Origin of the sequence: Mycobacterium sp. AZCC_0083 (genome assembly GCF_014202335.1) — a bacterium.
Lineage (GTDB): Bacteria > Actinomycetota > Actinomycetes > Mycobacteriales > Mycobacteriaceae > Mycobacterium.
Window position 1 is genome coordinate 1 of record NZ_JACHGP010000032.1, and the last position, 47,448, is coordinate 47,448.

The 47,448-nt window shown below is 63.3% G+C and carries 33 protein-coding genes and 5 pseudogenes; 16 read left to right on the forward strand and 22 right to left on the reverse strand.

Going from position 1 to position 47,448, the window contains the following annotated elements:
- The first annotated feature begins 535 nt into the window (after positions 1-535).
- The 5 genes and pseudogenes from HNP02_RS41445 to HNP02_RS41465 all read left to right on the forward strand — a co-directional run bounded on the left by HNP02_RS41445 (position 536) and on the right by HNP02_RS41465 (position 5,778).
- Entirely contained in the window at positions 536-1,384 is an 849-nt protein-coding gene (locus tag HNP02_RS41445; RefSeq protein ID WP_184446632.1) for a TIGR03620 family F420-dependent LLM class oxidoreductase, read from the forward strand.
- A gap of 1,037 nt (positions 1,385-2,421) precedes the next feature.
- Entirely contained in the window at positions 2,422-3,480 is a 1,059-nt protein-coding gene (locus HNP02_RS41450; protein WP_184446633.1) for an SDR family NAD(P)-dependent oxidoreductase, read from the forward strand.
- A pseudogene (locus HNP02_RS44250) lies at positions 3,422-3,618 on the forward strand (SDR family NAD(P)-dependent oxidoreductase); the annotation flags it as partial. The gene HNP02_RS41450 and the pseudogene HNP02_RS44250, both read left to right, overlap by 59 nt.
- Before the next feature lie 238 nt (positions 3,619-3,856).
- Entirely contained in the window at positions 3,857-4,951 is a 1,095-nt protein-coding gene (locus HNP02_RS41460; RefSeq protein ID WP_184446634.1) for an LLM class flavin-dependent oxidoreductase, read from the forward strand.
- A complete protein-coding gene (locus HNP02_RS41465) occupies positions 4,948-5,778 on the forward strand; it encodes an SDR family oxidoreductase (protein WP_184446635.1) in 831 nt (276 codons plus the stop codon). The genes HNP02_RS41460 and HNP02_RS41465 overlap by 4 nt, the downstream gene beginning before the upstream one ends.
- Positions 5,779-5,780: 2 nt before the next feature.
- Here HNP02_RS41465 and HNP02_RS41470 read toward each other — a convergent pair whose 3' ends face one another.
- The gene (locus HNP02_RS41470; RefSeq protein WP_184446636.1) at positions 5,781-6,170 is read right to left on the reverse strand and encodes a hypothetical protein; all 390 of its coding nucleotides are present in this window, start codon (positions 6,168-6,170) and stop codon (positions 5,781-5,783) included.
- A 269-nt stretch (positions 6,171-6,439) separates the two neighbouring features.
- On the opposite strand from HNP02_RS41470, the gene HNP02_RS41475 reads away from it, so the two are divergent.
- Together HNP02_RS41475 and car are read left to right on the forward strand one after the other, a co-directional pair.
- Complete coding sequence (locus tag HNP02_RS41475; RefSeq protein WP_184446637.1) at positions 6,440-7,507, forward strand: hypothetical protein; 1,068 nt, start codon at positions 6,440-6,442, stop codon at positions 7,505-7,507.
- Positions 7,508-7,558: 51 nt separating this feature from the next.
- Positions 7,559-11,086 (forward strand): carboxylic acid reductase, encoded by a 3,528-nt coding sequence (car, locus tag HNP02_RS41480; RefSeq protein ID WP_184446638.1) that lies wholly within the window; start codon positions 7,559-7,561, stop codon positions 11,084-11,086.
- 80 nt (positions 11,087-11,166) lie between these two features.
- Here the strand turns inward: car and HNP02_RS43505 are convergent.
- Positions 11,167-11,311, reverse strand: a pseudogene (locus HNP02_RS43505) (alpha/beta hydrolase); the annotation flags it as partial.
- On the opposite strand from HNP02_RS43505, the gene HNP02_RS41485 reads away from it, so the two are divergent.
- The 4 genes and pseudogenes from HNP02_RS41485 to HNP02_RS41500 all read left to right on the forward strand — a co-directional run.
- A complete protein-coding gene (locus HNP02_RS41485; protein ID WP_184446639.1) occupies positions 11,252-11,416 on the forward strand; it encodes a hypothetical protein in 165 nt (54 codons plus the stop codon). The pseudogene HNP02_RS43505 and the gene HNP02_RS41485 overlap by 60 nt on opposite strands.
- Positions 11,417-11,906: 490 nt before the next feature.
- The gene (locus HNP02_RS41490; RefSeq protein WP_221318625.1) at positions 11,907-13,580 is read left to right on the forward strand and encodes an APC family permease; all 1,674 of its coding nucleotides are present in this window, start codon (positions 11,907-11,909) and stop codon (positions 13,578-13,580) included.
- A gap of 292 nt (positions 13,581-13,872) precedes the next feature.
- Positions 13,873-14,220, forward strand: a complete 348-nt coding sequence (locus tag HNP02_RS41495) for a hypothetical protein (RefSeq protein WP_184446640.1) — start codon at positions 13,873-13,875, stop codon at positions 14,218-14,220.
- Between the two features lie 307 nt (positions 14,221-14,527).
- Positions 14,528-15,001: pseudogene (locus HNP02_RS41500) on the forward strand (IS21 family transposase); the annotation flags it as partial.
- A gap of 37 nt (positions 15,002-15,038) precedes the next feature.
- Here HNP02_RS41500 and HNP02_RS41505 read toward each other — a convergent pair.
- From HNP02_RS41505 to HNP02_RS41545, 9 genes and pseudogenes are all read right to left on the reverse strand, one after another.
- A pseudogene (locus HNP02_RS41505) lies at positions 15,039-16,206 on the reverse strand (IS30 family transposase).
- A gap of 330 nt (positions 16,207-16,536) precedes the next feature.
- Positions 16,537-17,400, reverse strand: a complete 864-nt coding sequence (locus HNP02_RS41510; protein ID WP_184446641.1) for a 3-hydroxyacyl-CoA dehydrogenase family protein — start codon at positions 17,398-17,400, stop codon at positions 16,537-16,539.
- A 97-nt stretch (positions 17,401-17,497) separates the two neighbouring features.
- On the reverse strand, positions 17,498-18,325 hold the full coding sequence (gene phaZ / locus HNP02_RS41515) for a poly(3-hydroxyalkanoate) depolymerase (RefSeq protein ID WP_184446665.1): 828 nt from the start codon (positions 18,323-18,325) through the stop codon (positions 17,498-17,500).
- Between the two features lie 33 nt (positions 18,326-18,358).
- Entirely contained in the window at positions 18,359-20,050 is a 1,692-nt protein-coding gene (locus HNP02_RS41520) for an alpha/beta hydrolase (RefSeq protein ID WP_184446642.1), read from the reverse strand.
- A 2-nt stretch (positions 20,051-20,052) separates the two neighbouring features.
- Positions 20,053-21,564: a long-chain fatty acid--CoA ligase gene (locus HNP02_RS41525; protein WP_184446643.1), complete on the reverse strand. Its 1,512-nt coding sequence runs from the start codon at positions 21,562-21,564 to the stop codon at positions 20,053-20,055.
- Positions 21,561-21,848: a hypothetical protein gene (locus HNP02_RS41530; RefSeq protein ID WP_184446644.1), complete on the reverse strand. Its 288-nt coding sequence runs from the start codon at positions 21,846-21,848 to the stop codon at positions 21,561-21,563. The genes HNP02_RS41525 and HNP02_RS41530 overlap by 4 nt, the downstream gene beginning before the upstream one ends.
- Before the next feature lie 8 nt (positions 21,849-21,856).
- Positions 21,857-22,720 (reverse strand): fumarylacetoacetate hydrolase family protein, encoded by an 864-nt coding sequence (locus HNP02_RS41535; protein WP_184446645.1) that lies wholly within the window; start codon positions 22,718-22,720, stop codon positions 21,857-21,859.
- A 25-nt stretch (positions 22,721-22,745) separates the two neighbouring features.
- Positions 22,746-23,687, reverse strand: a complete 942-nt coding sequence (locus tag HNP02_RS41540; RefSeq protein WP_184446646.1) for a VOC family protein — start codon at positions 23,685-23,687, stop codon at positions 22,746-22,748.
- Positions 23,688-23,742: 55 nt separating this feature from the next.
- Positions 23,743-25,215 carry an aldehyde dehydrogenase family protein gene (locus HNP02_RS41545; RefSeq protein ID WP_255507530.1) on the reverse strand — a complete coding sequence of 491 codons (1,473 nt, stop codon included), beginning with the start codon at positions 25,213-25,215 and terminating at the stop codon, positions 23,743-23,745.
- A gap of 493 nt (positions 25,216-25,708) precedes the next feature.
- Between HNP02_RS41545 and HNP02_RS41550 the strand changes: the two genes are divergently transcribed.
- Entirely contained in the window at positions 25,709-27,484 is a 1,776-nt protein-coding gene (locus HNP02_RS41550) for an FAD-dependent monooxygenase (protein ID WP_184446648.1), read from the forward strand.
- Positions 27,485-27,725: 241 nt separating this feature from the next.
- On the opposite strand, the pseudogene HNP02_RS41555 reads toward HNP02_RS41550, so the two are convergent.
- From HNP02_RS41555 to HNP02_RS41565, 3 genes and pseudogenes are all read right to left on the reverse strand, one after another.
- Positions 27,726-28,248, reverse strand: a pseudogene (locus HNP02_RS41555) (pyruvate dehydrogenase (acetyl-transferring), homodimeric type); the annotation flags it as partial.
- An 80-nt stretch (positions 28,249-28,328) separates the two neighbouring features.
- A complete protein-coding gene (pntB, locus tag HNP02_RS41560) occupies positions 28,329-29,750 on the reverse strand; it encodes a Re/Si-specific NAD(P)(+) transhydrogenase subunit beta (protein ID WP_184446649.1) in 1,422 nt (473 codons plus the stop codon).
- 27 nt (positions 29,751-29,777) lie between these two features.
- Positions 29,778-31,307, reverse strand: coding sequence for a Re/Si-specific NAD(P)(+) transhydrogenase subunit alpha (locus HNP02_RS41565; RefSeq protein ID WP_184446650.1), 1,530 nt, complete (start codon positions 31,305-31,307; stop codon positions 29,778-29,780).
- 960 nt (positions 31,308-32,267) lie between these two features.
- On the opposite strand from HNP02_RS41565, the gene HNP02_RS41570 reads away from it, so the two are divergent.
- Positions 32,268-33,278 carry an NADP-dependent oxidoreductase gene (locus HNP02_RS41570; protein ID WP_184446651.1) on the forward strand — a complete coding sequence of 337 codons (1,011 nt, stop codon included), beginning with the start codon at positions 32,268-32,270 and terminating at the stop codon, positions 33,276-33,278.
- A 204-nt stretch (positions 33,279-33,482) separates the two neighbouring features.
- On the forward strand, positions 33,483-34,727 hold the full coding sequence (locus tag HNP02_RS41575; protein WP_184446652.1) for an acyl-CoA dehydrogenase family protein: 1,245 nt from the start codon (positions 33,483-33,485) through the stop codon (positions 34,725-34,727).
- 184 nt (positions 34,728-34,911) lie between these two features.
- On the opposite strand, the gene HNP02_RS41580 is transcribed toward HNP02_RS41575, so the two are convergent.
- The 4 genes from HNP02_RS41580 to HNP02_RS41600 form a co-directional block, all read right to left on the reverse strand.
- Complete coding sequence (locus HNP02_RS41580) at positions 34,912-35,574, reverse strand: Crp/Fnr family transcriptional regulator (protein WP_375373774.1); 663 nt, start codon at positions 35,572-35,574, stop codon at positions 34,912-34,914.
- Positions 35,575-35,671: 97 nt separating this feature from the next.
- The gene (locus HNP02_RS41585; protein ID WP_184446654.1) at positions 35,672-37,048 is read right to left on the reverse strand and encodes a lipase family protein; all 1,377 of its coding nucleotides are present in this window, start codon (positions 37,046-37,048) and stop codon (positions 35,672-35,674) included.
- A 712-nt stretch (positions 37,049-37,760) separates the two neighbouring features.
- Positions 37,761-38,465: a GntR family transcriptional regulator gene (locus HNP02_RS41590; protein ID WP_184446655.1), complete on the reverse strand. Its 705-nt coding sequence runs from the start codon at positions 38,463-38,465 to the stop codon at positions 37,761-37,763.
- A gap of 796 nt (positions 38,466-39,261) precedes the next feature.
- On the reverse strand, positions 39,262-39,429 hold the full coding sequence (locus HNP02_RS41600) for a hypothetical protein (protein WP_184446657.1): 168 nt from the start codon (positions 39,427-39,429) through the stop codon (positions 39,262-39,264).
- A gap of 389 nt (positions 39,430-39,818) precedes the next feature.
- Between HNP02_RS41600 and HNP02_RS41605 the strand changes: the two genes are divergently transcribed.
- A complete protein-coding gene (locus HNP02_RS41605; RefSeq protein WP_184446658.1) occupies positions 39,819-40,280 on the forward strand; it encodes a nuclear transport factor 2 family protein in 462 nt (153 codons plus the stop codon).
- Positions 40,281-40,600: 320 nt separating this feature from the next.
- Here the strand turns inward: HNP02_RS41605 and HNP02_RS41610 are convergent, their stop codons facing one another.
- The 4 genes from HNP02_RS41610 to HNP02_RS41625 form a co-directional block, all read right to left on the reverse strand.
- On the reverse strand, positions 40,601-41,584 hold the full coding sequence (locus HNP02_RS41610) for an amidohydrolase family protein (protein ID WP_221318627.1): 984 nt from the start codon (positions 41,582-41,584) through the stop codon (positions 40,601-40,603).
- Between the two features lie 695 nt (positions 41,585-42,279).
- On the reverse strand, positions 42,280-43,737 hold the full coding sequence (locus tag HNP02_RS41615) for an aldehyde dehydrogenase family protein (protein WP_184446660.1): 1,458 nt from the start codon (positions 43,735-43,737) through the stop codon (positions 42,280-42,282).
- Positions 43,738-43,752: 15 nt separating this feature from the next.
- Complete coding sequence (locus HNP02_RS41620) at positions 43,753-44,916, reverse strand: FAD-dependent monooxygenase (RefSeq protein ID WP_184446661.1); 1,164 nt, start codon at positions 44,914-44,916, stop codon at positions 43,753-43,755.
- 186 nt (positions 44,917-45,102) lie between these two features.
- Positions 45,103-45,483 (reverse strand): DoxX family protein, encoded by a 381-nt coding sequence (locus HNP02_RS41625; RefSeq protein ID WP_184446662.1) that lies wholly within the window; start codon positions 45,481-45,483, stop codon positions 45,103-45,105.
- 617 nt (positions 45,484-46,100) lie between these two features.
- On the opposite strand from HNP02_RS41625, the gene HNP02_RS41630 reads away from it, so the two are divergent.
- Positions 46,101-47,448: aldehyde dehydrogenase family protein (locus tag HNP02_RS41630; RefSeq protein ID WP_184446663.1), on the forward strand; the 1,348-nt coding region annotated here is incomplete at its 3' end.

The window sequence follows — 47,448 nt, forward strand, 5'->3', positions numbered from 1 at the left end:
CCTCCGGAAATCCTTCGTCGAGGGCGTAGTAGCCGTTCGTCCACACCGTGCCGGCCTGCAGGTCACGGCACACCTGACGGGCACGCGCACCATCGTCCGAGCCGCCCGCGAGGGGATCGGCCATGACGTGCCTCCGTGGTGTGATGCCAACAGTGGCGATCACCGTCACTGCCACCACCACTCAAACATTGAATTCTCGACCAGTCACTTTTTAACGAGATTATCATCACATAACGTCATTCTCATCCTCAGCCAACGCCAGTAGTTCGGCCACGCCCTGACAAAACACCGACGCCCTCCCGGACGCGTCGCACCGCCAAGGATCTGAAGGCTGGCAGGTGAGAGCGTGCCGGATCAGGCCCGCTGGACAGCAAGTCTCCACGCGCAGCCGGGCGGCTCTGACGCTGAAAGTGCTGTGCCACAGCATATCTAGTGACTTCACCACAGACGAGCCTTCGGTACCGGGAAGAGCTCTGAGACCATCCGATCCGCCGAACAGGGAATAACTGCCTCGGCGCCGGTGTCGTAGTCCGTCATGACGAAACCATCGCTGGGCAGCTTCGGCGCCTACCTCCATGTCCAGGATTACGAGAAGTGGAACCTCGCCTCCCGCGTGAAGAGCTTGGAAGAGCTCGGATACGGCACGGCGTGGATCGCCGGTAATGCCCCCGGCGACTTGGCGATCCCCGAATCGTTCCTGACTCGGACGGACTCGATCTCGGTCGGAACGGCGATCGTTAACATCTGGGCCGAGGCGGCCGACGACGTCGCGGCTTCCTTCCATCGGATCGAGGGGCGTTACCCTGGTCGCTTCGTGCTCGGTGTGGGCCTCGGGCATCGCGAGGTCAACGGCGAGGTCTACCAGAAGCCGCTGGCCGCGCTGAGCAGCTACGTCGACCGGCTGCTCGAACTCGGTGTTCCTCGTGATCGAATCATCCTGGCAGCTCTGCGTAATAGGGTCTTGCAGCTGTCCCGGGACAAGACGGCAGGAGCCCTGCCGTACTTCACCACCGTGGAGCACACGAAGAAGGCACGCCAGGTCCTGGGTCCCGATCGCACGTTGTCGGTTGCGCAACTCATCACCGCCAGCCCGGACCGCGACGCAAACCGTGCCGTCGTACGAGACCACTCCAAGCTCTACCTGGGCCTGCAGAACTACGTGAGCAACCTGCAGGAGACAGCCTTCCCGAACCTGCGCGTCGGCGACGATCCCAGTGATGAACTCCTCGAAGCGCTCGTCCCCCTGGCCGGCCTGGAGGCCGGACTCGAACGAGTGCGTCAACACCTCCATGCCGGAGCCGATCACGTACCGATCTTTCCGCTTCCGCAGGCAGAGGACCCGTTCGTTGTCTTCGAGACGGTCGCAGCCAAGCTGCAGTTGTGAATCGCAGACCCGCGGGCCTCGATGCCGTTGGGGCGCAATATCACCGCGGGGTTCCGATTGCGTTTCGCCGCGCGATCCAGGCGCGACAATCGTCACGCGACAGACGGATCGACAGGTATCCGCTGGCGAAGTTCGACCCCGTCGGTCCACCCCATGGCGAGTGATACGTCCCGGACGCCATCTTCACCTTGAGAGGCACCACCCGGCGGTGGCCCCCGACCGCCTGCTGCAGCTCGGGCGAGCGACACACATCGGATCCCGATGGATAACATTCGTTATCCACCACTAGTTGCTCCCTTTCCATCGGATGAATCACGGATACGGCGTCGCTGCATCGGTAGCCAACTGGCTCTGGTCACGAAAACTGCTGCTGATCTGAGGATTTAGTCTCATTTGCCGCCTGTCTCGGATTGCCTGTGACCCGGCGCGCTGCCGACACTCCGGCGAACCGTCTCGACGCTGATGCACTTACCTGCAGTGACATGGCGATGATTCACTGGACGGTTCAACGATGCATCGGATGAGACAGGGCTGACGCCGGTTCTGCCCGTCGATAAGAGCGGTCGCTGTGCGTGGCCGGTTCGGTTCCCGCGTTACATCCATCCGGAGACCCAGACCGTCGACGAGATGCTCGAGGGAGTTGGCGCGTCGCCTAGATGAAACTCCGGAGCGCTGATCGAGGCATCGCCACGTCGATGCCCGCATCGTCCATGAACGACCGCCGCCGTAGAAATCCGGTATCTGGTGATGGTGGATACAGCTGTGAACGTCATGATTCTGCGATCTATCGACGATTAGTTCGATCTGGGCTCTACCAAATAAGCGCATATGCAATATAATGGCGAGTGCCATAAATAATTGCTGCGGGCCTGTCAGGTCTACGGGCACAGAACTGCAGCACGGAGAGTGCAAGTGCAAGCATCCTTGTCAGGGACGCACGAAGCATCGCCGCCCGCGGACCAAACATTGTGCCGTCCCACAGTTCAGCCGAACCGAGCACTGCAGATTCGCGGCGGCAACAGCACCGAGGAGGCCTGATGGCCGACCACATCGCATTCGCCAACCGCGTCGCGATCGTGACAGGAGGCGGTCGCGGGTTGGGCGCCGCGTACGCCAAAGAACTGGCCGACCGTGGCGCCGCGGTCGTCGTGCACGACCTGGGCAGCACGGTAGCTGGCCACGGCAGCGATCCGCACCCCGCCGAGTCCGTGGCCGCTCAGATTCGCGCCACGGGGGGCCGCGCATTGGCCTGCACCACCGACGCCAGCGCCCCCGACGGCGGCGAGGCAGCGGTGAAGTCGGCCATCGCCGAGTTCGGCCGGATCGACATCGTTGTCGCCAACGCTGGCATCATCCACTCCGACCCGCTCCCGGACTGGCCCACCGAGCGGTTCGAGGCGCTACTGCGCCACCATCTGCTCGCCGCCTTCCACGTCGCAAGACCGGCGTTCAGGTATATGAAGTGTGCCGGCTATGGGCGTCTGGTTTTCGTGTCGTCTGCTGCAGGCATGTTCGGCCAGCCCGGTCTTGCTGGTTACGCCACCGCGAAGGCAGGAATGCTCGGACTGATGAACGTCGCGGCAATTGAAGGGGCCGAATACGGCATCAGGGTCAACGCAATAATGCCGATGGGACATACCCGTATGGCTGCCGCCGTTCTCGGGCCAGCAGGCCAAACTCCCGAAGCCCTCGCATTTCTCGACACGTTGCGACTAGACCAAGTCGCGCCCGTGGTGGCCTACCTGGCCAGCGAGCAGTGCACGCTGACACACACGGTTCTTAGCGCGTTCAGTGGCCGCATTGCGGCGCTGCGGGTGGGCATGACAACGGGATGGTTCAGCCCCGGCGAATCCTTCACGGCTGAAGATGTCGCCGCGCATCTACCGGAGGTCATCGACCCCGAAGGAATGTTCCTGCCAGACAGCATCCATGACGAAATGGGATACGTGACAAGCCGACTGGCAGGCCCGCGGGAGCCTGACAAGCCGACTGCACGTGGCGTCGACAGCGCGCGGCTAGTCACTCAGCAAGATGGCTATGGAAAGGATCGTGACCACCGTGGTTCCCAAGACGATCGTAATCACCGGCGCGAGTGACGGCCTCGGCGCGGCGGCGGCACGCGAGCTCACCAGTGACGGGCGCAAAGTGGTTCTCGTCGGGCGGCCGAAGGCGAAACAGCCATTGCCCGCGAGCTGGATGCCGACTACTGCGTCACGGGCTTCGCCGATCTCTCGACCGCCGCGCACGGATGCCCGGACCGACCAGGCGACTTCTTCCGAACTGCGCGAGTGTCCCAACGTCTATAGCGGGCAAGACCGGCGCTTCGACGCGGAGCGTTGGGGTGGGACCGATGGCACTGAGCGGCGATTCCAACAGTGCCGCAGCCCGATTCGCATTCTCGATCGGCTGTCCGAGACTGGCATCACCGATTTGGCCTGAACACACATCCTTTTTACCCGACAGGAGCGCAACATGAAATTCGGCATCTTCTATGAAATGTACGTCCCGGCAGACGAATCCGGTGCTGAAGCAAGAATCATCCGCCAGACGGTCGATCAGATCGTGCACGCCGACAAGAGTGGGTTCGACCATGTATGGCTGACCGAACACCACTTCCTCCGGGGCTTTTCCCATATGTCCGCCCCGGAGGTCATTTTTGGCGCAGCTGCGTACCAAACCGAGCATATCCGGTTCGGCTTCGGGCTGGCGCTGACGCCGCCGTCGTACAACCATCCGGTTCGCATTGCCGAACGGGTGGCGATGCTCGACTGTTTGTCAGGCGGCAGAGTCGACTTGGGCTCGGGGCGCTCCACCACACCGGCCGAGTTGTATGGCTTCGGCATCGACCCGGAACAGTCCCGCGCCCAGTGGCAGGAAGGCATCGACGCGGTCGCCCGGCTCCTTGCGGAGGAGAACGTCGCGCTTGACGGTGAGTTCGTCAAAATGCCCGCGCGCACCGTTGTCCCGCGTCCCGTCCAGCAGCCCCACCCACCACTGTGGGTCGGTGGGGTTGGTCCGGGCAATGCCGAGCGCGCAGCCAAGAAGGGCTTGGGAATGCTCTTCTTCGCCCACAAAACCGATTACGACGGCTTGACCGCGGCCACCGAGGCCTACCACGCCAACATCGACAAGGCCCAGCCGATCTGCGGGTTGGTAAACAAACAGACAGCAGGGTTTGTCAACGGCTTGTGTAGTTACGACCGTGACGAGGTTCGCCGCCTGGCAGCGCGCAAAACCGTGGAGCACACGCTTCACGGGGTCGACTGGATGACCGAGGGCTGGCCAGGGGGGCAACCGTCGCCGAGCTATGCGCACGTCGGTAGCGGCGACGTCGCCATGCTGCGAGAGGCGACCAGGACCGATCCCGCCGCCATAGCGGAGCTGATGATCAACGAGGGGTTTGTCATGGCCGGCAATCCCGACGATTGCGCGCGAGTTCTGGACGGATTCAAGGCCAGCGGTGTCGACCAGGTCATCATCCACATGCAGATGGGTGGCATGCCCCACGACCGCATCATGGAATCCATCGAGTTGATCGGCAAAGAGCTGATCCCGAACTACGCGTGAACGCGACGTCTAGCCACGCCGGTTCGGGCCTCGCCGTTATCACCGGCGGTGCCAGTGGAATCGGTTTGGCGTTCGCGCGCGCTTACGCAACACGGGGATCGCGGGTACTGATAGGCGACATCGACGAGGCAGCGATGGACTGCGCTGCCGAGCAGATACGGCAGCTCGGCGCCGCGGTGACGACTTCGGTCGTAGACCTGCAAGACTCCGATTCTGTCGCGGCCTTCGGGGCCATGGCTCGAGATCGGGGAACGATGACGGCGGTGTGTCTGAACGCAGGCATCACCTCGACGGGAACAACCGTGTGGGATACCTCCTTGAGCACTTTCGACGCTCTGATCGGGGTCAACCTGCGTGGCCTCTTTCATAGTGTCAAGACCTTCGTGCCCGCCCTGATTGCGCAGGGCAAGCCCGCTGATATCGTCATCACTGCATCGATGGCGGGCATGGTTGCCTGCCCCCATAGCGGCGCCTACGCCGCTAGCAAAGCCGGTGCGATCGCGTTGGCCAAGTCGTTGCGAGCCGAACTTCAGTTGACGGCTCCGGCGTTGAGACTAGCGCTGCTCAACCCCGGCGTGGTCAGAACAAACCTCATCCGCACCTCTGCTGCGCACCTGCCACGTGACGGATCGATGTCGGAGGATCTCGTGAACGTCAGCCACGATGCGCTCGATCAGAGTGGTGTAGAACCGGGTGTCGCAGTTGCCTGGGCGCTAAAAGCCCTGGAGGACAACAGTTTCTGGGCGCATCCTCCCGCCGGCGACCCGTTCAGAGAGATGCTGGCGATCGAGTTCGCCGAGATCACCGACGATCAGGCGCATCCGTGACCCTACGTACGCGGGCGACGCTTGTGTGGCGAAGGCCGGTCGGCGATCGGGTTAGCCATCGTTTGGTGCCCATCATCCCTCCTGCGCTGGGCGACAGCAGATTCGCGATGGTGGCGGGCGGCACTGCCCTCACTGAGAAGTTCAGAAAGCCTCCCCCGCGTCTCGGCGAGCGCAGACAAGTCGCTGGCGTTCAGCGTCCCACGCACCGATCGGGTGGCGATCAAGATCTCCAGTATCGACATGGACTGGGGCCCGATCAGCACCTCCCAGACCTTTGCCGTCAGCGTTTCGGCACGGGTGCGGCCGTCCTTGTTTTCAGCGGCTTCGTCGACGATGGCCCCGCGAGAGGTAACGAGGCTGCTCATCCCACGATCGAGCACCGTGGCCTGCACCGCCTTGTGCCCGTCCTTGCATGAATATATTGCGTGTACTGTAATATAGCATGTGCGATATTATGCTGTTTGAGGGTTATGGGGAGAAGTGCGCCCCGAACTCGATAACCCTGTTGCGCAGAGGGTTACACGGTTGGCACATAGCTGGAGGTTCGTCGGCCAGAGGGTGGACGGACGGGTTGGTGGGCGGCGCTAGGCCGACCCGAATCTAGGCGTGATACCGCGTCTCGATCGCCCAAAATTGACGCCGACGAGGACAGGGAGAGATGGTGGGCAAGCTGAAGGTCATACAGGTGGCCACCGGCACGGTTGGCACGCATAGCCTGCGCACCATCCTCGGTCGCCGAGACATGAAGCTGGTCGGCCTGCTGGTGTTCAGCCCCGACAAGGTCGGCAGGGACGCCGGTGAACTCGTCGGAGCAGCCCCCGTCGGCGTAGTCGGCACCAACGATTTCGAGGCAATCCTCGGCCTTGACGCAGACGCGGTCGTGTACAACGCCCTGGGCGAAACCAGCGATCCCGCAGCAGCGCTCGACCAGATCTGTCGACTGCTCGAATCTGGAAAGAACGTGTGCTCGACAGCGGTCAGCGTGCACATCTATCCCGACATCATCAAGACCGTCCCGCTGAGGGCGACACTCGAAGCGGCCTGTCACAGAGGAGACGCCTCGTTTCACAGTTCGGGTATCAACCCGGGCTACATGATGGATGTATGGCCGATCACGTTGTGCCGACTAGCGCGACGGATCGACACGATCTACATGACCGAGATGGTCGACATGTCGCGCTACACCTCCCGTCAGATCGGCGACGTCATCGGCTTCGGGCAGCCCGTCGGGCAGCGCAGCGTCAGCTATCCTCGCGATGCCGTCCGCGAGAGTTCCTTGTACGCATCGATTCAGATGTTCGCCGACGCCACGGGCCTGCGGTTCGACGACGTGACCGTGGACCGGGAAGTCGCCCCATCCCCATGTGACATCGAGACTCCGGTCTACTCCATCAGTCCGGGGCAGGTGGCAGCGGTGCGGACCACCTTGCGTGTCTACACCGGCGGCAACGTGCGGATCCAGAACCAATGGGTCTGGGTGCTGGGTGAACAAGCGACGCCGCCCGATTGGCCGTATGGGGATGGGGCATGGACCATCCGCATCGACGGCGATCCTTGCCTGGAAAGCCGCATCGATGCCAGTACTATCCACGACGCCAAGCAGCCCGATGTGCTGATGACAGCGGTGCAGACCGTCAACGCCATACCGGCGGTCGTAAACGCGCCTCCCGGAGTTCAGACGCATCTCGACTTGCCGTTGTTCAGTGGCGGATTCTTTGCGAGTACCTGAGCACTGATGCTCCCCCGCCCTCGCCACACCGTGCGTTATGAAAGGTCCGTAGTGTCGGCTGAAACTCTTGAAGAGCGACTCGTCCGCCGAGTCACCGAGTTGTACGGCAGCGACGAGCAGTTCGCCGCGGCCATGCCCAGCGTCGACGTCAATGCGGCAATTGATGAACCGGGACTGCGGCTTCCGGAGATCATTCGGACCGTTATGGAGGGGTACGCCGAGCGGCCCGCGCTGGGGCAGCGGGCGGTGCAGTTGGTCACCGATGCGGCAGGACGTACGACCCTGGAACTGTTGCCACGATTCGAAACAATGACCTACCGCGAGCTGTGGGAGCGCGTCAGCACCGTAGCAACTTGCCTCGGAAGCGACCGCGAGGCGCCGGTGAGGCCGGGAGACCGAGTCTGCATTCTCGGCTTCGCCAGCATTGATTACACGACCGTCGACATGTCCCTCGTTCAGATTGGGGCAGTGACCACTCCGCTGCCGACCAGCGCGCCGACCGCTCAACTTCTCCCGATCGTCGCTGAAACCGAACCGGTGCTGATTGCCGCCAGCGTCGACTACCTCGACGACGCGGTGGAACTCGCGTTGATCGGGCCTGCACCGGCAAGGATCGTCGTATTCGACTACCGCGCGCAGGTCGACGGGCAGCGCGAGATTCTTCAGGCCGCCGGTACCCGTCTGGCAGAAGCCGGAAGCTCGGTGACTCTGCAGACGCTGAGCGAGGTTCTCGAGCGCGGTCACAACCTGCCGGCAAGGGCGCCCTACCTGTCCGACGAACCTGATCCGTTGAGGCTTCTGGTGTACACGTCGGGCAGCACTGGAGCGCCCAAAGGCGCGATGCATTCCGAGCGGATCGTTACGGCCACCTGGATCTCGCCGTCGATGAACGGTGAGCACATCATGCTGCCAATGATCGCGTTGATCTTCATGCCGATGAGTCACGTGATGGGACGTACACTCCTCTACTCGGCGCTCGGTGCCGGGGGGACAGCCTATTTCGCGCCCAAGAGCGATTTGTCGACGCTACTGGATGACCTTGCCTTGGTACGGCCCACGGCTTTGACCTTCGTGCCTCGGATCTGGGACATGCTGTTCGAGGAAGTCTCCGGTGAAGTTGACCGGCGTGCCGCGGACGGCGCCGATCACGCGTCGGTCGAGGCCGAGGTCATGGCGGAGCGCAGGCGGAACATCCTCGGCGGACGGTATGTCGCGGTCTCATCGGGTTCAGCGGCCATCTCCCCGGAGATGAGGGCCTGGGCCGAATCGTTCATCGACCTACCCCTTATGGAGGGCTACGGCTCCACCGAAACCGGACCCGTCTTGGCAGACGGTACGGTGCGGCGCCCACCGGTGATCGACTACAAGCTGGTCGACGTGCCCGATCTCGGCTACTTCCGCACCGATCGGCCGCACCCCAGGGGTGAGCTATTGGTGAAGAGTGCCGCCGTGTTCCCCGGCTATTACAAGCGCCCTGGGCTCACCGCCGAGGTTTTCGATGCAGACGGTTTCTATCGGACAGGAGACGTCGTTGCCGAGTTGGGACCCGACCAACTGAAGTACCTCGACCGGCGCAACAACGTGCTGAAGCTCTCCCAAGGTGAGTTCGTCGCCATCTCCAATCTGGAGGCCACGTTCGGTGACAGTCCGCTGGTGCACCAGATCTACATCTACGGCAACAGCGCCCGCCCTTACCTTCTGGCAGTCGTTGTGCCGACCGTAGAAGCGTTGTCTCGCGCGGGTGGCGATGCCGGTTCGCTCAAACTGGCCATCACCGACTCGTTGCAGAAGGTGGCCCGCGCCGCCGGCCTGCAGTCCTACGAGATCCCCCGTGACTTCATTGTCGAGACCACACCGTTTACTTTGGAGAACGGCCTGCTCACTGGCATTCGCAAGTTCGCACGACCGGAGCTCAAGCAGCGCTACGGGCCTATTCTCGAGCAGCGCTACCTCGATTTGGCTGAGAGCCAAGCTGATGAACTGCGGGCGCTGCGGCGGGGCGGCAGCGAGCGGCCGGTCCTAGGGTTGGTCGGCCGGGCCGCGGGTGCGTTGCTCGGCGCCGCCGCAGCGGAAGTGGCGCCGGACGCACATTTCACCGACCTGGGTGGAGACTCGCTGTCCGCCTTGACATTTGCAAAATTGTTGTACGACATCTTCGATATCGACGTACCGGTGAGCGTGATCATCAGTCCAACCACGGACCTGCGAGCGATCGCCGACTACATCGAGATCGAGCGCAACTCGGAGATGACGCGACCAACGTTCGCCACGGTGCACGGCCGGGATTCCACCGAGGCCAACGCCAGCGACCTCACCCTCGACAAGTTCATCGACAATGCCACGCTGGCCGCTGCACCAGCACTCCCACCCCCCGCTGGCGAGATCCGGACGGTACTCCTGACCGGCGCCAGCGGCTTCCTCGGTCGGTTCCTGGTTCTGGAATGGCTACAACGGATGGACTGCGTGGATGGCACGTTGATCTGTCTGGTGCGAGCCAAGGACGATGCCTCGGCTCGTGCAAGGCTCGACGCCGTCTTCGGCTGTGGCGACCCGCAATTGCTCGCGCACTACCGTGAATTGGCCGCTGACCACCTGGAGGTCATCGCCGGCGATAAGGGCGACGAGAACCTCGGTCTCAATCAGCAGACGTGGCAACGTCTCGCCGACACCGTCGATCTGATCGTCGATCCCGCGGCGCTGGTCAACCACCTTCTGCCCTACAGTCAACTGTTCGGGTCAAATGTCGTGGGCACCGCCGAGCTCATCCGCGTCGCCTTGACCACCAAACTCAAGCAGTTCGCCTATGTCTCGACCATCGCCGTCATCGCCGGTACCGATCCCGCATCGTTCACCGAAGACGCCGACGTCCGCGCCATCAGCCCAACCCGCACCGTTGATGACACGTATGCCAACGGCTACGGCAACAGCAAATGGGCCGGCGAAGTGTTGCTGCGCGAAGCACACGATCTCTGTGGGCTGCCGGTGTCGGTGTTTCGCTGCGGCATGATCTTGGCCGACGCCAAGTACTTGGGTCAGCTCAACGTCCCTGACACGTTCACCCGGTTGATGCTGAGCGTGCTCGCCACGGGAATCGCCCCAGGCTCGTTTTACCGATTGGACGACGACGGTGAGCCCCAGCGTGCCCACTACGACGGGCTACCAGTCGATTTCATCGCCGAAGCAATCTCGACGCTCGGTGAACGCCTGGTCGACGGGTTCCAGACCTACCACGTGATGAATCCATATGACGACGGCATTGGGCTCGACGAGTACGTCGACTGGCTGATTGAGGCGGGTCATCCGATACAGCGGATCCCCAGCCATGACGAGTGGTTTCGGCGTTTTGACACCGCCGTCCGTGGTCTACCCGAATACCAGCGCCAAGCATCAGTCCTGCCGCTGTTGGGCAGCTACCAGCACCCCGGCCCGCCGTTGCGCGGCGCGATGGCGTCCGCCGACCGGTTCCGCTCGGCTGTGCAGGCGGCGAAAGTCGGTTCGGACAACGACATTCCACACATCACCGCGGAAATTATCATCAAGTACGCGACGAACTTGAAACTCCTTGGGCTGCTCTGGTAGCTGACCGGCACCGGGGAACTGGCTGCGCCCGCCAGGCCGCGGCGAGCCTCGAGATGGCATCGCCAACCTGCGCCCACGAAGCCGAGGTTGTCGAAGCGGAGCATGCCGACGCCCTCGCTGGCAGATCCGGCTAGCAGCCGGGCTGTTCTTGCCGAGCGTGAAGCCATGGGCGAAGACACCCCCACCGCGGACCTCGCGCTCGGGGAGATCGATGAGACCGGCCAGAGTGGGCCCGGTGGTGCTGAGAAACGTGACGCGCCCGGGCACGGCGTCACCGTTTCACTTGCCGACGGCTCGGGTACGGGCATCGCGTTCGATCCAAACTCGTAGATGGCCACCGCAAGTCAGCTCTCGTCGGTTCGGCTGGAGACCGGTTGGGGACCACTCCCTTGCCCTGAGCCGCAGCCGTCGAGTCAGGCGTAACACGGCAGGCATGTTGTGGCAGGCCCTGATTCAAACAGTCGTCCTAGCCAATAACACCGCAGGCCCGACATCCGGTGAAGATGGCCGTTCGTCTCCCTTCTCCGCTGCTGGACCAAAACGGGCTGAGACGGAACCTCCGCAAGGGACGGACCGGACTGGCTGCTGCGGGTGCAGTCAACGGGCGTCATCGCAGCCGGTAATCAATTTTGTTGACGCCGCAAAGGGGTCAGACTTCAGTTGCCGTTGACACGTGCGAATGTGGCCTGGCTGGCCCGGCGCGGTGTTGCGAGTAGTGGCGTATGCCCACAAGGGTCACATGCTAGTGAACTGTGCGTAACCGGAGCCGGATAGCTTCTGTGCCAGTGTGATTTGGACTTATCGACGAGGAGTGACGACTATGGCGACAGAGGTAGGCGCTACGAACGCGAGTGCTGGGTTACAACGAACGGTCGGCTTCTGGGGCTTGATGTTCGTGTCGTTGGGATCGATCATCGGTTCCGGTTGGCTGCTCAGCGCATTGAGTGCAACGCAGACGGCCGGGCCGGCGGCAATCCTCTCCTGGGTCCTGGCGGCAGCGATGCTGATCGTGCTGGCGCTGGTCTTCGCCGAGTTAGGCGGGGCGTACCCGGTGGCCGGCGGTTCGGGGCGGTTTCCGTTCTATTCGCACGGCGCGTTCAGCGGGTTCATCGCGGCGTGGGCGTCGTGGCTGCAAGCGGTCGCGATCGCTCCGATCGAGATTCTCGCCGCCATCGCCTACGTCAACAGCGTCGGGTGGGTGAACCAGCACTTCAACATGCTCAACGATGCGGGACTGCTGAATCTCAAGGGCCTCATCGTCGCCACCATCTTGCTGATCGCGTTCACCGGCATGAACCTGGCCGGCGCCAAGTTCATGTCCGAGAGCAACGGACTCGTGGTGGTCTGGAAGACCGCGGTGCCGCTCCTCGCAATCTTCGTGATCGCCTACCTGTCGTTCCACCCGAGCAACTTCACCGCAGGCGGCAGCTTCATGCCATTCGGCGTGCACGGCATCTTCGCCGCGCTGCCGCTGGGGGTGGTGTTCGCCCTGCAGGGCTTCGAACAAGCCGTGCAGCTCGCGGGCGAAGCCAAGAACCCGCAGAAGGACATGTCGCGGGCCATCATTACCGCGATGATCATCGGCGCATTGCTCTACATCGCCCTGCAGGCAGCGTTCATCCTCGCAATCAACCCGGCGGACGTGAAGGACGGTTGGGCTCATCCGCTGGGACTGGGCGGCGAAAATTCCAGTTACGGCGCCTGGTACACCTTGGCCATCGCCGTTGGGGCCGGCTGGCTGGCCGTCATCTTGATCATCGACGCGGTCGTCTCCCCGTCGGGCACCGGCATCGTCTACATCGGCACCACCGCACGGCTCACCTACGCGCTCGGCGAGCTACCCGAACTGCCGACCCGGCTCGCCAGCACCGACCGCCGCGGCGTTCCGGTGTGGTCGATCGTCGTCTCTGCTGTCATCGGTTGGCTCTGTTTCGGACCCTTCCCAAGCTGGAGCAAGCTGGTCGCGGTCGTCACCGGCGCCACCGCCATCATGTACGCGTTCGCTCCGATCGCACTGGCTGCGTTGCGCTCCCGTGATGGAGATCGGCCGCGTAGTTACCGCATGCCCTTCCCGAACGTGCTGCTGCCGATCGCGTTCATTTCGGCGAACCTGCTGCTGTATTGGGGCTCGTACGACGTCGAATGGAAACTCGACGCCGCCATGGTTTTCGGCGCTGTGCTCTTCTTCGTCGGTGCGATCTTCAAGCAGACCTATTCGATCGACATGATGCGTCATGGCTACTGGATTCTCCCGTGGCTGATCGGCGCGACGATCATTGGCTACTTCGGCAACTACGGAGGACTCCACCCCGTGTTCGACGGGTTCATCTTCGGGGAGTGGTCCGACCTGGTCATCGTCGCCGCATTCAGCTTGATCATCTATTACTGGGCCCTTGCGGTGGCGATGCCGGCCGAGAAGGTCAAGGCCGCCGTCGAGCGCGACGCCGACCAAATCGAAGGCGGCAACGTCCTGCCCGTACCGCTGTCCTCATGAATGCCTGGGCGACAAGACAAACGGGCTCTCGCTGGAGTTTGGAGTTATGAGGTGGAAACACGGATGGGCGAGAACCTCGACTCCGGGCACCTGATCGAGTTGGTCACCAGCATCCCTGGCGGTCATTGCTGAGACCGGCGACTCCACCCGCTGTGATAGCCCCCGCGCGCTGGTCAAACTCAAACGCGCCTGGCTATTCACCGCGACAACGGCAGCGGCACTGCCAACGGCCGATCCAAGATCTGCTGGCGCGGTCGACGACTGTTTCCGGCTGTCCGTCTGGCGTGCGGGTGTGAAATGCATCGCCGAACAAAATCTGAGTGTCCGAGCCGATGACCCACTGTCCGATGGACAGGCGCGGGCCGCGTTGCTGCACTGGCTGCATGTCATCACCACCCGCCGCTTCAGCTGGGAAGCCACCACAGACACACTTGGTGATCTGCGGGCGCTGACCCGCCAACGCAATTATCAGCTCGCGATGCGCATCGCTGCGGTCAGCCAGCTGGAGACACTCCTAGACCAGCACCGGGTAGGCGGCGAATCCGTTTTAGCCCAACTGCATTCGCCGATCGCGTTGGACTTCCTGCACCACTACGCGTTACCGCAGGCCGCCGCGAGTCTCACTCCTTGCCAGGATTGAGACGTTCTGCCGCCGACGCGGCAGGGGCTTCGGTGCCGACGTGCCGGTCGGTACCGCCCAGCGCAGCCCGGCGCGACGGCGTTGTCGCGGTCTGAGACCAGGAAGCAGGACTGTTTGGTCTTCCATTCGGCCGCGGTGACGTGTGTCCGTGGCCATGAAAAAGTACCCACTGGCGGTCAAGTAGATGTATCCACTGGTGGCCAGATAAAAGTCCCCACCCCGTGTTCGTCGTGTCGATCAGGAACTGCGGGCCCCGGTGATGACGGTGAAGGTGCCAACCACACACCGCCACCACCGGGGAGTTCCATTGAAGTCTGCGAAGGACCGTATGGACATTTCTGCCTATCAACAAGTCGGGTCATACCGAGGAGCCGCCGAGCTGTGCGGCACCACCCACAAGACCGTCAAACGTGTCGTCGAGAAGTTCGAAGCCGGCGATACCGCGGCGGGGCGGGCTGAGCGGGCCCACAACTTTGATGCGGTGGCCGAACTGGTCACTGAACGAGTCGAGAATCTCAAGGGTCGGATGTCGGCCAAGCGCATACTGCCGATCGCGAGGGCGGCTGGTTGCGAAGGGTCGGCACGTAACTTCCGCCGCCTCGTTGCCGAGGCAAAGGTGTTGTGGCGCAACGAGCATCACCGCGGACGTCGCCCGGCGGTGTGGTCACCGGGTGAGTACCTGGTGATCGACTGGGCCCAAGCCGCGCCGGGGCAGTTCCTGTTCTGCGCGGTGCTGGCGTTCTCCCGGTGGCGCTTCGTCGCGTTCGCCACCGACCAGAAGTGTTGACGACGGGTGAGGTCTAGTCAACGTCGCAACATCACGAACCGTTTGAGGTTAACAGGGCGGTGAATAAGTCAGCGGGGCAACGGTCTTGGAGGACCATGCGGGGACGGTGATTGAGTTCGTGTTCGACGGCGAGCAAGAGTGCCGGTGGATGGTTGAGGGTGACGCCCTTGGGGAAGTAGTCGCGCAGGAGTCCGTTGGTGTTTTCGTTGGTGCCGCGTTGCCAGGGTGAATGGGAGTCGCAGAAGTAGATGGGTGCGCCCAGCTTGACGGCGGTGGCGAGGTGGCGGGCCATCTCGGTGGCCCTGGTCCCAGGTGATGGACCGCAGGAGCGCCGGTGGCAGATCCCGCATGCGGGCCACCAGGGCGGCGTGCAGGGAGTCGGAGTCACTGCGAGGGAGGTGCACCAACCGCACAATCCGGGTCTGGCGCTCGACCAGAGTGCCGATCGCCGAGCTGTGGTTGTTGCCGATGATTGAATCTCCCTCCCAGTGCCCTGCCTCGGATCGGTCGTCCATCGGGAACGGGCGGTCGTGGATGGTGAGCATCGGTTGATGGAACCGCGGTCGCCGGCGCTGCTGACGCTGGTGTGCTCGGCGATGATCACGACCGGTACGTAGCGGTGAACGACGGTGCGGTGCTAGCCGCGAGGGCCGTGAAGAACGCGAATTCGGTTGATACACAGCTTGATAGATACTCTCGTGACACAGCCGCATCCACGGGTCGTCGGCGAAGCGCAATCGAAGATGACGGCTGATCTGCTGCGGGCTCCACCGCTGGAGAAGCAACTCGGCGACCACGGCGCCAAGGTGATCGCTGATGTCGACCCGGCGTCGGTGGTGACGTGCTCGACGCGCGGTGGCACGCCGATGAGCATCGAGGGGCTGATATCCGCGGCCGGCCCGCGCGTTGCGTCGCAGCTCCCTCGAGATCATCGAAGCCGAGCGACCAAGTCGCTCGGCGATCACGCGCAGGCTCATCCCGGACTGACGCAGATCGACAATCTCGATGCGCTCGTCCTGGGACAGATAGCGCGAGCTGATCTGACGGACGGTTAGCCGATCCAGTGGTGGGACGAACCCGACCTCGACGCTGTTGCGGTAGGTCTTGTAACCGTGCGTCCAGTTCGTAGCCGCGGATCGAGATACACCGACTTCGCGGGCCGCGGCGCGCACACTCCACCCGCGAGCCCGCAACTCCATGAACCGTTGACGCTTGGCCGACTGCGGACGACGCCCCGGCCCCTTCTTCACACGACGTGACGATGACAACACAACCTCCAGAATCTAGAGAAGTGTTGCGACCAGGCCTAGAAACCACCCCCCTCGTCGACACTCAGCACCACCGCAGACACGCCGAGGGACCAGCAACGACGAGTTGCGCACGGAGCAGCACGGCCTCACCCGTCTGACCTGATGTCCGCGTCGGATTCGCAAAGGCATCTGCCGTCTTGCGGCACTGCTAGTTTTCATGTATCGGTGGCATCAGGTGGGCGATGATTGCGGACCGGTTTGGGGCTGGCCTTGTCTGGTTCAGGCCTTCGGATGGGTGTAGAACCCTTCGCCAGTCTTGACGCCGAGCTTGCCCGCATCGACATAGCCCTGCAATAAGTCCCGCACGTTCTTCGGCAAATGCGGAAACTCTTCCGCGTAGTGGTTCTCGATATCGAGCACAACATCCAGGCCGACCTGGTCCATCAACTGGAATGGCGCGTCCAGCACGCGCCGGTTGACTTTGAACATCCCGTCGATATCTTCCGGACGGGCAACGCCTTCGGCTACCACGGCCAGCGACTCACGCTTGATGGCGGCCCAGATGCGATTGAAGATGAAGCCGGTGGACTCCCGGCGCGCCTCGAAGGGATAGACGCCGAACTCAGGCAGGACGGCCAGTAGGGTGTCGAGTAGGTCGCGGTCGGTCTGGCCGTTGGACATCAGTTCGACCGCGTTGACGTCCGGCGGCATGTAGAAGTGCATGTTGCACAGCCGCGTTTTATCTCGCACCTTGTCGGCCATCAGGCGTGACGGGTACGACGAAGAGTTGGTCGCGAAAATGGTATCCGCGGCCGCCGCCTCGTCGATCTGGCCCCACAGTGGAATCTTGATCTCAAGCTTTTCGGGGGCCGACTCGACGACAAGCCAGGCGCCGTCCAACGCCACGGCGAGCGATGTCGTGGCCGTCGCGACCCCCGGCTCGCCGAACTCGCGGTCCAGCTTCGGCAAGGTCTCGCTCACGTACTGGGTCGCGGAGGCGAGCTGTTCGGCGCGGCGACCGTAGATCCGCGCGGTCCCACCGCGGGAGGCGAACATCAGCGCGATGCGCCGACCCAGCGTTCCCGCTCCGATTACCGCGACCGGGCGGTGTTGAATCTCCTCGAAAGTGTATTTGTACGGCACCGCTCCTCATTTCCTCTCGGTTGTGCTTGCAGCCAAACCGGGCGGCCGCATGCCGAGCTGGCGCACTAGAAGTCGGAGATGTCGATGTTGTTGTCGCTCATGGACGTTCCCCGGTTTCGCGCAGGAACGTGCCGACCACGGGCGCGAGTTCCGCCGCGTTCTGCACGAGATCGATGTGGCCGCCCGCGTGCAGGTGCAGCGACGAGTGTGGCAGCAACGCATTCATGATGTGCGCGTTGACCACTGGGATGATCGGATCATCGGTGCCCGCCACGATCAAGGTGTTCTGTCGAATGGTGCGCAGCCCGAACAGGCTGGTCCAGACCGACCCCGCGAGCAGTTGGTGCAGGTAGCCGATCTTCGATCCCGGGTGCAACTGCTGAGCGAAAAGTCGCGCCACGTCGTCACCGTGCGTGCGGACACTGCCGCCATATAGCTCACCGACAATGGACGCGGCGTAGCTTGCATCCGAGAACCTGCGTGGAGTGAGCATTTTCGCCAGAATCCGTGGATGAGCGGGCACCATCAACGCACCCGTACCGGTCGCGACGAGCACCAGGCGGCGGCATCGGCGCGGGTTCTGGAAAGCGAACTGCTGCGCAAGCGCCCCACCCCACGAGATCCCGAGCACATCCACCACGCCGATTCCCAACTTGGAGAGCACCCCGCCCAATACCCAGGCAAGGTAGGGAAACCCATAGGGCGCAACCGATGTGGGGGATCCCCCGGTTCCGGGAACGTCGAATCGGATTACTGTCAGGTCCGGATCTAGCTGTTCCACCAGCGGATCGAGCACCTCCAGGCTGGCACCGATACCGTTACACAGCACCAGCGGCACGCCGGATCCCTGCCGAATGTTCACCCGGATGCGCTGCCCGCGGGAGGCGACATAGTGTTGCTCACCGATTGGGGTTGCCGAGGCCATTGCGGCCTCCGCGCCGCGGAAGGGCAACATGGACTACTTCTCCATCACATAGCTGCCAGGCGCCGGCCCGAGTGGCGGAAGATCGTCCCCACCTAGGGTTTTCGGAGCGTCGACCTCCGGGCCGCTACGCTCGGCAAGCCAACTCACGTAATCCGACCACCAAGAGTCGGAAAACTTCTGCGCGGTTTCCATCCACAGCGCCGGGTCTTCGGCGTCAAAAGGGCCGGCCCGATACGACGCCTTCGGGTTGCCCGGCGGGTTCACCAGCGCCTGGATATGACCGCTGGTCGACAGCACATAGCGGTTGTCCTTGCTGCCCAGCAGCCGCGCGCTGCGATAGGTCGCCTGCCAGGGACAGATATGATCCGAGAGTCCGCCGACGACGTAGGTATCGATGGTCACCTTTGACAGGTCGACCGCGCTGCCCAGCATGCTCACGGCACCGGGGGTCAGCAGCGCATTGTTCAGCCCCAACAACACCATGTCGCCGTGCAGCGCCGCGGCCATCCGGGTGGTGTCGGCATTCCAGAACAACACGTCGAACGGGGCGGGCGGGCGGCCCTGCACATAGTTGTTCACTACGTACCGCCATACCAGGTCGGTGGGCCGCAGCCAGGCGAACATCTCCGCCATGTCACGCCCATCGAGGTAGCCCTTCCTGTCCGACATCCGGATCGCCACCTGCGCCGCCCGGTCGCTCATTATCGCCGGCGCGAAACCGGCCCGGGTCTGATCCAGCACGGTGACCGCCAGGGTGAGACTGGCAAGTCGATCGGCCTCACCGATCACGGTCAGATGCGATGCGATCATCGACGCCAGGATCCCGCCCGAGCAGGTGCCCAGCAGGTTCACACTGTCGGTCCCAGCGATCTTCTGCACCGCACCCATTGCCTCCAGGACGGCCGCGCCGTACGTGTCGAAGCCCCAATCCCGATGACGAGCTTGGGGATTGCGCCACGAAACGACGAACACCTGTTGACCCTGCGCCACGAAGTACTCGATCATGCTGCGCCCGGGCGCGATATCCAAGATGTAGAACTTGTTAATCACCGGCGGCACGATGAGCACCGGAACCGCGCGTACCTTCGCGGTCTGGGGCACGTACTGGATCAATTCGAACACCGAGGTCTGCAACACCACCGCTCCCTTAGTGGTCGCCACAGTCTCGCCCACCGCGAACGCGTCGGGCTCGACCATCGACGGCACTCGGGGCTTCGAAAGCATGTCTCGCGCAAAGGCTCTCGCCCCGCGTACAGCGCTCAGGCCGCCGGTGTCGATCAGCGCCTTCCACCCCAGCGGGCTGATCAGCGGGCTGTTGCTCGGCGCCAAACCCTCCACCAGGTTGTCGGCGACGAACCGCATCTTGTCGTTGTCACGCCAGTCGAGATCGGCATCGGCAAGCAACCCGTCGGCCGTCTCGGCGGCCGATAGGTAGGCCTGCATGATTCGGTGCAGCAGCGGATTGTCTTGCCACGCAGGATCGGTGAAGCGCTTGTCGGCCCTGGCCGGAGCACGATGCGAGCGGCCCGCGACAATACTGCCCAGCTCGCGCACCAGCGTGCCGGTACGGCTGGCCACCGCGCCGGGTTGTTTGGCCAGGCTCACGCCGAGGCGGGCCCAGGCCGCGTCGGGCATCATCCGGCGGACGAACGAGCGGGTTGCGCTGGTCAGCAACAGGTCGAGCGGTGCCGCCAGCTCGTCGGGTTTGGTCGTCGGACTCGCCATGGTTAGGGTGTACTTTCACTTGCCGGAGCGGTGATGTCGCGTTTCTGGACCTTGCCGGTGGGTCCCTTGGGTAGCTCGTCGAGCAGCCAGATCTGGCGTGGATACTTGTAAGCGGCCACCCGCGCCTTGACGAAGTCCTTGAGCTCGTCCGGGTCGGCGCTCTCCCCCCTCTTCAGGGCGACGGCGGCGCCGACCTCTTCGCCCAGCGAGTCGTGCGGGATGCCGATGACGGCGGCTTCGGCCACCGCGGGATGCTCGTAGAGGACCTCCTCGATCTCCCGCGGATAAACGTTGTAGCCCCCGCGGATGATCAGATCCTTGGTTCGGTCCACGATGTAGAAGTAGCCGTCCTCATCAACACGACCCACATCTCCGGTGTTCAACCACCCGTCGGGGGTGATCGTGGCTTCGGTGGCGTCGGGCAGGTTCCAGTAGCCCTTCATGACGTTGTGGCCCCGGATCTGGACCTCGCCTCTGTCTCCCTCGGGTACCTCGGCTCCGTTCCGATCAACCACCCGCATCTGCACCCCTTCGATCGGGGTGCCGATCGATCCGACCTTACGCGGCCGATGGGGATGATTGAATGAAGCCGCCGGAGAGCTCTCCGAGAGCCCATACCCCTCCAAAATGATGCAGCCAAAGGCGTTTTCGAACTCAGAGAGCACCTGAACCGGCAGGGCCGCACCACCGGAGACGCAGGTCCGCAGACTCCGGGTCGCCTCCGGCGTGGCCCCCGATGCCACGCTGAGCAACGCTGAATACATCGTCGGCACCCCCGCGAACACCGTGACGCCGTCCCGCTCGATCACCTCGATCACCTTGCCCGGATCGAACCTGGGGATCAGCGTCAACGTCGCACCGGCCAACACCGCGGAGTTGAGCCCGAAGGTCAAGCCGAAGGAATGAAACAGCGGCAGGCAGCCCGCCACAACGTCATCCGGCCCGATCTCCACCAGCGTGCGCGCACAAACCTCGGCGTTACGGCTCAAACCATCGTGGGTGAGCATCGCACCCTTGGGCTTGCCCGTGGTGCCTGAGGTGTGCAGGATGACGGCGATGTCATCGTCACTGCGCTTCACCGGGGCGCCTTGCTCGGGCAGATCGGCGGTCAGTTTCGCCAGCTCGGCGTCGTCGACGATCCAGCACTGAGCACCCGTCTCGCCGGCGCCCGGCGCAGCCTCCGCGGCGATGGGCGGACTCGCGAACAGCGCCTTGGCTCCGCTGTTGGACAGGTAATAGGCCACCTCGCGGGCCTTCAGCAGCGGGTTCATCGGAACCGCGACGGCGCCACGATGCATGATGCCGTAGAACACGATCGCGAACGCCGGAGTGTTGGGCAACATCACACCCACCCGATCACCCGGCTCGATTCCCGCCTTATCAAGCAGCGTCGCAACCCGACCGGCCGCAGCTTCGAACTCAGCGAAGGTGAAACGCAGATCGTCACAGTGCAACGCAACACGGTCGGGGTGGCGGTCCTTCGATGCAACTAGGTTGCCGCTCAGACCGGTCATGATGTGCCTCTTGGGGATGTGATCGTGGCGGCGATTTTCGATGGTGACTTCGCCTGCGGGTTCAGCGCTTGCGCCTCGGCACGCAGTTGTGCCGGGGTGTAATGGCGTGTTTGTTGTTGTGATTCCGTGCTCTGCTGGACGTTGATGGTTGCGGTGCCGTCGGCGGGACGCCCGCTGAACAGGTGGGCTAGATAGCGTGTGGCGGATTGGGTGTTGTTGGTGCCACGGGCGAATGCGCTGAGGGTTGCGCTGGGCACCCAAATGGGGTTCGTGCGGGCCGCCATCGCGCCGTTTATCCGGCCGATTGCGGATGGCTCGGGCCGGCCTCAACGGGATTGGCGAGCTTACCGATGCCCTCGATCTCGCTGATCAGGATCGTGCCCGGCTGGAGGAATTCTTGGGGTTTGCGGGCCATGCCGACACCGGGTGGGGTGCCGGTGAACAGCAAGTCCCCGGGCAGCATTGGACAAATCTGGGAAATCTTGGAGATGAGCTCGGACACCGAAAAAACCATCTCGCCAGTGCGGCCCTTCTGAAGCACCCGGCCCGACACCGAGCACTGCAGCTCGAGGTCGTCGGGACGCTCGAGTTCATCGGGGGTGACCAGCCAGGGCCCGATCGGGCCGAAAGTCCGGTAGGACTTGCCCATCGAGAACTGCGGTACCGGCCCGTCCAACTGAACGGTTCGCTCCGAGATATCTTGCCCGACAGTCAGTCCGGCAACATGGGCCCAGGCATCGTCCTCGCTGACCCGATCGGCGGTGCGCCCGATCACCGCGACGAGCTCGACTTCCCAATCCACCGTGGTACTGGGCAATTCAACCGTGGCAGTCGGACCGACCAGACAGGTCGGGAACTTGGTGAACACCGTCGGCGACGTCGGCACGGCGACGCCCGACTCCGCAGCATGGTCGAGGTAATTCAGCCCGATCCCAAAGACCTGACGGGGACGTTGAACTGGGGCGTCGAGCTCGCTCACCTCAAACGGCTGATCCCCCTTCGGGGCGCCCGCACGGGCCCACCGCAGAAATCCCTCCCACTCCTCGTACAGGTCATCAACGCGGTGGCTAAATGCCCCGTTGGAAGCGTTTGCGATGTCGGCGCAGAGGTTGCCTTCCACGATGACCGCCCGCCCGCGGCGCGATGCGATGCGCATGAGAACTCCTTACGATTCGGTGTCGTTACTTGGGGGCATGCGCGCCGGTCATCAACGCCGCCAGGTCGTCGGGCCGGATGAACGAAGGCGGTGGGGGCGGCCCCCAGTTGTAGAGACCTCGGGCGCCGTCGATCACCGAAGGCTTCCACAGCTGATCCTCGAGGATCACGTCCAAATCGGCGTAGTACTCCGAGAAGTTGCCGGCCGGGTCCTTCAAATACCAGAAGAAATTGGACCCGATGTGGTGGCGGCCCAGGCCCCACACGTGCCGTTCCGGATGCTCTTCGAGCATCGCGTGCGCTCCGCGACCGACCTCGTCGACGTCGTCGACCTCCCAGGCGGTGTGGTGCAGGAAATTCAACGGCGCCTGCTGCAGCAGCAGATTGTGGTGATCGGTGGAACAGCGCAAGAACGACGCCAGGCTCGGCACGTGGTCGGTGACCTTGAAACCCAACCCGCGGGTGAAGAACTCCTGAGACGCCTCCTGGTCCAGTGACCCCACCACCACATGGCCGAGCCGACGAGGGCGCACCTTATTGGTCCGTTCGATGGCCGGGGCCCTACCATTGGCCCGGCCAGGGCGACCCGGCCCGTTGGTCGGTTCTTGCTTGGCGACCGACTCAACGACTCGCGGCGCGATCCTCACCGACACCCGCAACGCCGAGTGTGGATCGTGCACCACCAACTCCCCGGCACTACGGCGGAACTCGACACCGAGCCGGCCAAGGTTGACCTCGATGCGATCCAGATCGTCGGGATCATCAGCGCCCACACCGATTTCAAGCAAGCGGCGCCGCGGAGCTTCGGCGATGACCAGCTGCTCTCCACCTTCAAGGGTCGCGAAGCGACTCTGCAACCCGTCCGGAGAGCGCCCCGACGGCGTCAGCCCAAACTCCTCGTAATAACGACTCGCGGCCTCGACATCAGGCACTCCCAACGTAATCGAGGTCAATCCGTGCAGACTCACCGCCAACCCCTCTCACTCGATAACCAACCACACCCAACGCCACGCACAACAAAACTCAAAACGGAAACCGCCGCTCAACACGGGTGGCGTTGATCCAGATGACGTCACTGAAATCGGCCAGGCATTCTGGCCCCGTCCGGCCCCAGCCGCTGCTGCGCACCCCTCCCATCGGGGCATGGATTTCGTCGTTGACCGTGGGAGAGTTCACATTCACGATGCCGTGCAGGATCTTTGGCGCCAACTCGAACGCCTTATAGGTGTCAGCGGCCAGAATCGAGGAGGTCAAGCCGTACTGGGTGCGATTGGCGACCTCGACGGCCTGCTCGGCGGTATCGACCGCATCGACGAGAACCAACGGACCAAACGTCTCCTCGTTAGCCGCGGTAGCCGTGTAGGGCACATCGGTCAGCACCGTGGGCTGAAAGACCAAACCCTCCGACGTGCCCCCGGTGCGCAACACCCCACCCAACGACACCGCCTCCTGCACGCGTTCGTGCACCAGATCCACCGCCGCCTGGGTCACCAGGGGCCCGATGATGGTGGTGGGATCAAGAGGATCACCCGAAGGCAGCGTCTTCACCCGCGCCACGAACTTATCGAGGAACTCGTCATAAATGGCCCGCTGAATTATGATCTTGCGGGTGTTCAAACAGATCTGACCTTGATGGAAAAACGACCCAAAGGTGGCCATCCGCACCGCGTAATCAACATCGACATCGTCCAAAATGATCATCGGGTTGTAGCCGCCAAGCTCCAAAACGGTGCGCTTGAGCGTCTCGGCTGCCCTACCAGCCAGCATCTTCGCCGTCTTCACCCCACCAATCAGATTGATGCACCGCACAAGATCAGAGGCGAAGAACTCATCAGCGATCGGACCGGCCGCTCCCGGCGCGTGGGGCACCACATTGATCACCCCAGGGGGAAAACCAGCCTCTTCGGCAATCTCTGCGACCACCAGCCCCGCCGACACCGGAGCCAGCTCCGATGGCTTGACCACCACCGTGCAGCCGGCTACCAACGGATTCAGCACCGCACGCCACGCCAGGATATTGGCCCCGTTCCACGGCGTGAAACTCGCCACCACACCCAGCGGTCGGCGCACCCCAACCGAATGCGTGCCCGCTAAATTCGACGCCAGCACTTCCCCTTTGGGCAGATACACCCAACTCGCGGCCTGCTCCAACGCCGAAGCGACCAAGTCCTGCTGGAACGCCGAGAACGGAATCGTGCTTCCAGTTTCCCGCGCGAGGATCCCTGCGACCTCCGGCGCTCGGCGACGGACGATCTCTGCGGCCTTGAAGAACAGTCGAGCTTTCTCGGCCGGCGGCAGCTCCGCCCACGGTTCGAACGCCTCGTGCGCCGCCGAAATCGCAACCCGCGCCTCTTCAGCGCCGCAGTCGGGCACCCGCGCATACAAATTGCCCGAATATGGCTCGAAGTCGTCGAATGACTTGCCGCTGGTGACATCACGCCACTGACCCCCCGCGTACCACTGATACGCCTTGACGTCCGTAACAGTGGTCGACATCAAACGCCTCCTCAACAACATCGTGACGTCACCCGTTCCACCGGGTAGTGACAACCGTCGACCCAACAACCTGCATGTGCAGACCCGAAGCACTCGGCGGGGGCCGCTTCCGCGCCAGGGGTGGCACATCACACCCTAGAGCTGCTATCTCGATAGGTCAATAAAATAACAATATTTTCGACCAGGCCTGCAGGCGAGTCGCAGCGTGCCGCGACCGCCTGTTCCGACCAGCTGCTATGACAACACCGGATGGGCGCCCGGGTTGTCGGCGTTTAGGTTCCGGAAGCATTCGCGCCCGGACAGATCTCGGCGTCGCGTGCGCAGAACCTGACGATACTTGGTTTGAATCTCGCTAAATTGTTGACGAAGCGTAGTTGGTGGTGTTTGAGTGGGTGTGAGTCAGACCACATCACCGGTTGGGTTCGCAACACCCCAACCGGGCAGTGGCGGTGGCCCAAATTCGACTCGGTAGTTCACACCTCGGAGGCGCGTCATGGTCGATCCCAACGCGAACGACATCGATATCGAGATCCCCGTGCTCATCGTGGGCGCGGGTCCAGCAGGGCTGACATTGGCGCTGGCCCTTGCCCGTTACGGCGTGCGGGCACTGACAGTCGAAAGGCATCCGTCCACCGCGCACACACCACGCGCCCACATCATCAACCAGCGCACCGTGGAGATCTTCCGCGCACTCGGCATCAGTGAGAAGTTCCACGAGGTGGCGATTCCGCAGTCGGCGATGACCAATAACTTGTGGTACACGACGCTGGCCGATCCCGAGGTGGCGCGATCGGAGACCTGGGGCGGCGGCCCGGAGCGCGCCGCCGAGTATTTCTTGGCCAGCCCCGAGCCGATGGCCAACTGCGCGCAGACGGTGCTCGAACCGATGCTGTTGGCCGCCGCCCGCGAAGCCGGCGCCGACATCGAGTTTCAAACCGAGTTCGTCGAACTGCGCCAGGACCCCGACGGGGTCACCAGCGTGATCCGCGACCGCGCCACCGGCCAGACCCGTACGGTGCACTCGCGCTACCTGATCGGAGCCGACGGCGCCCGCAGCAAGGTGCTGACCAACGTCGGTCTGACCGTTGAGGGCCCCGATGATCTGGGCCGGGCCGCCAACATCTGGTTCCGGGCCGACCTGACCAAATTCTTCGAGCACCGCCCGGGCGTGCTGAGCTGGAACGTGATGCCCGGACCGATGCCGGTGCTGCGGCTGGGCACCCTGATCTGTCACAAGCGCTACACCGAGTTCGTGCTGGCGTTCATGTTCGACCCGGACCACACAGTGCTCTCGGAATTGAACGAAGACGCGTTGCTGCAACGGATCCGCGCCGCAGTAGGCGAGGACATCGACGCCGAGATCCTCGGTCTGGCCGGCTGGCAGGTACGCGCGCAGGTCGCCGCCCACTACTCCTCGGGCAACGTGTTCTGCATGGGCGACGCGGTGCACCGCCACCCCCCCACCAACGGCCTGGGACTGAACATGTCGGTCGCCGACGCCTACAACCTGGCCTGGAAGCTGGCCTTCGTCCTCGATGGCCGCGCCGGCGAACCACTGCTGGCCAGCTACAGCGCCGAACGCCAACCCATCGGCGCCGCCGGGGTCAAGCGAGCGATCACCAGCCTGGGCGAGGGAGCAGCGATCGAGACCGCGCTCGGGCTGGAACCCAATCAGTCCGCCGAGGACGGCTGGAAAGCACTCAACGTGCTCTACGAACCCGGAGTGGCCGGCGACGAACGCCGCCGCGCGCTACGCGAGGCCATCGAACTCAGCAACTACCAGTTCAACGCCCAAGGCATCGAACTGGGCTACGTCTACCAAAGCGACGTCATCACCGAAGAACCCACCCCCGCACCGCCACCCGAACGCGACCCGGTGCTCTACTACACACCCACCACCCGCCCCGGCGCACGCGTCCCCCACGCCCGACTCGAACGCAACCAGCAACCACTCTCATCACTGGACCTAATCGACCCACAAGGATTCACCCTGCTCACCGGAGTGGGCGGACACAGCTGGCGCGCCACCGCCGACCAAATCGCCCAACACCTCAACACACCAATCACCGTCCACATCATCGGCGAACGAGGCGGCCTCTACGACCCCTACAACGACTGGACCAACCGATCCGAAGTCGACACCACCGGATGCGTACTAGTACGACCCGACGGCCACGTCGTATGGCGCTGCCCCACCACCACACCCAACGGACCACAACAACTATCCGACGCCATCAACCAAGCCCTCGGACTAAGCAGCAGCGGATAGCACATCGTCCTCCGACGCTATCCCTGTCACCAGCACGGCTAGGGACGACGTTCTGCATGTCGATCTGGCCAATCCGGATCGCCGCAGCGCCCCATCGACGAAGCCTTCAACGATGATCTGACAACGGCGCTGGAGCCCCTATCGAGTCCGGTCCTCGCGGGCTGCTCGGTTCCCGGCGCGCGGATTTCCGCGTGGGGTGATCGGCAACGACTCCGCGCTCGATCGCCCCACAATGCCGAAGTCCATGACCCAACGCGCGCGCGTAGATGCCGGGGCGAGGCGTGGCCTTGGATGAAGATCTGGTCGCCGCCGCCGGGATGCGACTTGCCGCGGAGAAAGTGGTTGAAGCCGACCACGTACAGTGCCACCGACGAGGCGTACGTCGAGATGTGGCCTCCCACACCGACTCCCGGGCGTTGCGCGCGGTGCACCATGATGGCTGCATTCCACCGGATCCAGGCGCGGTAGCGGCGCTCGACGTCCTCGTCGCCCGGAAACCATGGCTCGAGTTCGGCGGGAATCGTGTTGACGTAATCGGTCGACGTGAGCGCGGGGATCGCTACTCGCTGTTCGCTGGATCGCTCGAGAAGGCGCAGCATCAGGTAGCGCGCCCTGGCCGGCCCCGACCGTTCGAGTAGCTCGTCGAACGACTCGAGCCATTCGGTCGTCTCTTCGGGGTCGATGTCGGGAAGGTAAGACGCAACGCCCTCACAGATCACACCAACCCGGTCGGGTTCGCCTGCGGTGCTGGAGTTTTGGGCCAGGTCTTGGCGCGCGAACTCGGTGCTCGACTTCCATTCCTCGTTAGGCGGGACGGCTGGCGGTCAGGGCGTAACAGCCGCGGTCACAGGGCCTGGATGATGTCTTGAATCCGGTCCTTTGCGTCGCCGAACAGCATCGCGGAGTTCTGTCGGAAGAACAGCGGGTTCTGCACGCCGGCGTAGCCCGATGCCATGGAGCGCTTGAAGACGATGACGTTGTCGGCATTCCACACCGTGAGCACCGGCATGCCTGCGATGGGGCTGCTCGGATCCTCCGACGCGGCAGGATTGACGGTGTCGTTGGCGCCGATCACCAGGACGACGGACGTGTCGTCGAAGTCGTCGTTGATCTCGTCCATCTCCAGCACGATGTCGTAGGGCACCTTGGCCTCGGCCAGCAGCACGTTCATGTGGCCGGGCAGCCGGCCCGCGACGGGGTGGATGCCGAAGCGGACGTTGATGCCACGCTCGCGCAGCTTGCGGGTGAGTTCGGCGACGCCGTACTGGGCCTGTGCGACGGCCATGCCGTAGCCGGGGGTGATGATCACCGAGTCGGCTGAATTGAGCAGCTCACCAACGCCTTCGGCGGTGATCTCGCGATGTTCGCCGTAGTCCTTGTCTTCTGCCGGGCCGGCTTCGATGCCGAAGCCGCCAGCGATGACCGAGATGAAGGACCGGTTCATCGCCTTGCACATGATGTAGGACAGGTACGCACCCGACGAGCCGACCAACGCGCCGGTGATGATGAGCAGGTCGTTGCCGAGCAGGAAGCCGGAGGCGGCGGCGGCCCAGCCGGAGTAGCTGTTGAGCATCGACACCACGACCGGCATGTCCCCGCCGCCGATGGAAGCGACCAGGTGCCAACCCAGCAGCAGCGCCAGGGCCGTGACGGCGACGAGCAGCCACAGCTGCGGGTCGACCACGAACCACACCGTGAGCACGACGAACGCCACCAGCGCGCCGCCATTCAGAATGTTCTTGCCCGGCAGCATCAGCGGCTTGGACTTCATTCGTGCCGAGAGCTTGAGGTTGGCCACGATCGACCCGGTGAACGTGACGGCGCCGATGAAGACGCCGATGAAGACCTCGGCCGAATGGATGCCGAGCAGGCCGTCCGCGCGCAGGATATCGGTCTCCCCTCCGTGCAGATGCCGCTCCACGTGCCAGTAGCCGTTCCAGCCGACTAGGACCGCGGCCAGACCCACGAACGAGTGCAGCAGAGCGATCAGCTCGGGCATGCCGGTCATCTCGACCACTCGAGCCCGCCACAGGCCGATCGCTGCACCGACTGTCGTGGCGCCGATCAGCAGCCCCAGACCCAGCGGCTCGATATCGCGGTCGATCGCGAGTGCGATGGTCGCTGCCAGGGCCACGCTCATGCCGGTGATACCGAAGGCGTTGCCGACCCTGGACGTCTCGTGTCGCGACAGCCCGGCCAACGCCAAGATGAACAGCAGCGCTGCGACAATGTATGCCGCCGTCGCGGCGCTCTCTACGGAAATCATGTGATCCACTCCGACTTGGTGCTTAGCTCAGCTGCGAGAGAACATGGCTAGCATGCGGCGGGTCACCGCGAAGCCTCCGAACACGTTGATGCTGGCGAGCAGGATCGCTGCGAACGACAACACCGTGATCGCCAGATCGCCCCGCCCGATCTGCAGCAGCGCGCCGACCACGATGATCCCGGAGATCGCATTGGTCACCGACATCAGCGGGGTGTGCAGCGCGTGGTGCACGTGGCCGATGACGTAGTAGCCGATCACGATCGCCAGGGCGAAGACCGTCAGATGCAGCTGCAGGGCGGCCGGAGAGATCGCGACCAGACCGAACAGCACCGCCGCCGCGACGAGCACGATGCCCAGTCGGCGCCCGGCCGACATCGAGTGCCTCACCGGTGACACCTTGACGGGCGTAGCGGCTGCCGCGGTGGCGGCCGACGCGGCGGAGACCTGTACCGGTGGTGGGGGCCAGGTAGTCTCGCCGTCACGAACGACGGTGATCGACCGCTGCACTACGTCGTCGAAGTCCAGGACGAGCTGCCCGTCCTTCTCCGGGGTCAGCAGCTTGAGCAGATTGACCAGGTTCGTGCCGTACATCTGGGACGCCTGAGCCGGCAGTCGGCCAGCCAGGTCGGTGTAGCCAATGATCGTCACGCCGTTGTCCGTCACGACCGCCTGGTCTCTGACGGTGCCCTCGACGTTGCCACCGTTCTGGGCCGCCATATCGACGATCACGCTGCCCGACTTCATCGACGCAACCATCTCCGCGGTGATGATCCGCGGCGCCGGACGGCCCGGGATCAATGCGGTGGTGACGATGATGTCGACGTCCTTGCACTGCTCTGAATACAGCTGCGCCTCGCGGACCTTGTAGTCGTCGCCCATCTCCTTGGCGTAGCCGGTGCTCGACACCTCCGTCTCAAGCGAATCGATCGACAGATAGTCCCCGCCAAGGGATTTCACCTGATCGCCCACCTCCGGCCGCGGGTCGGTCGCACGCACGATGGCACCCAGGCTGCCGCCGGCACCGATCGCCGCCAGGCCGGCGACACCGGCGCCCACTACAAGCACTTTGGCCGGCGGCACCTTGCCCGCCGCAGTCACCTGTCCGGTGAAAAACCGCCCGAAGACGTGGGCGGCCTCGATCACCGCGCGATAGCCCGCGATGTTGGCCATCGACGACAGCACATCCAGCGACTGCGCCCGCGAGATGCGCGGCACGGCGTCCATCGCCAACGCCGTGATGGGCCGCGTGGCGAGGTCGGTCACCAGGTCCGGGTCGAGGGTAGGCGACAAGAGGCTGATGAGCGTCGCGCCGGGCTTCAGCCCGTCGAGCTGGTCGGTCGACGGCGCGTTCACTCCGAGGACGATGTCCGCAGCGTCCGCATCCCCAATCGAGGCGCCCGCCTCGATGTACGCCTCGTCGGAGAAGGACGACGCGGCCCCCGCACCCGTGTCGACCACAACGTCGTAGCCGAGTTTCAGTAGCTGAGCGACCGTCGCCGGCGTCGCCGCGACGCGCGTTTCGCGAGATCGCGCCTCTCGAAGAACACCGACAATCATGACGTCGCCGCGAGATTTGCCAGCTTGTCAAGTCCAGTTCGGCGCCGGCCCGGAGTGGCGGGTGCGATCTGGTCGGCTTTGGCAACGGTGAGCACGAGGACCTCGAGATCGACCATGAATGACGGGCCTCCGGAGTGTGAACCGCGTCGCTTTGTGCCACCACCACCCCGTCCGGGGGCTGCGGACCCATCGAGATAGTGGCGTGCCTCACACTCAAGCATCGCGCTAACGCCACGTCAATATTTTAACGATATTTGGTTCGAGTCTCGTCACACTTGACGACTTGTGCGCTGTCTGGACGTGGACGCACTGGCCGACCCGGTCGCGGATCGTAATCGGTTTCTCCTCAGTCGGCCTCCGGCTCCCCACCAAACCGGGGCCACCTACCAGCAGGAGAAATATTGTTATTTAATTGCTATATCGAGATATTGCCTGTACGCTTCAGGCGCCTATTCGTATTCGTCGCAGCGCCTCCGCCCAGCGGCTGGCCTGCGACCGCGGGTCTATTGAGTCGGCGGTTGTCTTTCCGTCGAGCGAGTGGAGAGGCGAGTCGTGCGGTGGAGGTTTGAACGACCGGCACCGTCACAGGCATCACGGGTACCAGTTGTACGCGGGTGGTCAGTGGCGGCTGATGTCCCAAATCGTCCGACTATTTCAAGGCCTGTACCGATGCGTACCTGGCGGTGAGGCGGGTTCCGATCGTCTGACCGATTTCGGTGTCATCGCCTCGATCAACGCCACGACCGGGGAGCGGCAGTTCCGATTCGACGACCTTTTGGGAAATGAGACAGCTCGCGCAGTCGGTGATCGAGTAAGAGGAGTCGACGGTGGACCTGCATATTCGACCTCAATGGACATGGGCCACGCCCGATATTGAAGCCGTAAGTCGCTACTACGACGAGTAATTCGGTAGAAGGGCCGCCCGCACCGTGGCAGCCAACGACGTGAAGGGAGATCATTGTGAGCAGCAAGCAGAATCGACAGGTATGGCTGCGCTCGCGTCCCACCGGCATCCCGCAAGCCAGCGATTTCGGCTTGCGAGAGGTCGAGGTGCCAACCATCGAGGACGGCGGGTTTCTGGTACAAAATCAGTTTCTGTCGGCTGATCCGGCGATGCGAGGCTGGATCAATGACAGCTACAACTACGAGACACGCATCGAGATCGGCGACACGATGCGCGCCTTTACCGCCGGCGAGATTATCGAATCACGCAATGATGAGTACGCGGTGGGCGATCAGGTCATGGGTCTGTTTGGGTGGCAGGAATTCGCCGCGGTGACTCCGGCACAGGTATGGCGCAGAGTTGGCGAGCGGGACCTGCCGCTCTCGCTGTCACTGGGTGTGCTGGGGCTGAACGGGCTCACCGCGTACTTCGGATTGCTCGACGTGCTGCATCCCGTGGCGGGGGAAACCGTCGTTGTGTCGACCGCCGCCGGCTCGGTGGGATCGGCGGTCGGCCAGATCGCGAAGATCAAGGGTTGTCGCACAGTCGGAATCGCCGGCGGACCGGACAAGGTTCAACAGTGCGTTGAGGAATTCGGCTACGACGCCGCCATCGACTACAAGAACACCGACGATTTGGACGCCGCCCTGGTCGAGCACTGTCCCGATGGCATCGACGCCTACTTCGACAACACCTCGGGACCCATCCACGACGCCGTGTTACGCCACATCAGCTTGCATGCGCGCATCGCGATTTGTGGGACTGCGACGTATGCGACTTGGGAACCCTGGCACGAGGGACCAAGGCCAGAGCGGCACCTGCTGGTCAAGCGCGCCACCATGCAAGGTTTTTTGACCACTGACTACATACCGCGATTCGACGAAGCGGTAGGCGACCTCGCCGGCTGGACACGAGACGGACGCATCACATACCGCGAAGACATCCACGAAGGCATCGACAAGGCGCGCGGAGCCATCGCAGAGCTGTACTCGGGTAGCAACGTGGGCAAGTTGATCATCCGCATTTGACGCACCATGCGACTACCCACGATCGCGCTGCAGCATGCCGGACAGGCGTTTGCGACCGTCATCAATTGGCTGTCGATGTAGCGAGCGGCCGATCGGTGGCGCGCAGATTGCGCCTACCCGATGTCGCAACGAGAAATCGTCGGCACCAACGAGTTTGCGCACTTACAAAGTTGAGTCAGGGCTGTCAGCGAAAGGACTTTACTCATGGCTGCCACATCCACCTCCACACTGGATGGTTTACCCCGAACGTCCGCTCGCCTGTTTGACGATTGCCTACTGCCCGATGAGACGGTGAAGATCCGAGACGAAGCAAGATTATTCGCGGAGCGTGTGCTGGCCCCGCGGGCCGCAGAGCTGAACTCGGCTGAAGAATCGTCAGCGGTCTTCCCTCGCGACATCCTGCGGCAGATGGCCGACGCCGGACTGTACGCGATCCCGTTCAGCGCCGACGTCGGCGGCCGGGCTCTTCAGTATCCGATGCTTGGCGCCGCGACAGTGCTAGAGGAATTGGCTCGTTTCACGCCAGCAATCGCTTCGGCGCTCTACGACGCACAGGCGCTGCTCGTCGGTCGGACGCTCGACAGCGCCCCCGCATCCATCCGTCATGAGTTTCTGCCGCGGCTGGTCCGCGGCGAAATCGTCGGCTCCTTCGCCACCAGCGAACCCGACGCCAGCACCGACCTGTCGGCCGCCGCGATGCGCACAACCGCCGTACCGGTGTCCGGTGGGTTCCGGCTGTCGGGCCGGAAGCGCTGGATCACCAACGCCTGTGCCGCTGACATCATCACCGTGCTCTGCGTTGTCGACGGTGCGCAGGCGATGTTGCTGGTCGATATGCACGCCGATGGCATCGCGGTCAGCGAGCCGGACCTCAAGATGGGTAACCGCCTGCAGTTGACGTCCGACGTCGAGTTCACCGACGTCTTCGTCCCCGATGATCACGTCATCGCGGTGCCTGGACGAGGTCTGGCCAGCGCGTTGAAGATCCTGTCGTCGGGTCGAATTGGTATCGGCGCGATAGGAGTCGGGATGGGCCAATGCGCCTTCGACCACGCCGTGGCTCACCTTGGTCGCCGCAGCGCCTTCGGCGCGAAGCTGGGCTCCTTTCAGCATTGGCAGTTCCGTTTCGCCGAACATGCCATCGCACTAGAGACGGCTCGATCGCTTTATCAGAAGGCTGCCCGGAAGTCCGACGATCGCGACGCACCCGAGCCGGAAGCCGCGATGGCAAAGGTGACCGGCAGCCGGGTCGCCGTCGACATTGCGCGCGACGCGATTCAGGTACACGGAGCGTACGGCTTCGTGCGCCAGCTGCCCGCCGACGGAAGCATCAACCACCTCGAATCGATCTGGCGTGACAGCAAAGTCGGCGAGATCTATGAGGGCGCGAATGAAGTACTGCTGTGGAGCATCGCCCGAATCGCGCTGGGCCGCGATGTCACCGGCTGACATCGTTCGAACCCCCACACCGACGCCCTGGAGCCCGTGGTCGTAAGTCGGGTTCATGCGCGGTGTGGGATCGCGCCAGTGACGGCCGACGGGGCCGGATCGTGACGGACACTGTGGAGGTCACCGACGCCATGCCCGAATCGCGCGGCATCGTTGAAGTCCTCGAGTCCAACGCCCACAACAGTTAGCGGGCCCGTCGTGCGAGGCGTTGGGGATTTCGAATCAATATGCTGGACCCGTCGACTCTGATCCAGTCTCGGCGGGCGAAGTTGGCGATCGACTTGCTGACTGTCTCCCTCGATACCCCAGCGAGCTGAGCGATCTCGACCTGGGTGAGGTTGTGCACCAGGCGCACCGCGTCGCCTTCCGGAACGCCGATTCGGCGGGCCAGTTGCAGCAGACACTTGGCGACCCGGCCCGTCGCGTCGGTGAACATATGGTCAGAGAGGTCGTCGTTGGTGCGCTTGAGCCTGCGGGCGAGAAGCTGCAGCAACTGCTCGGCAATCCGCGGATAAGTCTGGATCATCGAGCGGAGGGCATAGTGGTCGATCGCGGCTGCGCGCACATCGCTCAGCGCCATCGCGCTGGCCTGTCGTGGACCCGGATCCAATAGCGATAGCGCGCCGAACATTTCTTGGGGCCCCACGACGGTAAGCGCGTCTCGCCCGAAAGGCGAAGTACGGCTCAGCTTTACCACGCCTGAAACGACGACATAAAGCCTGTCGGCGGCATCCCCCTCAGCGAAGATCCGCTGTGCCTTGGCGAAGGAGACCAGCTGCCAATACGGCCCTGCGGCGATAGCAGTAACGAAATTGATCGCCTCGGAGCTGTCATACCCCTCGATCAGCCGAAGTGCGCCAGCCTGGGCAGTCCGCGGCCCGAAAGGCAATTTGGCTCACCATCGTTTAATCGTCGCGTGTGCACACACCCATAGGGCCGGCCGCCTATTCATTGCGGATCTCGGGGCAGTTGGGCGAGGTCGGCAGACCGTTGAACCGGTCGGCGATCCACTGCATGCCGCGTTCACCATCGACGAAATAGGCCAAAAAGTGGTTGGCATCGGTTTTGTTGAGGAACGGAGGCTGCTCGTTGGTCCAGAACTGGACATCGGCGCCCTTGTCACACCAGTCGATCGCGAGCTGATGTCCACCCTGCCAAGGGATGAACGGGTCGTAGCGGTTGTGATCGATGAACACCGGTGCGTTCGGCTTCAGCGTCCCCAACCGCTGGGAGTCCAGGATGCCCTTGAGCGGCTCGGTCTGGGCAAGTTCGAACGGGTCGGTATTGAACCAGAACTGGAGGTGTCGGAACGCGAAGTCAGCGATCAGCTGTACCGAGCAGATGTAGCCCGTCCAGTCGTACATATGCAGGCCACGGTCATTCAGAACACCGCGGATGGCGTCCTCGGTCCCCGGATATGCCGCCGCAATCCCGTGGAGCGTGGGCCCGATGGCCCCCGCCAGCAGGCTGCCATCGACGTACGGCAGCAGCAGCTGCAGATCTGCCGGCGGTGCGCCGCCCCACGCCCCGACGACGTCCAGCTCGGGAGCATAGGTGGGTGCCAGCTCTGCCGCCGACGCCGAAGCCTGTCCGCCCGAATCCCACCCCCAAAACCCCACCGGCCCTTGGGGATCCAGCGACGTATCCGGCAGCTTCATCGCGGCGCGCGCCGCATCGAGAACAGCGGTACCCGCGGCGATACGATTGAGGAACTGCGGCCCGGCAGGTCCATGGACACCCATTCCTACGCCATCGGTGATGACGACGGCGAAGCCGCGCGCCACCATCGTCGCAGGGAACCCCTCCTCCAGGTTGAGCTGCAAGTCGAATCCCTGCGAGAAATGGATGCCCTGGCTGAACAACCGCGATGGTGCGCATTGCTCACCGATCCCCTGCGGCCCTGTGGCGTAGGCGATCAACGGCCGCGGTCCACTGCCCGGCCAAGGGTTGTCGGGCTCAAAGTAGGTGCCCGTGACGGCGACAGGATTACCCTGCCCATCGGTGCTGCGGTACATGATCCGGGTGCCCTTCGCCACGTAGGCACCCAACTGACCCGACGGCTCCAACACGAGCCGCTGCGGTTCAGTGCGGATCAAATCGCCAGGTGCGCCCGGCGGAAACGGATCCGGCGGCGTGTAGAACTCCTCGTATTCACGATCGTCGGCGCTAGCAACAGGAACCGACTGGCGCGGACCCAGGACGGGGCTCACGCACAAGACAGCGGCAAGCAACACGCTGAGCGCCAGAAAGCGACAGTACAGGTGCAGCCTGCGCAGCAGCGAACGCTTCCGGGTTGTTCGTCGCAGTGCGGTCGCTCGCATCGACACTTGATCGGTCGTGCGACCCACGACGGTCCGGTCGGCTCGTCCGAATCGTGTGAATGTATCCTCTAACGGCATTGCTGCCCCCTGGTTCATCGTGGCTGTTCAAGCCATGGAAGCGCTCAGTGTCTCGACATCCGTGCGCACAGATGACCCATCGCCGCCGTCCGCGACGAGCATGAAAAATGTTGCGGTGCAGTTAGTTAGGCATAGATTTGGGCTGGAGGGGGGCGTGATTGTTGATGGGGGCCCACACCGATGGCACTGTGCAGGCTCATGGCAGCGCAATGCCGTGAGCTGATGCCCGAGATCTGTGTGGTCGTCGTCCGTGCCGCTGCAGGCAGTGCCCACCAACGGCCTGTAGATCCGTCGGGATTGCAACGCAATTGGTGTCGACTAACGGCGAGCACTCCCGTGATGCGACGTCTTCGCTCGTCGACCGACTCAATCCGGGTATCTATGGTGTGGCCCCCGCTTACGCCGCGGCCGTCGATCGCACGACGCGGGATCGTTAATGTCATGCGCAGCCCCCTTGTCGCCAAAGTGATCTGGGTCATAGCGAAGCATGACGTCATCGAGATGTCAATACAATATCGTTATAACATCGACGACTCGATAAGTGAGAAGGTGCCGGCTTGGACGACGCCGGCGGGGCCGTGCCGTGGGAGCGGTCGCGGTATCGGCGCGAACCCAAGCGCTCAGAGCCCCGATTTCAATCGCTCCGTGATGGCGGCCCGTTGAGGTCACCCAAACCATGGTGGTGCGCATAGGCGATGAGGTCGGCCGGCGCCCTGTTGATGTGGGAGTTCAACGCCCGGGTGGCAGCGGCGACGTCGCGAGCAAGCGCCAGATCCTTCAATTCGCGGTGCTCCCCAGCCAAGTCGCGGCGATGATCGCCCGCCAGTGCCCAGTACCACCGACGGTACAACTCAGCGCTGTCGCGCAGACCGAAGACGACCTCTTGAAGCCGTGGATTGTTGCATCCGGCGATCAAGGCGCGATGGAAGTCGTTGTGTCGAGCCGCCCACTCTTCGTTCACAAAATGGGAGTCGTTGACGATGGGTGCACGTTCCAAGAGCTGAAAGGCGGTGACTAGGCTTGTCTCCCAACATACGTCACCGCGTTCGATCGCAAGTTCCAGTGCAACCGATTCGATCTCGATTCGCGATTCGGTGAGGCTGGCAATATCTGCGACCGATAGCGCGCGCACCCGAAAGCCCCGCTGAGGTGTGGCGACCGCCAAGCCTTGTTCGCCGAGCCGGGTCAATGCCTCACGGACCACCGATTGGCTAACACCGAAGCGTCGAGTCAACTCGATCATTCGCAACCTCTGGCCGGGCCGCAGGGTCCCATTGAGCAGTTCGAAGCGCAGCACCTCATATACCTCTGCTCCGCGCGTCGATGAAGGCTTGGTCACCTCGCAGAGGATAGCCGATTTGGCGATATAACAAATTATCAGCGTTATGATTGCACATTATCGTAAATAGTGCATCACTGATTCGTGCTCGATGGATGGCCCTGTTGATGGACCGTTACCGCCGGCCAGACAAGGTGGTGTGGCGGGTGGGGTACGGCGCGGTGCAATTGGCCGGCGATGGCGTTTCCGCTCCGCCCCGCGACCGCGACGAGGCCATCCCGGTGCTGCATGCGGCCGTCGACGCCGGGGTGGATCACGGTGACACCACACAGTATTACGGTCGCGGGGCTGGGCCACGCAGCCGTGATCAAACGAAGTGGACGTGCGAGCGATATCAGCCATCGACGCGGTTTCGATGGCCTTTACACGGCGCGTGACAAGAAGCGGATAATAAATGTCATCGGCGTTGGAGCACATTGAGGCGAGTCTCAACCTCGACGCTTCGCTGCCACCCTTCCCGCCGTGAGTGCGCATTTCGCGCAGTGTCCGTGTTGCTGATTTCGCTTTCGCAGGGGTCCGGCCGTTCCGGGTAGCGTTGATTGACGCTACTCCGCCTTACGCCTTAAAGGTCCGTCAGCCGACGCAGCCTGTGCGCCATCACTCGCTGTGTCGCTTCCACATCCTAAGAACGGGACGCCGGTAATTTTTGTGTACGCGCGCATCAGTCGGTCGTAATTCGATAGCAGTGGCACCACGAAACTGCCTCCGTACAGATAGAGAACCGCGCTTCCGGGCGGCTCGGCCGTGCTATTGCGATACCAAGACAGCTTCAGCTCGGCGCCGTCGGCCGCCGCAGTCACGACGATACGGTCCACACCCCCTCGTCGTCGGGCGAAGCTGGGTATGCACCGAATGCTTCCCCCAGCATCTTGCGGCGACTCTCGACGTCGCCCACTCTCAAGGGTGGCCCTTGTCCCACCGGGCCGAAGTCGGCGAGGATCTGGGGGTCCATGTTCAGGGTCATGGGTGAAGTTTAGTGTTGACGCTCGCTTCACGGATCACACTAAACGTGATGTGTCATCTTACTGGAGATCAATGGATCGAATCGCCACTTGGCGAAATCAACTCTCATCGTTAGGCAGCGTCGACTGATAATAGCCGTTGAAACACCCTGTAATGACCGATGATACGCGGGAGATGCTTCGATCTTGCTCAAAGAGTCGCGCACTCCCCTCATCGATTCCGTTGACGTCGTGTGTTCCCCCGAATCGCCTGATGTTACGTGATCTTTCATGTTATGGTTTGATCCTGTGGGTCAGGTCCCGATGCCTTCGACGGGTGCCTCCAATGCGAAGAAGTAACACCCATGGGCCGTCTGTACAGGTCAGCCCATCCCCAGATAGGAGTCCAACTGTGTCCACATCACCCATCGAGATCGTCGGCGAGTGGCTGCAGAACCTTCTTGACCCAGAGGTCGTCAAGAGGGTCGTTGCGCCCGACGCCACCTATGTATCACTCAACACTGAAGACGCCGAGCTGAAGCGGATCCTGCCGTGGGCGGGGACCTCGCACGGACCCGATGCCTTCATTTGGAACCTGTCGGAGATGTTCCGTTATTGGCAGAACGAGAACTTCGAGGTCACCACGATGTTTGGCGAGGGCGAGAATGTCGCCGTCTTCGGCACCTTCACCTATCGCTCCAATACCCTTGGCAAGGTCGTGACGTCGCCGTTCTCGATCCTTGTGAAAGTGGTCGACGGCAAGGTCACCTACTTGCAGTTCCTCGAGGACAGCTATGCCACCGCTGCCACCTTCCGCAGCGCTGGCTCCTGGACCGTGCACGCAGACCCGACGGGTGCGCAGATCGAGGTTTGACGCGGCAACTTGGCGGCCACCGCGTAAGCGATCAACGATGACCATTGCATCCCTCGACGAAGTGGTACATCCATTGACACGCAACGCATCTCGGCCGTGACCGCAGGACGCCAGGTCGTCGCCACCGAACACACCGACCAGCCCGCCACGGCACCCGCATCCGCGCTCGACCCACAAGGCAACTAACCGAATTGCACCACCGCCAACCCGGCAGCAACCGACCAACGGCCGGAAGTGCGCAGTCTTGGCCAGCAGAGCGATGCTCGCGGCATCGCCGGAGCTGGACGCGGCTTTGCCGGTCAGTGTCGTCATCGGTGTGGCTAGGGTCGGCCGGTGTCGGCGGCCAGGCGAGGGTGAGTTATCAGTCTGGGCAGCAGCGTCAGCGCAGCGCCGTGCAGTATCGCGGCGCGTTCGGAATCTGAGAGTTCAGCGCTGTTCTCGAGTTCGCCGCGGCCACGGATGGCGATGTCGCGGCGCAGGTATGGGTAGTCGCTTCCGTAGAGGACGTGATCCAGACCGGCGACGGCGCGCAGGGTGTGCAGGGTTGGGTCCGACCAGGCCAGGGCGGTGTCCCAGTAGAGTCGTCGAAAGGTATCCGCGGCACTGCCGCGGCTTTGGTCGTCGTCGGGTATGACGGCCATCTCGTCGATGACGGCGAACCGCCGCGCGAGGTAGGGCACGACGCCGCCGGCGTGGGACAGAACGAATTTCACGTCCGGGTTTGCCGCGAACACTCCGTTGAAGTGCATTTGGGCGACGGTTCGCGCGGTGTCCACCGGGAAGTCGAGCAATGAGTCGGGGAACCCGAGGCGGTGGGAGCTGGGATCCGGGGACATAGTCGGGTGGATGAACACCACCGCACCGCGGCGCTGCAGTTCTTGAAAGAGCGGCCGGTACTGGGGTTCACCGAGGTAGAGGCCCAACGCGTTGGTCATCAAGACCACGCCATCGAGGCCCAACTCGTCCAGGGCCCGCGTCAGTTCACCTAGGGCGGTATCGACGTCCGGCAGCGGCAGGATCGCGAAGCCGCCGAACCGGTCAGGTCGGCCGCGAACCATCTCGGCGAGGTAGTCGTTGCAGCGCCGAGCCAAGCTCAGCGCCGCGGCGTCATCACCCAGATGAACCCCCGGTGCGCTGATCGAAGCGATCGCCACGTCGATGCCCGCGTCGTCCATGAACGAGAGCGCATTGGCCTGCGACCACGTAGCCGGTAGCACCCCGCCGACCGACTGACCGTCGTGTTCGGTGGCGGCCCGATAGAAGTCGGGAATGAGGTGGTGATGGATATCGACGGTGAAGCTCACGCCGCGCTCCTCAAAGGGCCAGTCGTACTCATGCTGTTGGACAATCATCGACAGTTCGAGTCTATATCGCTAAAATGTTGGTTTCGTTCTATTTCTCGGACTGGAGGCTCATATCCCATCTTCAATGCAATTCCAACATCGTTCCTGACATCGATCGCACGCTCGTTAACGTCGCCCGTCGCCCCGCTCCCGCCCCGCGGCATCGCCCCAGCCGCCCGTGTACCAGTCACAGGTCGGGGACTCATCGGAACTCTCAAATCCTGATCTACCCGATCCGAATGGATGAGCTGAGCGTAAGCCAGCCCACCCACGACCCACCAGGCCGTCAACGTCGCGTAGTCGCCGCTGAACGCGATGATCCGGCTCGCCGCCCGCAGCCGTCGACGTCGCCATCAAACTCTCCCACGACACTGAATTCATAAGCTGCTCTGACATATTCGATGCCGACGAAGCTCGCCAACCGAAATGCGACTACTACAAGATGGATGAATTCCGGCGGAGTATGCGCCACGACCCTGCTGAGGGCTTCACCCCAGACGGGCGAAACATTGATCCGCGTAACCAAGCCCTAGGACCGCGTTGGGGGTTGCCTAGGTACTTCGAGGCTCGGACAGATGGATGTTGTAGTGCCGGTGATACCTTGCTCACGATCGCGGCGTGGTCGCGGATCATGACGCCACAGCTCGTTGCCGTGCTCATTGGTACGGGTAGTGTCTGCGACCGTGATTCACGGAAACCCACTTGAGGGTGGTCAGCTCGTCGATGCTGGATTGGCCGTTCAATCGGCCTATCCCCGACTGCTTTTCGCCGCCATAGGGAACGATGGGTTCGTCACCGTGGGTGGCGTCGTTGACGTGGACCATGCCGGTTTGGATTCGCCGGGCGATCCGCACGCCGCGCACGATGTCGCGGGTGTGGACGGCGCCGGACAGGCCGAACTCGGTTTCGTTGGCGATGTCGATCGCCTCCTGGTCGTCGCCGAATTCCATCAGCAGGACGACCGGACCGAACAGTTCGTCGTGGGCAATGGTGGATCCGCGATCGACGGCGTCCAGGACAACCGGCGGCAACACGTTGCCGACCGTTACGCCACGCACTAGTGTCTTCGCCCCGGCCGCCACCGCGTCGTCGACCTTCTTCTCGAGGGCCGCGACCTGACGGGCGTTGATGAGCGGTCCGATGACGGTGTCGGCCGCGGCCGGGTCCCCGGTGGCGAGCGCGGACACCTTGCGGCAGAAGCGGTCCCGGAAGTCCTCCGCAATGTTGGATTGCACCAGGATGCGGTTTGCGGACATGCAGATCTGGCCCTGATGGGTGAACCGGCTGAAGATGGCCGAGTCCACGGCGTACTCGAGGTCGGCGTCGTCGCACACGATGAACGCGCTGTTTCCCCCGAGTTCCAGGATCGATTTCTTCATGTTCCGCGCCGCCACCTCGCCGACATGACGACCAATCGCAGTCGAGCCGGTGAACGCGATGATCCGCGGTATTGGGTGCTCCAGGAAGTGGTCACCGATCACCGGGATCTCGGTCACCGTGACGTTGAACAGGCCGGCTGGCAGCCCCGCTTCTTCGAAGATGGAGGCAACGAGGGTGCCGCCGGTGATCGGCGTGTCCTCGTGCGGTTTGACGACCACACCGTTCCCGGTCGCCAGCGCGGGTGCGACTGACTTGATCGACAGGAAGAACGGAAAATTGAAGGGGCTGATCACCCCGACCACGCCGACAGGCTCCCGGTACACGAAGTTCTCGGAGTCCGCCACGGCCGATGGATAGATCCGCCCCTCCATCCTTAGCGGCAGCGTGGCGGCCTCCTTGAGTGTGTCGATTACCGACGCGATCTCGACAACCCCTTTGAGCGCGGTGCCGCCACTCTCGACGGTGATCAGTTCGCCGATCTCGGCTGCGCGGTCCTCGACGATCCGCGCGGCGCGCTCGAACACCCCGCGCACGAGGTACGGGTTCTGCTTGCGCCAGCTCAGCTGAGCATCGGCCGCCGAGCGGTACGCCTCGTCGATGTCCCCCCGGCTGGCTATACGGATCTCCGCCACGGCATCACCGGTGAAGGGGTTCCGGTCGACCAGCATCTTCTCTGCCGACCCCGGTCGCCACTTGCCATTGATGTATTGCTGGGCGAGTTGTGCCATGTTCATGGTGCGTTCCTGTGGTTAGTCGCTCAACGCAAAGGGATCGTTGCCGTACAGCCAAGAGAACGTGTCGATGGCCGATGACCGGGACAACATCGCATCGCGCTCCTGTTGTGCGGGACCATCGGGTAGGTGATAGACGACGTTGTTCTCCCAGGAAAGCCGCTGGATCCGGGCGGTATGGTCCAGGCGCGCGTGTTCATATCGTTTCAGCGCCGAGGTGAGATCATCCGGTGCGGTCGAGAGTGCCTGGGTCAGTGCGGCGGCGTCCCCGATTGCCTGGGCGGCGCCTTGTGCGAAGAACGGAAGCATCGGGTGGCACGCGTCCCCAAGTAACGTGGTGGTCGCTGTCGACCAGTGCGCCAGTGGATCGCGGTCGTAGAGGGCCCAGCGGTACACGGGATCACGGACTGCCCCGACGATGCGTTGTACGTGATCGCACCAGCCATCGAACTGGCCGCGCAACTCGTCCGCAGACCCTGGCATGGTCCAGCTTTCAGCGGACGGCTCCTGGTCGGGGACCACGGCGACGATGTTGAGATACGCCGACCCGGCGCCAACTGGGTAGGCCACCAGATGGCGATCCGGACCCATCCAGTTGCGGACGACGTCGTCGAAGTCCAACTCGTCGCGCGCAATCCGCGCGCGATACGCCGACATTCCGGAAAACCGCGGCGCGGTATCGCCGACCGTCTGCGCCCGCACGCCCGAGTGAATACCGTCGGCGCCGACAATCAGGTCGCCAATCTCTATGGTGCCGTCGTCGAGCTCGACTGCCGGCCGCCCCCCGGACTCGGTCACCGCGCTGACGGCGACTCCGAGTCTGACCTGCGCGGTCGATACCCTCGACGACAGCACGCCGACTAGATCTGGCCGGTACATCGTCAGATACGGCGTGCCGAACCTGCTCTCGATGTCCGCCATCGACATGGTCGCCAGCGCTTTGCCGTCCTGCCAGCGAACCCAGCTCACATGCGCCGGCGTCACCCCGAGGGCACGGATTTCCTCATCGAGGCCAAGCCGTCTCAGTACCCGAGTAGCGTTGGGACCCAACTGAACTCCAGCGCCCACCTCACCAAAACGCGGCGCACGTTCGATCGTGCACACATCGAAACCAGCCTGTTCTAGCAACGCCGTCGCGGCCAAGCCGCCGATGCCGGCTCCTACGATGATGATCCTCGCCACGGCGGCTCCTAACTCTCCACGAAAGTCGGCAGCACCATCGGATGCGCTGATCCGCGGCCAACAGCGAGAGTCCTGGCCCACACCGGGTTGGCCGTCAAGAGATTTGCACTAATTCTTCCCTCGTCGCAAAACTCTCCAGGATTGGTCAAGCTTTGCGGTCGGCAGTGAGTGCAGTCTCGAACCATCTCAGGAGCCGAATGAGTACAGTCCGAAGCGGCCCCACGCGACGAACACGGCGAGCAGCAGCAGGAACGCATTGACCCCGATGTTCGGGAACTCCTTGCGCCGGGCGTGGGTTATGGCCGCACCGATCATCACCAGCGCCAGACCGACGGCGGCCAGCGGCACCAATATCGGCGCGATGTGAAGGACGGCGGGCAGGATCAGCCCGATCGCACCCAGGACTTCGACCAAGCCGACGAGCTTGACGTTGCCCGGGGAGACATCGGCCGCCCACCCCTGTCCGGAGGAGACCAGCTTCTCCTTGGGGAGAGCCAATTTCATCCCGCCGCTGGCCAAAAAGCCCACGGCGAGCACGATCGCGACGATCCACAGTGCCAGGTTCATGCTGATCTCCATCCAGTCAAAGACGCCGTTGCCCGCAGGCAGACCTAACGATACTTAATAATTCTACCGAGACTATCAATATTTCTCCTTATTGTTGCGACTTTTGGTCCACACTGAACGTGGCCTCCAACATCGGAGGCTGCGGTGCCGTGGGCCGGACTATTACCAGGCCTTCGCCGTCGGTGACGACGACGGCGAAACCGCGAGCCACCGTCGTGGCGATGAAGCCCTTCCTCGTAGCCGAACATCAGGTCGAACCCTTGGGAGAAGTCGATGCCTTGGTTGAACATCCGTCGGCGTTTTGTGTGGGTGTGGTGGAGCGATTGCTGCCGCTGCACAGGAGGTAGCACTGACGTTATGTGGTAGTAATCTCGTTAAAATATTGACTGGTCGAGAATTCAATGTTTGAGTGGTGGTGGCAGTGATGGTCATCCCCACTGTTGGCATCACACCACGGAGGCACGTCATGGCCGATCCCCTCGCGGGTGGCTCGGACTTCGACGGCTTGGCGTCCACCGAAGTGTTCGACCTCTGCGTTCATCTGTGGCGACCCGGTTGCGCGCGGCAGCACGTCGGGCGGTCGAACCTCCGCCTCCCCATCGATTCCGAGGAGCCCCATGTCTGGCGTTGCACTGAACTGGATCGACGGCGAATGGGTGAACTCCCCTACGCTTTCCACGTCACGCAACCCGGCAAACGGCGAGGTAGTCGGTCAGTTCGCCGACGGGGGTGAGGCCGAAGCCGATGCGGCGATAGATGCCGCGCGACGGGCCTTTCGGGGCACGACGTGGAGCCGCGACCGAAGTCTGCGCCACCGGGTGCTCAGCGAAATTGCCGATCGGTTCGAGGACCGGGTCGATGAGTTGGCCGCGTTGCTGACCAAGGAGAACGGCAAGCCGCTGTTCGAGTCGATGATCGAGATCCAGGCCGGCGTCATCCCGACCTTGCGGCACAATGCCGGTCAGGCGCTGACCAGTACCGGCACCTCGGCCGAGGTCCGCCCAGGGACGTTCTTCACCACCTTGGCCGAGCCAGCGGGCGTGGTCGGGGTGATCGTGCCTTGGAACTCTCCCATCGCGTTGTTCATTCGGGCGCTGGCGCCGGCGCTGGCGGCGGGGAACACCGTGGTGGCCAAGTTGCCCGGCCAAACCGCACTGACCAATGCGCTGGTGTCGGAAATCATCGCCAGCGCGCAGAGCCTGCCCAAGGGTGTGGTGAACGTCTTCTCCGAGTCGGGCAACACGGGAGCTCCGCGGCTGGTGTCCTCGCCGGAGGTCGACGTCGTCAGTTACACCGGCAGCGTCGCGGTCGGTCGTCGGGTCGGGGCGGCTGCCGGAACCGCCTTGAAGCGCGTAGGTCTCGAGCTCGGCGGTAAGACCCCCATGATCGTCTTCGCCGACGCCGACCTCGGCGTGGCATTGCCGCTGCTGGTGCGGAGCCTGACCGCGACGGCCGGCCAGTTCTGCATGGCCGGTACCCGCTTCCTGGTACAGCGTGGCATCGCCGACGAGGTACGAGATCGTCTGGCGCAGCTGTTGTCCGATGTCATCGTCGGCCCCGGAGACAGCCCAGAGACTCAGATGGGGCCCCTCATCGACCACGCGGCGGTCCAGAGAATCGATGCGTTCGTCGAAACTGCATTGTCCTACGCCAAGCCCATCGTCCGTGGTGGCGCGATCACCGCGGGCCCCCTGGCGGCCGGCTCGTTCTTCGCACCGTGCCTGCTCGAAGTAGACGATCTCGACGTTCCCCTGGTCCAAGAGGAGATCTTCGGACCCGTCGGCACCTTCGAGGTGTTCGACGACGAGGCCGACGCACTGCGCCGGGCCAACGCCACCCGGTTCGGGCTTGCCGCCGCCGTCTTCACCCGCGATGGTGCGCGTGCCCGTCAGGTGTGCCGTGACCTGCAGGCCGGCACGGTGTGGACGAACGGCTACTACGCCCTCGACGAAGGATTTCCGGAGG

Bases quoted from the DNA above. Each gene is read 5' to 3' on its own strand.
- HNP02_RS41445 (WP_184446632.1), top strand. From the start codon at position 536: ATGACGAAACCATCGCTGGGCAGCTTCGGCGCCTACCTCCATGTCCAG.
- HNP02_RS41450 (WP_184446633.1), top strand. From the start codon at position 2,422: ATGGCCGACCACATCGCATTCGCCAACCGCGTCGCGATCGTGACAGGA.
- HNP02_RS41460 (WP_184446634.1), top strand. From the start codon at position 3,857: ATGAAATTCGGCATCTTCTATGAAATGTACGTCCCGGCAGACGAATCC.
- HNP02_RS41485 (WP_184446639.1), top strand. From the start codon at position 11,252: ATGGGCGAAGACACCCCCACCGCGGACCTCGCGCTCGGGGAGATCGAT.
- HNP02_RS41490 (WP_221318625.1), top strand. From the start codon at position 11,907: ATGGCGACAGAGGTAGGCGCTACGAACGCGAGTGCTGGGTTACAACGA.
- phaZ (WP_184446665.1), bottom strand. From the start codon at position 18,325: ATGGCCTCGGCAACCCCAATCGGTGAGCAACACTATGTCGCCTCCCGC.
- HNP02_RS41520 (WP_184446642.1), bottom strand. From the start codon at position 20,050: ATGGCGAGTCCGACGACCAAACCCGACGAGCTGGCGGCACCGCTCGAC.
- HNP02_RS41525 (WP_184446643.1), bottom strand. From the start codon at position 21,564: ATGACCGGTCTGAGCGGCAACCTAGTTGCATCGAAGGACCGCCACCCC.
- HNP02_RS41530 (WP_184446644.1), bottom strand. From the start codon at position 21,848: ATGGCGGCCCGCACGAACCCCATTTGGGTGCCCAGCGCAACCCTCAGC.
- HNP02_RS41535 (WP_184446645.1), bottom strand. From the start codon at position 22,720: ATGCGCATCGCATCGCGCCGCGGGCGGGCGGTCATCGTGGAAGGCAAC.
- HNP02_RS41545 (WP_255507530.1), bottom strand. From the start codon at position 25,215: ATGTCGACCACTGTTACGGACGTCAAGGCGTATCAGTGGTACGCGGGG.
- HNP02_RS41550 (WP_184446648.1), top strand. From the start codon at position 25,709: ATGGTCGATCCCAACGCGAACGACATCGATATCGAGATCCCCGTGCTC.
- pntB (WP_184446649.1), bottom strand. From the start codon at position 29,750: ATGATTTCCGTAGAGAGCGCCGCGACGGCGGCATACATTGTCGCAGCG.
- HNP02_RS41565 (WP_184446650.1), bottom strand. From the start codon at position 31,307: ATGATTGTCGGTGTTCTTCGAGAGGCGCGATCTCGCGAAACGCGCGTC.
- HNP02_RS41575 (WP_184446652.1), top strand. From the start codon at position 33,483: ATGGCTGCCACATCCACCTCCACACTGGATGGTTTACCCCGAACGTCC.
- HNP02_RS41585 (WP_184446654.1), bottom strand. From the start codon at position 37,048: ATGCGAGCGACCGCACTGCGACGAACAACCCGGAAGCGTTCGCTGCTG.
- HNP02_RS41600 (WP_184446657.1), bottom strand. From the start codon at position 39,429: ATGACCCTGAACATGGACCCCCAGATCCTCGCCGACTTCGGCCCGGTG.
- HNP02_RS41615 (WP_184446660.1), bottom strand. From the start codon at position 43,737: ATGAACATGGCACAACTCGCCCAGCAATACATCAATGGCAAGTGGCGA.
- HNP02_RS41625 (WP_184446662.1), bottom strand. From the start codon at position 45,483: ATGAACCTGGCACTGTGGATCGTCGCGATCGTGCTCGCCGTGGGCTTT.